Genomic DNA, 45,123 nt, shown 5'->3' with positions numbered 1-45,123 from the left:
GCTCGTAGTACTCGCTCAGGGCGTCCAGCACCTGGCGCGGCTTCTGCGAGGTCGCCGCGTTGTCCAGGTACACGATCTTCTTGCCGTCGTGGACCAGACGGTCCAGGATGGGGAAGTCCTTGCGGATCGCCTCGGTGTCGAGGAGGCCCGGCAGCTGCGTCACGCGGATACGCCACCCTTCGTGTAAGCCTCGTAGCCCTCGTTCTCCAGCTTGTCGGCGAGCTCGGCGCCGCCGGACTCGACGATGCGGCCGCCGGAGAAGACGTGGACGAAGTCGGGCTTGATGTAGCGCAGGATGCGCGTGTAGTGGGTGATGAGCAGGGTGCCCACCTCACCGGTCTCGCGGACGCGGTTGACACCCTCGGAGACGATGCGCAGGGCGTCGACGTCCAGGCCGGAGTCGGTCTCGTCGAGGATCGCCATCTTCGGCTTGAGCAGTTCGAGCTGGAGGATCTCGTGGCGCTTCTTCTCACCGCCGGAGAAGCCCTCGTTGACGTTGCGCTCGGCGAAGGCGGGGTCCATGGAGAGGCGCTCCATGGTCTCCTTGACCTCCTTGACCCACGTACGCAGCTTGGGGGCCTCGCCGCGGACGGCGGTGGCGGAGGTGCGCAGGAAGTTGGAGACCGAGACGCCGGGGATCTCGACCGGGTACTGCATCGCGAGGAACAGGCCCGCGCGGGCGCGCTCGTCGACGGACATCTCCAGGACGTCCTCGCCGTCGAGGGTGACGGTGCCGCCGGTGACCGTGTACTTCGGGTGGCCCGCGAGCGAGTAGGCGAGGGTCGACTTGCCGGAGCCGTTGGGGCCCATGATGGCGTGCGTCTCGCCCTGCTTCACGGTCAGGTCGACGCCCTTGAGGATCTCCTTCGTGGCGTTGTCGGCCTCGACGGTGACGTGCAGGTCGTGGATTTCAAGCGTTGCCATGGGTGCCTCAGGACTCCTGGTTGAGGGAGACGAGCACGTCGTCCCCTTCGATCTGAACGGGGTATACGGGGACGGGGCGCGTCGCGGGAAGGCCGGACGGCTTGCCGGTGCGGAGGTCGAACGCGGAGCCGTGCAGCCAGCATTCGATCTGGCAGTCCTCCACCTCGCCCTCGGAGAGCGAGACGTTCGCGTGCGAGCAGATGTCGTTGATCGCGAACACCTCCCCCTCGGTCATCACGACCGAGACCGGCGTGCCGTCGAGTTCCACCCGCTTCGGGGTGTTCTCCTCCAGCTCGCTCAGCCCACAGGCGCGCACGAAGGTGCCGGGGGTGCCGGGCATCAGAGCGACGCCTCCAGCTCCTCGTCGATCTTCACGAGAAGGCGCTCTTCGATGTCGTCGACACCGATCTGCTGGACCAGCTCGGCGAAGAAGCCGCGGACCACCAGACGGCGGGCCTCGTCGGCCGGGATGCCGCGGGCCATCAGGTAGAAGAGCTGCTCGTCGTCGAAGCGGCCGGTCGCGGAGGCGTGGCCGGCGCCGACGATCTCGCCGGTCTCGATCTCCAGGTTCGGCACGGAGTCGACGCGGGCACCGTCGGTCAGAACCAGGTTGCGGTTCATCTCGTAGGTGTCCGTGCCCTCGGCCTTGGCCTCGATGAGGACGTCGCCGATCCAGACGGCGTGCGCCCCCTCGCCCTGCAGCGCGCCCTTGTACATGACGTTGGACCTGCAGTGCGGGGTGTTGTGGTCGACCAGGAGGCGGTGCTCCTGGTGCTGGCCGGCGTCCGTGAAGTACAGGCCGAACAGCTCGGCCTCGCCGCCGGTGCCCGCGTACGCGACGCGGGGGTGCAGGCGTACGAGGTCGCCGCCGAAGGTGACGACGAACGACTTGAAGGTGGCGTCGCGGCCGATCAGCGCGTTGTGCTGGCCGACGTGGACGGCCGTGTCGTCCCAGTCCTGGACGGAGACGACGGTCAGCTTGGCGCCGTCGCCGAGGACGAAGTCGACGTTGGCGGCGAGGACCGCGTCACCGGTGTGGTCGATGACGACGACGGCCTCGGCGAAGGCTCCCAGTTCGATGACCTGGTGGCCGTAGGCGACACCGCCCTCGCCGTGCACGGCGATGCGGATGGGCTCGGTGAGCACCGCCTCCTTGGGGACGGTGACGACGCCGGCCTTCTCGAACGCCGAGTAGGCCTGGGCGGCGACGCGGTCCACCGGCGTGCCGGCCCGGCCGATCCGCGCGTCGTCGCGGGCGACGGTCTCGACGGTGACGCCCTCGGGGGCCTGCACCTCGACCCGTACGCCTCCGCCGGTCGCGACGGCGGTGCCGTCGTGCAGCCCGCGCAGGCGCTCCAGCGGGGTGAACCGCCACTCCTCCTCGCGGCCGTGGGGGACCGGGAAGTCCGCCACGTCGAAGGACGGGGGCGCGCTCATGCGCGTGGCGACGGTCGACTCGGCGGCCACCGCGATCTGGCCCGCGGTGGTGGAGCCCACGGGGATGTTCTGAGCCTCAGCCATGGCTGTCGGTCTGCTCGCTTTCTTGCGTGAGTGGCTTGACGGGGACTGCGGCTCGGGATTAACCGACCGCGCCCTCCATCTGGAGCTCGATCAGCCGGTTGAGCTCGAGGGCGTACTCCATGGGCAGTTCCTTGGCGATCGGCTCGACGAAGCCGCGCACGATCATGGCCATCGCCTCGAACTCGGTCAGACCGCGGCTCATCAGGTAGAAGAGCTGGTCCTCGGAGACCTTGGAGACGGTCGCCTCGTGGCCCATGGACACGTCGTCCTCGCGGACGTCCACGTACGGGTACGTGTCCGAGCGGGAGATGGTGTCGACGAGGAGCGCGTCGCACAGGACGTTGGACTTGGAGCCGTGGGCGCCCTCGCCGATCTCGACGAGACCGCGGTAGGACGTGCGGCCGCCGCCGCGCGCCACGGACTTCGACACGATGTTCGAGGAGGTGTTCGGCGCCATGTGGACCATCTTGGAGCCGGCGTCCTGGTGCTGCCCCTCGCCCGCGAAGGCGATGGACAGGGTCTCGCCCTTGGCGTGCTCGCCCATCAGGTAGACGGCCGGGTACTTCATGGTGACCTTGGAGCCGATGTTGCCGTCGATCCACTCCATGGTCGCGCCCTCGTACGCCACGGCGCGCTTGGTGACCAGGTTGTAGACGTTGTTCGACCAGTTCTGGATGGTCGTGTAACGGCAGCGGGCGCCCTTCTTCACGATGATCTCGACGACCGCGGAGTGCAGGGAGTCCGACTTGTAGATCGGCGCCGTGCAGCCCTCGACGTAGTGGACGTAGGCGTCCTCGTCGACGATGATCAGCGTCCGCTCGAACTGGCCCATGTTCTCCGTGTTGATGCGGAAGTAGGCCTGGAGCGGGATCTCGACGTGCACGCCCTTCGGCACGTAGATGAAGGAGCCGCCGGACCACACCGCGGTGTTCAGCGACGCGAACTTGTTGTCGCCGACCGGGATGACCGTGCCGAAGTACTCCTTGAAGAGCTCCGGGTGCTCCTTGAGGGCGGTGTCGGTGTCCAGGAAGATGACGCCCTGCTCCTCCAGGTCCTCGCGGATCTGGTGGTAGACGACCTCGGACTCGTACTGGGCCGCGACACCGGCGACGAGGCGCTGCTTCTCCGCCTCCGGGATGCCGAGCTTGTCGTACGTGTTCTTGATGTCCTCGGGCAGGTCCTCCCAGGACTCCGCCTGCTTCTCCGTGGAGCGCACGAAGTACTTGATGTTGTCGAAGTCGATGCCCGACAGGTCGGAACCCCAGTTGGGCATGGGCTTCTTCTCGAAGAGGCGCAGGCCCTTGAGGCGGAGCTTGGTCATCCACTCCGGCTCGCTCTTCTTCGCGGAGATGTCCCGGACGACGTCCTCGTTGATGCCGCGCTTGGCGGAGGCGCCGGCCGTGTCGGAGTCGGCCCAGCCGTATTCGTACTTGCCCAGACCCTCGAGTTCGGGGTGGGCAGTCTCCGTGGGGAGCGTCATGCGGGGTTCCTCCCGGCCGTGCTTTCGGATGCGTTGTGAGTGTCGTGCGAGATCTTGGGGATGAACGTCGTGCACACCCCGTCCCCGTGGGCGATGGTGGCCAGTCGCTGGACGTGCGTGCCGAGCAGCTGGGAGAAGAACTCCGTCTCCGCCTCGCAGAGCTGCGGGAACCGTTCGGCGACGTGCGCGACCGGGCAGTGGTGCTGGCAGAGCTGCTCGCCGACCGGTGCGCTGCGCGCCGTGGCAGCGTACCCGTCCGCGCTGAGGGCCTTCGCCAGGGCTTCCGTGCGTTCCTCGGGGGTCGCGGCCTCGACGGCCTCGCGGTACGCCCCGGCCTGCTCGGCGATCCGGGCACGGGCGAAGGAGAGGATCGCCTCGCCCCCGCCCTCGCGCTCGGCGATCCAGCGCAGGGCGTCCTCGGCGAGCTTGTCGTAGGACTGGTCGAAGGCGTCCCGGCCGCAGTCGGTCAGGGCGAACACCTTGGCGGGACGGCCGCGCGTCCGCGCTCCGTAGACCCGCTGCTCACGCGCCTCCACGACGTCGTCGGCGACCAGCGCGTCCAGGTGACGGCGCACGGCGGCATGGGTCAGGCCCAGTCGGCCCGCCAGGTCGGCGACGGTCGACGGGCCGTGGTCCAGGATGGACCGCGCGATCCGGTTGCGCGTCGAGCGCTCACCGGTCGCGAGTTCCTCCTGCGGGGCCCCCGCGGGGGTCTCCCGAGCCTCGCCAACGTTTTTCACAACACCATTGTTGCGTAATTCCTCAAGGCCTGACAAGCCGCGCCCCCGGAGGTGGACGGTGCGCTGCGTCACTTAGGCATACCTAAGGTGACCTGGGAAAACGATCTTTGATCGATCAATTCGATGGCGCCGGGACGGCCTCTCGGGAAGACTCCGGAACCATGCCGACACCCCTTCCGGCCGGCCCTCTCGTCACCCGGGGCACCCTCGCCGCGGACCTGCGCGCCCTCGGCGTACGACCGGGTGAGACGCTCCTCGCGCACTCCTCGCTCAGCGCCCTCGGCTGGGTCAACGGCGGAGCCGTGGCCGTCGTGCAGGCACTGCTCGACGCGCTCGGTCCGGACGGCACGCTGGTGGTCCCGACCCAGTCCGGCGACCTCTCCGACCCGGCGCTGTGGAGCCGCCCTCCGGTTCCCGAGGAGTGGTGGCCCGCCATCCGGGCGACCATGCCCGCCTACGACCCCCGGGTGACGCCGTCCCGCGGGGTCGGCGTCATACCCGAAACCGTCCGCACCTGGCCCGGCGCCCTGCGCAGCGCGCACCCGGAGACCTCGTTCGCGGCGGTGGGCCCGGCCGCCGCGGAGGTCGTCGGCGGACACGCGCCCGACTGCCGGCTCGGCCGGGGGTGCCCCCACGCCCTTTAGGCGGTGGGGGAGGAGCCCGCTGGCCCGGCTGGAGACCGGCGGCGCCCGCGTCCTGCTGCTCGGCGCGGGCTACGGCAGCTGCACCAGCTTCCACCTGGCCGAGTACCGCATCCCCTCCCCCGTCGTGGAGGTCGGACGGCCCTCCCCCACGGGCTGGGAGACGGTGCGGGAGGTGTCGGTCACCTCCGAGAGATTCGAGGAACTGGGCTCCGACTTCGAGCGGGACCGTCCCGTCGTACGGGGGACCGTGGGCGCGGCCGCGGCACGGCTCTTCCCGGTGGCCGACGCGGTGGCGTACGCGGAGCGGTGGCTGTCACTGCACCGCCCGCGGGACCTGGACGTCGAGACCGCCCCCGCCCCCGGCGGTCCGGCGCCGCGCCGGCGTCCCTAGACTTGCTGCCCATGCGAAGCGAGCCCGTGGTCCAGGTCCAGGCCCTGGTGAAGCGGTACGGAACGAAGACCGCGGTGGACGGCCTCGACCTGGTGGCCGCGGCGGGCATCACCGCCGTACTCGGACCCAACGGCGCGGGCAAGACGACCACGGTCGAGACCTGCGAGGGATACCGGAAGCCGGACTCCGGCACGGTGCGCGTCCTGGGCCTCGACCCGGCGAGACAGTCCGGCGAGCTGCACACCCGGATCGGCGTGATGCTCCAGTCCGGCGGCGTCTACTCGGGTGCCCGCGCGGACGAGATGCTCCGCCACGTCGCCAAACTGCACGCCCACCCGCTGGACGTGGACGCGCTCGTCGAGCGGCTCGGCCTGGAGAGCTGCGGCCGCACGACGTACCGGCGGCTCTCGGGAGGCCAGCAGCAGCGCCTCGCGCTCGCCATGGCCGTCGTCGGCCGTCCCGAGCTGGTCTTCCTGGACGAGCCCACCGCCGGCCTCGACCCGCAGGCCCGCCACGCGACCTGGGACCTGGTCCGCGACCTGCGTTCCGACGGGGTCTCGGTGATCCTCACCACGCACCACATGGACGAGGCCGAGCAGCTCGCCGACGACGTCGCGATCATCGACGCGGGCCGGGTCGTCGCCCAGGGCTCCCCCGAGGAACTGTGCCGCGGCGGCGCCGAGAACACCCTGCGCTTCACCGGCCGCCCCGGACTCGACGTGGCCTCCCTGCTGAAGGCCCTGCCCGCGGACTGCACCGCGGCCGAGCCGACGCCCGGGACCTACCGGGTCGGCGGCGAGGTCGACCCGCAGCTGCTGGCGACCGTGACGTCCTGGTGCGCCCAGCACGGTGTGATGCCGGAGAAGATCTCGGTCGAACGCCACACCCTGGAAGACGTCTTTCTCGAACTGACCGGCAAGGAGCTGCGTTCATGAGCCAGGCACAGCTTGGAGCCGGCCGCCGGGGAGCCGCGTCCGCGACCGCCCCCGGCACGTACACGCCGAAGCCGGGCGCAGCCCCGCTGCGGCGCATGATCGGGGCGCAGGCGGCGCTGGAGACGAAGATGCTGCTCCGCAACGGCGAGCAGCTCCTCCTCACGGTCGTCATCCCGACCCTGCTGCTCGTCCTGTTCAGCTCGGCCGACATCATCGACACGGGTCCGGGCGAGGCCGTCGACTTCCTGGCGCCGGGCGTCCTGGCGCTGGCCGTGATGTCGACGGCGTTCACCGGCCAGGCCATCGCCACGGGCTTCGAGCGCCGGTACGGCGTCCTGAAGCGGCTGGCGGCCTCACCGCTCCCCCGCTGGGGGCTGATGACCGCGAAGACGGTGTCGGTCCTGGTCACCGAGATCCTTCAGGTGATCCTGCTCACCGCGATCGCGTTCGCGCTGGGCTGGTCGCCGCACGGCAACCCGCTGGCCGTGCTGCTCCTGCTGGTCCTCGGCACGGCCGCCTTCTCCGGGCTCGGTCTGCTCATGGCCGGCACGCTCAGGGCGGAGGCGACGCTGGCCGCCGCCAACCTCGTCTTCCTGCTGCTGCTGGTCGGCGGCGGGGTGATCGTGCCGTTGGACAAGTTCCCCGCGGGTGCCCAGGAGGTGCTGGGTCTGCTGCCCATCTCGGCGCTCTCGGACGGGCTGCGCGCGGTGCTCCAGCACGGCGCCCAGATGCCCTGGGGCGACCTGGGGATCCTGGCGGTCTGGGCGGTCGTGGGCCTCGGCGCGGCCGGCCGCTTCTTCCGCTGGGAGTGAGCGGCCGCAGGCGGCGCCCCGCCGCGCCGTGACCGTCCGCGGGGGCGAGCGTCCCGTCCGCCGGGGTGACCTGGGGGTCCGTCCTCGGGCGGACCCTCGTGAAAGCGTGCACAAGCGGGGCCCCTACGATGGTGCGCGTGCAGAACCTGACCAGAGCCGACGCCCTCAGCGCGGTGCGCAACCCGCTCGCCTTCATCGCCGAACGCTGGACCCCGACCTCCCGGACGGTGCAGCGCGCGGCCCTCGCCGCACTCGTCATGGCGGTCGTCATCGTGGTCACCGGCGGTGCCGTGCGGCTCACCGGCTCCGGCCTCGGCTGCCCGACCTGGCCCAAGTGCACCGACGACTCGCTCACGGCGACGAGCGAGATGGGCTTCCACGGCGTCATCGAGTTCGGCAACCGCATGCTGACGTACGTGCTGTGCGCCGCCGTCGGGTGGGCGATCATCGCGGCACGCTCGCAGAAGCCGTGGCGGCGCAGCCTCACCCGGCTCGGCTGGGCGCAGTTCTGGGTCGTCATGGGCAACGCGGTCCTCGGCGGGATCGTCGTCCTGGTCGGCCTGAACCCGTACACGGTCGCCGCCCACTTCCTGCTCTCCACCGCGCTCATCGCCGTCGCCGCGGTCATGTGGCAGCGCACCCGCGAGGGCGACGCGGCGCCGCGTCCGCTCGTCGGCAAGTCGGTGCAGCAGCTCGTGTGGTTCCTGGTCCTCGCCTCGGTCCTGCTGATCGCGGTCGGTACGGTCGTCACCGGTGCCGGACCGCACGCGGGTGACTCGAGCAAGGTCGAGCGCATCCCCGTGAGCTGGGAGGACGTCTCCAAGCTGCACGCGGTGCTGGCCTGGATCGTCGTCACGCTGACCTTCGCCCTCTGGTTCGTCCTGAAGGCGGTGGACGCCCCCCGGGGCCCCCTGCGGCGCACCCGCGACCTGTTCCTGATCCTCCTGGCCCAGGGCGTCCTCGGCTACGTCCAGTACTTCACCGACCTGCCCGAGGCCCTGGTCGCCCTGCACATGCTCGGCTCCTGCGTGGTGTGGATCGGGGTGCTGCGCGTCCTGCTGGCCCTGCGCGAGCGCCCGGAGGCCGTGACGGAACTGCCGGGTCCCGCGGCCGCGTCGGCCCTCACCCGCGCGTAGCCCGTCCCACTCCGACCCGTCTCACTCCAGCCCGTACACCCGCCGGGCGTTTCCCGCCGCCACCATGGTGGCCACGCGCTGGGCGTCGTCCAGCGACCACGCCCCTTCCGCGACCCAGCCGCCGAACACCCGGCCGAGCGCCTCCCGGAACAGCCGGGCGCCCACCACGTGGAGCTCGGGCAGGCCGTGCGCCCCGCTGGAGAAGAGGAGCTTGCCGAAGGGGGCGAGCTCCAGGATCTCGGCGAGGACGGCGGCCGAGCGCGCGCCGGTGCGCACCAGGGCGCCGCCCAGGTCCGCGTAGACGTGCGGGAAGACGCCGGCGAGGTGGGCCGCGTGCCGCTGGTAGGGGTAGCCGTGCAGCAGGACCAGGTCGGTGCCGAGGCCGGCCGTGGCGCGGGCGAAGTCGGTGAGCAGGACGGGATCGGTGCGGTCGATGCGCTGCCCGGGTTCCCCCAGTCCGGCGTGCAGCTGCAGGGGCAGGCCCGAGGCGACCGCGATCCACAGCAGATGGCGGAGCAGGACGGGGTCGGTGAGCGGGCCGCCCACCCGACGGCCCGCGAGCCAGCGGCCCGCCGCCCCCCGCACCTCCCCGGGTCCCGGCGGTTCGGGCGCGAGGGCCAGACCGTGCCGTACGCCCGCCACGGAGGTGAAGGCCACGGCGTTCGCGGCGGCTCCGTGGACGGATTCGGCGAGATTGGCGAGAAAGGCCTCGACGGTTCCCGACGTGTCGGCGACCTGTTCGGCCAGCAGTTCCAGCCGGACGATCTCGTGTGCCCGGGCGGCTCCGGTGGAGGCCATCTCGCCCGGTCCGGTCAGATCGCCGGGCAGCCCGGTGTCGACGAGGTACGTGGTGATGCCGCTGCCGCGCAGCAGTCTGCGGCCCGATTCCAGGACGCCGAGTTCTCGGCGCCGGGCCAGATAGCGGGCGGGCGTGCAGTGCGGTTCGAGTCCGAGCAGGGGCGGGCACCAGCGTCGTACGGCGAAGCCGGTCTGGGTGTCGAAGAAGGTGGTGCCCGCGGCCGGCGGCCCCTCGGTCCTGGCGAGGTGGGCCTCGAACGTGCCGAGGCCCAGCTCCGTCCGCAGTACGCCGTGGCAGTACTGGTCCACCAGGGACGGCGTTTCGATCATCCGGACTCCCCGCGAGTGGACCGTTGCTTTCCAGGTCCTAACGGCTGAGCCGGGTGTCAGGTGTTGGTCCCGCACACCCCGTGCGAACAGCCGACGATTGTCGGCCGTCCGTGCGACGGGTGACGTGTCAGTCGTTGGCGGGACCGCCGAGCTGGATGCCGGCCATGCGCTTCCACTCGTACGGGCCGGTCTTGACCTTGGCCGCGAACTCGCCGTCGAACTCCTCGTGGACGGTGACGCCGGCCTTCTTCACGGCGTTCTCGGCGATCTCGTAGCTCGTCGCCACGAGGTCGCCCCAGCCGCCGTCCTCGCCGACGAGGACGATGCGGGCGCCGCGCTCTCCGATGTACGCGACCTGGGCCTCGGTCCCGCCGTGCGCCTTGGAGAAGGCGGTGATCCGCCGCGCGAGCTTGGCGGCGGCGCGCTCGGCCCTGGGGTCCTGGGCGGTGCCGGGGGTCTCGTCGATCTGCTGGGTGTCTGCCATGGCCAGGATGCTACCGACGGGTAGATCCAACGGCGACGGGAGGGGTGGGGGGGGGGGGGCCCCCACCCCCCCCCCCCCCGCCGGTGTGGGGGGATTCCGGTGTGGGGGGATTCCGGGTACCGAAGGTCAGCTGGTCGTCACGGCGGTGTCGTCCACGACGAAGCTGGTCTGGAGCGAAGAGTCCTCGACACCGCTGAACTTGATGCTCACGGTGGAGCCGGCGAACGAGGACAGGTCGAACGTCTTCTGGGTGTACCCCGTGGCCGCGTTGAGGTTGGAGTACGTGGCCAGCGTGGTCGATCCGGCGGTGACCGTCAGTTTGTCGTACGCCGAGCTGGTGGTGGTCTCAGCGGTGTCGATGTGCAGCCAGAAGGTGAAGGACGCCTTGCAGCCGCTGGGGATGGTCACCGACTGGGAGAGCGTGTCGGTGTGCGTGGAGCCGTAACCGTCCAGCCAGGCCTTGTACGAACCGCCGTGGGCCGCCTGGTCGGTGTCGTTGGTGATGACACCGCTGCTCGCGGTCCAGGTGGTGTTGCCGGACTCGAAGCCGGCGTTGCCGAGCAGCTGCGTCGAGGTGCAGGTGCCGCCACCGGAGGAACTGACGGTCCAGGTGAAGGACGCCGTGCCGGTCGCGCCGGTGCTGTCGGTGACGGTCACCGTGGTGCTGTACGTCCCGGCGGTGGTCGGGGTCCCGGTGATCGCGCCGGTGGAGCTGCTGATCGACAGGCCGGTGGGCAGACCGCTCGCGGAGTACGTCAGGGAACCGCTGCTGGTGCTGCTGGCCGAGATCTGCAGGCTCACCGCGGTACCGACGGTGGAGGACTGGCTGCCCGGGTTGGTGACGGTCACACCGCTGGTCGGCGGGGTGACGTGGCTGCCGACGTTGATGCCGGCGAAGGCGTTCGCCACACCCGCGTACTGGGCCGAGCTCGCCCCGTACAGCGCGGTCGCGGCGTTCAGCGCGGCGGTGCGGGCGCCGGCGTAGTTGGTGCTGGACGTCATGTACGTCGTCAGCGCCTTGTACCAGATCTGCAGGGCGGCGGCGCGGCCGATGCCCGCGACGGCGACACCGTCGGAGGTGGAGCTGTTGTACGTGACGCCGTTGATGGTCTTGGAGCCGCTGCCCTCGGAGAGCAGGTAGAACATGTGGTTCGCCGGGCCCGAGGAGTAGTGGACGTCCAGGTTGCCGACACCGGAGTACCAGGAGTCGGCGGAGGACCCGTCCTTGGACGGCTTGTCCATGTAGCGCAGCGGGGTGCCGTTGCCGTTGATGTTGATCTTCTCGCCGACGAGGTAGTCACCGACGTCGGTGCTGTTGTTCGCGTAGAACTCCACGCCGGTGCCGAAGATGTCGGAGGTGGCCTCGTTGAGACCGCCGGACTCACCGGAGTAGGTCAGGTTCGCGGTGTTGGAGGTGACGCCGTGGCTCATCTCGTGGCCCGCGACGTCCAGCGAGGTCAGGGCCTTGGTGCCGCCGGAGCCGTCGCCGTAGGTCATGCAGAAGCAGCTGTCGTCCCAGAAGGCGTTGACGTAGTTGCTGCTGTAGTGCACGCGGGAGTAGGCGGCCACGCCGTTGTTCTTGATGCCGCTGCGCCCGAAGGTGTTCTTGTAGAAGTCCCAGGTCGTCTGGGCGCCGAAGTGGGCGTCCACACCGGCGGTCTGGGTGTTGGAACCCGAGCCGGTGCCCCAGACGTCGTCGGCGTCGGTCATCAGGGTGCCGGTGCCGGAGGTGCCGTTGTTCAGCGAGTACGTCTTGTGGGTGCCGCGGGTCGTGTCGTTCAGCTGGTAGGTCGAACCCGACAGCGTGGTGCCGATGGTGACCGTGCCGCTGTACTGGCTGTTGCCGGTACCGGTCTGGACGCCCTCGTACCGGGTGATCTCCGCACCGGTGACGGCGTCGGTGATGACGTGCAGCTTGCTCGGCGTGCCGTCGTGCTGGAGGCCGGTGACCACGGTCTCCCAGGCGAGCCTGGGGGTGCCGGTGCCGGCCCAGACGACCTTGCGGGCACTGTCCGTCGCGGGCTTCTCCGCCTTGAGCGACCTGGCCGCCTTGAGGGCCTGGGTCCCGGCGGTCGCCTCGGTGACGGCGGCGGTGGTGCTCGCGACCTTGATGGTGCGCTTGCTGTTGAAGGTCGTGCTCACCGTGCCGGTGGCCTGCGAGGCGGGCGGTGTGTGGACCACGAGGTCGCCGCCGAGCACCGGGAGGCCGGCGTAGGTGCGCTCGTAACGGGTGTGCAGGGTGCCGTCGTTGTCCTTGACGACGTCCTTGACGAGCAGCTTCTCCTTCGAGCCGAGGCCCAGGGTGCCGGCGGTCGTGGCGGTCTGCTTCGACGCCTTCGTCAGCAGCGCCGTGCGCTGGGCCGGGGTGAGCTTCGCCTCGAGTCCCCCCGTGCGCAGGGGACTCGTGTGGGGGGCGGGCTTGGCGACTGCCGGGACCGTCTGTATGCCGACGGCCAGCAGCGCGGCGGAGGCCACCAGGGCTCCGGCCGCGGTCGCCTGACGGGGGAAACGTCTCACTCGTACTCCTACTGCTTCGGCCGCGGTCGGCGGCCGGTGACAGACCGGGCAGACGGGATGTGCTGTCCGGGAAGAGCTGAGCAGGGCGCGCGGGAACGCGACTGCGGGCAGGCCATGGACGACCCGCTCCACAGGTGTGGGAAGGATCGCATCTTTGACCGAGCCATGACACGAGGTCATCGGCGATCGAGGGTTATCCCTACGCCCCCGCCGCGAAACCCCCGCTGCGGCACGTTCCGGGGGCGACGGCCGACGGCATCCGCGACGGGGTGGCCGCCGGACGACCGCACCCGCCGGACCGGCGGGTCCCGGACCGGCTGATCCCGGGCCGCCGGACGGCGCGGTGACGCCGCGCCACTCGGCGGGCCGCGATGATCGGCACATCGTTTAATGACGGAGTCGGAGGAGTCGTCCTCGAGCAGGAGCTGCCCATGTCGGCGACACAAGCCCCTTCAGCCAGCGGGCGGACGAGGCCCGGGGTACTGCAGCGGCTGGGTGAGTGGTGTGCCCGCCATTTCGTGGTCGTCATCGTGGCGTGGCTCGTCGCCCTCGGTGTGCTCCAGGGGCTGAACCACTCGTTCGGCGGGCAGTACTCGGACAACTTCTCACTGCCGGGCGTGCAGTCCACGGAGGGGCTGGACGTCCTCGAGAAGCACGATCCGGCGGCGGGCGGCTACAGCAGCCAGATCGTGCTGCGCGACACGCAGAAGCCGCTGACCGACCTGAGTTCCCAGATGAGCCAGACCGTCAGCTCCCTGGAGAAGCTGCCGCACGTCCTGTCGGTGCAGAACCCGCTGCCGCCGCCCGGCTCCCAGCCGCCCTCCGGCCAGTCCCAGCAGCAGAACGTCGGGCCGCTCTCCAGCGACGGCAAGAGCGGCTACATCACCGTCCGCTTCGACGAGCAGCCCTCGACCCTCGGCGACGAGTACCTCGACGGGGTGGACAGCGCCGTCCAGCCGCTGCGGTCCGCGGGTGCCGACGTCGAGTACGGCGGCCCGCTGGGCGAACTGGCCAGACCCGCGCCGAACGACAGGATCAGCGAGCTGATCGGGTTCGCGGTGGCGATCGTCGTCCTGCTCGTCGGGTTCGGCAGTGTCATCGCGGCGGGTCTGCCGCTGGTGACCGCCCTGGTCAGCGTGGTCGGCGGGCTCGCCATCCTCGGCCTGGTCGCGGCCGCGACGACCTTCGCGACCGTGTCACCGACGCTGGCCACCATGATCGGACTGGGCGTCGGCATCGACTACGCCCTGTTCCTGATCACCCGTCACCGGCAGAACCTCATCAACGGCGCCGATCCGGTGCGGGCGGCGGGCCGGGCCGCCACCACCAGCGGACGGGCCGTCCTGGTCTCCGGCTGCACCGTGATCATCGCCCTGGCCGGGCTGTCCGTCTCGGGAGTCTCCTTCATCAGCAAGCTCGGCCTCGCGGCGGCCATCACCGTGGTCTCCGCGGTGGCCGGCGCGCTGACCCTCGTACCCGCCCTGCTCGGGCTCATCGGCAGGCGCATCGACCGCTACCACGTGCGCACGCCGGTCGCGGAGACGAACGCCGAGCCCGGCGCGCCCGTCACCGGCACCTGGCACCGCTACGCGCAGCGCGTCGAGCGGCGCCCCTGGTGGTTCCTGACCGGCGGCCTCCTGACGGTGTGCGTCCTGGCCATCCCGGTGTTCACCATCCAGCTCGGGCACATCGGGGACGGCGCCGACCCCACCTCCTTCACGGACCGGCGGGCGTTCGACATCATGTCGGACTCCTTCGGGCCCGGCTCCAACGGCCCGCTGACGGTCGTCATCGACCAGACGGACGTACCGTCGGACAAGCGTTCCGCGCTGGCGTCACAGGCGCAGAAGACGCTCGACGGGGTGTCGGGGGCGGCCGTGGTCACCCCGCTGACGGCCACCCAGGACGGGGACGTGCTGGTGGGAACCGTCTACTCCAAGGTGTCGCCGCAGAACCAGGACACCACGGACCTGACGAACCGTCTGGTGGACGACACCCTGCCCGAGGCCGTGTCCGGAACCTCCGCCAAGGGCTACGTCACGGGCACGACGGCCGCGCAGGTCGACTTCCGCAACATCGTCGCCGACCGGCTGCCCCTCATCATCGCCGTGGTGGTCGGACTGGCCTTCGTCATCATCCTGATCGTCTTCCGCGGCATTCTCGTCGCGCTGAAGGCGGCGGTCCTCAACGTGCTGTCCATCGCCGCCTCCTACGGTGTCGTCGTCGCCGTCTTCCAGTGGGGCTGGGGCGGGCCGGCGCTCGGGGTGTCGGGCAAGGTGCCCATCGAGAGCTACGTGCCGATGATGATGTTCGCCATCATCTTCGGGCTCAGCATGGACTACGAGATCTTCCTGCTGTCGCGGGTCCACGAGTTCTGGCTGCGCAGCGGGGACGCGAAGGCGAGCGTCGCGCACGCCCTGGAGATCACCGCCCGTGTGATCACCTGCGCCGCCCTGATCATGATGAGCGTCTTCGCCGCGTTCATCGTGAGCGACAACATCGTCATCAAGATGCTCGGCCTCGGACTCGCCGTGAGCGTGCTGATCGACGCGACGGTCGTACGGCTCCTGATGGTCCCGGCGGTGATGACCCTGCTCGGGGCCCGTGCCTGGTGGACACCGCGCTGGCTGGACCGGATCCTCCCGCACATCGACCCCGAGGGGGACCACCCCTAGGGACGGCCCCCGCCGACGTCGTGCGCTCGGCCCGTCAGGACAGCGGTTCGGCCGCCGGGCTGATCGGCGACTGGTAGGCGCCGCTGGCCAGCATGCGGACCTCCCCCGCCGGACTGATCTCGGCGCGGAGGATGCCCGTGGGATCGCTGTACACCGGGTTGCCGCCCGGACCCTGGGCGCTCGTCCGCTCGACGACCACCTCGTCCGTCACCATGCGTGCGTCCGGTCCGGGGTGGGTGAAGGTCAGCCGGTAGCGGTCCACGGTCTTCATCAGGGCCTCCGCGCCGTAGCGACGAATTCGGGTAATGGGGACTATGTCTCCATCATGCGGCCACACACCCGCGAGCCGCTCCGCCCGCGCCGGGCGGACCTGCCCGCCCGTGCCGCGGCCGGTCACCGTGCGTGACGCCTCTCGCCACAGGACGCCGGGCAGTGTAGACATGGCTCATGGTCGGACTATTGGGTCGAACCCGGGCTCGGTCGGCCCGCCGCCCCAGTACGGCGCACCATGAGGGCGGGCGACACGACGGCGGGCACGGACACGGCCCGTCCGACGGGCTGCGTTCCGCCATCGGCGGGCGCAGCGTCGCCGGGCAGGTGTTCGTCCTGCAGGTGGTGATCGTGCTGCTCCTGGTCGTCGCCGCGGTGGTCGCGCTGGTGCTCCAGGTGCGGCACGACAGCACCCAGGAGGCCCGCAACCGCTCGCTCGCCGTCGCGGAGACCTTCGCCAACGCGCCCGGCACCCGTGCCGCCCTCGACTCCGCCCACCCCACGGCCCTGCTCCAGCCCAGCGCCGAAGCCGCCCGCGAGGCGTCGAACGTCGACTTCGTCGTCGTGATGAACACCGACGCGATCCGCTACACCCACCCCAAACCCGACCGGATCGGCAAGAAGTTCGTCGGGACCACCGCACCGGTCCTGGCCGGCCACTCCGTCACGGAGCAGATCACCGGAACGCTCGGGCCGCTGGTGCAGGCCACCGTCCCCGTCACGGCACCCGACGGCAGGGTCGTCGGCATGGTGTCGGCCGGCATCACCACGGACAACGTGGGCGGCGCCGCCGAGCACCAGCTCCCGCTCCTGCTGGGCGCCGCCGCCGTGGCGCTCGCCCTGGCGACCGCGAGCACCGCGCTGGTGAGCCGGCGCCTGCTGCGCCAGACGCACGGCCTCGGCCCGTACGAGATGACCCGGATGTACGAGCACCACGACGCCGTGCTGCACTCCGTCCGGGAAGGAGTGATCATCGTCGGCGCGGAGGGGCGGCTCCTCCTGGCCAACGACGAGGCGGTCCGCCTGCTCGACCTGCCCGCGGACGCCGAGGGCCGGCACGTCCAGCGGCTCGGCCTCGACCCGGGCACCGCCGAACTGCTGGCCTCCGGGCGCGTCGCCACCGACGAGGTGCACCTCGTCGGGGACCAGCTCCTGGCCGTGAACCAGCGGCCCACGGACCTGCGGGGAGGACCGGCCGGCAGCGTCGCCACGCTCCGTGACTCCACGGAACTGCGCGCGCTCTCGGGCCGGGCGGAGATCGCCCGAGAACGTCTCAGACTCCTCTACGACGCCGGTGTGCGCATCGGCACGAGCCTGGACGTCACCAGGACGGCCGAGGAACTGACGTCGGTCGCGGTCCCCCGGTTCGCGGACTTCGTCACCGTGGACCTGGCCGACGCCGTGCTGGACGGGCAGGAGCCGGGCGCCGGCACCGGTCTGCGCCGCACGGCCTTCGGCGGCATCCGCGAGGACGCGCCGCTCTATCCGGTCGGCGAGCACATCGGCTTCGTACCGTCGACCCCGCAGGCCCACAGCCTGCGCACCGGAGAGGCCGTGGTCGAGCCCGATCTCGGCGGCGCCCCGGGCTGGCTGGCCCAGGACCCGCGGCGCACCGCCCAGGTCGTCGACTACGGAATCCACTCCCTCATCACCGTTCCCCTGCGCGTCGGCCCCCTGGTCATGGGTGTGGTCAACTTCTGGCGCTCCGAGAAGCCCGACGGCTTCGACGCGGACGATCTCGCCCTCGCCGAGGAACTGGTGACCCGCGCGGCGGTCTCCATCGACAACGCGCGCCGCTACACGCGCGAGCACACGATGGCCGTGACCCTGCAGCGCAGCCTGCTCCCGCGCACCCTGCCCGGCCAGAGCGCCCTCGACCTCGCCTACCGCTATCTGCCGGCGCAGGCGGGGGTCGGCGGCGACTGGTTCGACGTACTGCCGCTGCCCGGCGCCCGGGTCGCGGTCGTCGTCGGCGACGTCGTCGGCCACGGGCTGCTGGCCGCGGCGACGATGGGCCGGCTGCGTACGGCGGTCCACAACTTCTCCGCGCTCGACCTGCCCCCCGACGAACTGCTCGGACTTCTGGACGAGCTGGTCAGCCGGATCGACCAGGACGAGCGCCCCGAGGACAACAGGGCCGCCGTCACGGGTGCCACCTGCCTGTACGCCGTCTACGACCCGACGAACCGGCGCTGCACCGTCGCCCGCGCCGGACACCCGCCGCCCGCGGTGGTCCTTCCGGACGGCAGCGTCGAGTTCCCCGACGTTCCGGCCGGCCCGCCGCTCGGCCTGGGCGGACTGCCGTTCGAGACGGCCGAGCTGGACCTGGCGGAGGGCAGCCGGCTGGTGCTCTACACGGACGGCCTGGTCGAGGACCGGGAACGGGACATCGACGCCGGCCTCGAACTGCTGCGCACGGCGCTGGCCGGTGCCGACCGCTCGCCGGAGGAAACCTGCCAGGCCGTGCTGAACACCCTTCTGCCCGGCCGGCCGAGCGACGACATCGCCCTGATCGTGGCGCGTACCCGCACCCTCGGCCCCGACCGGATCGCGTCGTGGGAGGTGCCGCCCGACCCGGCCGCCGTGGGCGAGGTACGCGCCTCGGTCAGCCGGCAACTGGAACGGTGGGGGCTCGACGAGCTGGCGTTCACCACGGAACTCGTCCTCAGTGAACTGGTGACGAACGCGATCCGCTACGGCAACGGGCCCGTCGGGGTCCGCATGCTGCTGGACCGCACGCTGATCTGCGAGGTCTTCGACGGCAGCAGCACCTCACCGCACCTGCGGTACGCGGCGACGACGGACGAGGGCGGACGCGGCCTGTTCCTGGTCGCCCGGCTCACCGACCGCTGGGGCACCCGCTACACGCCCGGGGGCAAGGTCATCTGGGCGGAGCAGGCACTGCCCTGAGCCGGGGTTCAGCCGGGCGCGGACGGTCCGTCGCGGCCGTCCGGCTCCCCCACCGGGGCCGCGCCGGCCGAAGCGCCCTCCGCGTCGCCGGCTCCGTCCACGGGCGTCATCGCGGCGGCGCCTCCCTGGAGCCGCTCCAGGTCGGCGGGGCGCACCTGGATGACGATCAGGGCGACCAGGGCGGCGACGACCGCGAAGGCCGCGGCGGCGACGAACGCCACCGTGATGCCGGACGTCAGCACCTCGTCGCTCCAGGGCGGCGGCAGTTGTCCCGTCCTGCGGAACTGCAGCTGCTGGGCCGGGGTCGCGGTCTTCATGAAGTCCGCGACCTGGTCCGTGGCCTCGTTGCGGCTCGCCGTACCGAAGACGGTGACCAGCACGGACAGGCCGAGGGATCCGCCGACCTGCTGGGTGGCGTTGAGGATGCCGGAGGCGGCGCCCGTGTCGCTGGGCCGCACTCCCGACACCGCCATCAGCGTCAGCGACACGAACTGCAGACCCATGCCGAAACCGAAGACGAGGGTGGGTCCGAGGATGCTGCCGAGATAGGTGCTGTCGACGTCGGTCAGGGTCAGCCACCCGAGTCCCAGCGCGGCCAGGACCGCGCCCACGGTCATGAAGGGTTTGGGACCCCAGCGGGGCAGGAAGTTGGACGCGACTCCCGCGCCGACCGCGATGATCGCGCTCACCGGCAGGAAGGCGAAGCCCGCCGCGAGCGGGCTGAACCCGAGGATGTTCTGCACGAAGAGCGTCAGGAAGAAGAACATCCCGAAGATGGCCGCGGACAGGCTGAGCATCATCGCGTAGACACCGGCACGGTTGCGGTCGCGGAACATCCACAGCGGTGTGATGGGCTGTCTCGACCGGCGTTCGACGGCGATGAACGCGATCAGGAACACCAGCGCGGCTCCGAAGGCGGCGAGCGTGAGCGAGTCGCTCCAGCCCTCCTCGGAGGCCCGGATGAACCCGTAGACCAGCAGCACCATGCCGAGGGTCGAGGTGAGGGCGCCGAGGAGGTCGAAGTGGCCCGGGTGCCGTTCGGACTCCCTGATGTAGCGGGGGGTGGCGAGCACGATCAGCAGGCCGATGGGGACGTTCACGAAGAACACCCACCGCCAGTCGAGCCACTCGACGAGGACGCCGCCCGCGAGCAGCCCGATCGCGCTGCCGCCCGCGGAGACGGCGGCGAACACGCCGAACGCCCTGTTGCGCTCGGGTCCTTCGCGGAAGGTGGTGGTGATGAGCGACAGGGCCGTGGGTGAGGCGATGGCACCGCCGACGCCCTGCAGCGAGCGCGCGGCGAGCAACTGCCATGCTTCCTGGGAGAGTCCGCCGAGCAGGGAGGCGAACACGAAGAGCAGCACGCCGAACATGAACATCCGCCGTCTGCCGAGGATGTCGCCGGAGCGTCCGCCGAGCAGCAGCAGACCGCCGAAGGTCAGCGTGTAGGCGTTGATCACCCAGGACAGGCTCTCGGTCGAGAAGCCGAGCGAGCTCTGGATGTGCGGCAGCGCGATGTTCACGATGGTGATGTCGAGGACCACCATCAGCTGGCAGGAGGCGATGACGAGGAGCGCGATCCCACTGCCTCGGCCCCGCTGCGGGGACTCGGCAGACTCGGAGGATGTCACGTGATCGGCCGTCATCGGAGAGGGCCCTGCATCGCGGGTCGGCGGTGAACACGGATGTTCACTCCACCGACGTTAAGCCTGCCCGCCCCGGCTCACCAATCGATCAACGGGCGGAACCCGGACCGGCGTACGGCGGTCGGGCCCCGGACGCGCGGGCACGCCGGGCAACGGGCCCTGCGGGGCCTCGACTTGGCGGCCGCCCCGGTCGACGGTCCGTGATCTGAACGACCGTCCGATGCCCGCGCGGGCCCCGGCGGCCGCCGGACCGCCGGGCGGGAGACCGGCCCCGGGCGGGAGACCGGCCCCGGGCGGGAGACCGGCCCCGGGCGGGAGACCGGCCCCGGGCGGTGAAAACGGAAGTGTGGACCTCGATCCGAGGGGTAACCGTTGACCTGCTCACCGGCGTACCCCAGCGCCGGGTGGATGTCCGACGGGTCAAGTTCCAACGTGGAGGTAACCGTGCCGGCCGAAGAGGCTCCTGTGTCCATCGACGCGACCGTGTACGGCGAGGCCGTCGCCCTGGTCACCGTCGCCGGGGAACTGGACGTCGAGACAGCCCCCGAGCTGCACGACCGGCTGGCCGACCAGATACGCGGTGGCCGGCGGCACCTGCTGCTCGACCTGTCCGCGGTCCCCTTCATGGACTCCTCCGGCATCAACGCCCTGCTCAAGGCGCACGACACCGCCGGACGCGCGGGAGGCGGGGTGTGCCTCGTGTCCCCGGCGCCGGTCGTCCAGCGCGTGCTGGACCTCACGGGCGTCAGCCTCGCCATACCGTCGGTGGCCGACGTCGACACCGCGCTGGCGCACGTCGGCGAAGGGACGGTCCCGTACTGAGCCCCGGCCGGTGGACCACGGCGAAGAGGCGGGTGCGGCACTCCCTGGTGCCGCGGCAGGCACTAGGCGGAGCGGGCCTCGGTCGTGCCGGGCTCGTGGAGCTGCGCCGAGGCGGCCGCGCAGAAGGCCGCCAGCCCCTCCACGAGCGCCGCCCTCCCGGCGGCCGGCATCTGGGCGAGGACCGCTTCCACGGCGGACTCCCGCCGTGCGCGCAGTTCCGTGAGGAAGGTCCGGGCCCGGGGGCTCAGGAACAGCCGCAGCTCACGGCGGCTCGTGGCGCTCGGTGCCCGCTCGACGAACCCGACGGCCTGCAGCCGGTCGCAGAGCCTGCTGGTCGAGGGAGGCGTGGAGCCGAGCGCGTCGGCCAGGGTCCTCAGGTTGATGCCCTCGTCGTGTTCCAGGATGAACAGGACCCGCAGCTGGGAGGCGGAGACCGGGGCCGTCGAGGCACGGCCCCAGAGGATCTCCAGCAGCTCGGCCGCCTCGGCGGTCACGCGAGCCACCTCACTGCGGTGCGGCCGCGGGCCCGAGGAAGTCACCGTCCAACTCTCCCAGTCTTCCCGGGCACTGTCAGCCTGTCGACACGGTGTCAGGGACGAAATGGTGAACGCCCGCCCTCACGCGCGAAGGCCCGCCTCCCCCGAGCACGGAAACCCGTCGTACGTCCCGGCCCGGCGGCACATCGGCCCACGGGTCCGTCGACTCGTCGAACCCCTCAGAGATTGGTCCGTCCGACATCGTGAACAGATTCGTGGCCGCGGAGCGCGCCGTGCGCACCGCGGCGCCCCATCAGCTCCTGGAGGCGGTCCGTGACGTGCTGTGCGGTCACTACGCGGCCGGGTCCGTCGAACTCTTCATGGCCGACTACGGGCTCACCGTCCTGCAGCCCGTCCCGGCGCTTCCGCGCACCCCGGAACCCGTCCCGGTGCACACCGGTCCCGAGGGCCGCGCCTTCGGGTCCCAGGAGCCCTTCGTCGAGGAGCGCGGCAGCGGGATCGTACGGGCGCACCTCCCGGTGACGGTGCGCGGCGACCGGCTCGGCGTCCTGTCCGTCGTCCTGCCCTCCGCCGCCTGCGACGCGGCCACGCTCGCCGAGCTCGCCGACATCGCGGAGGTCCTCGGTCACGAGGTGCTCGTGGCCGAACGCGACACCGACCTGTACCTCCGGGCACGCCGCAGGGACCGGTTGACCCTGACCGCGGAGATGCAGTGGCAGCTGCTGCCCGGCCGCTCCTGCTCCCGGCCCGAGTACGAGCTCGGCGCCCAGCTGGAGCCCGCCTACGCGGTCTTCGGCGACAACTTCGACTGGTCGGCCGACGCCGAACGGCTGTCCCTCTACGTCACGAACGGAACGGGCGAGGGCATCGAGGCGTCGCTGCTCACCGGGCTCGGCATCAACGCCCTGCGCAACGCGCGCCGGGCCGGTGTCCCGCTCCAGGACCAGGCCGCCCTCGCCGACCAGGCGATCTACGCCCAGTACCGCGGCGACCGCCACCTGTCCGTGCTCATGCTCGACCTCGAACTGGCCACCGGCCGGATGCGGGTGATCGACGCGGGATCGCCCCGGATGCTGCGGCTGCGCGGCCGGACCGTCGGACGGGTCGGCTTCGAGGAACAGCTGCCCCTCGGCATGTTCGAGGAGACCGACTACCTCGTGCAGGAGTTCCGGGTGGAACCCGGCGACCGGCTCCTCTTCGTGAGCGACGGCGTCCACGCCGTGGCCGGGCCGGGCCGGGAGGAGCACGGGGGCAGGGCCCTGGCCAGGGCGGTCAACGCCACCCGGCTGCTGCCCGCGACGGAGGTGCCCGGCGCCGTCCTGAGGGAGCTGACCGGTCACCGGGGCCGGCCCGGACCCGAGGACGACGCCCTCGTGGTCTGTCTGGACTGGCACGGCCGGGCGACCGGCGGGCACGACGCGGCCCGGTAGGCCGGCGGGGCTCGCGGCGAGCGGCGGCGTTCGCCCCGGCACCCGTCAGAAGCGCACGACCGCGTGGACCGTCTTGCCGTCCGGGCGGGACAGCACGGTCAGCTCCGAGGACAGCCGGCGCACCAGGGGCCAGCCGAAGCCGCCCTTCCCGGTCAGGTCGAGGCGGCGGGGGCGCGGCGGGTCGGGGTCGTCGTCGGAGACCGAGATGCCGACCGCGTCGCCCATGTCCCGCAGGTCGAGGCTGCACAGCCGGCCGCGCGCGTGCCGCACCACGTTCGTCACGAGTTCCGAGACCACGAGCATGACGGCCTCGGCGCTCTCGCGCGGTACGGCACGGGGCAGTCCGCCGAGGAACGTGTGGACCATCCGCCGCGCGTGCACGGCGGCCTGCGGATCCCGCTCCAGCCTCGCGCCGAGACCGGGGCCGAGTCCGCAGTGCGGTTCGACGGTGGTCATGCCTTCGCCTCCCTTGCCGTGCCTTGCGCCCGCTCGCCGCTCGGCGGCACCACCTCGTGCGCTCCCAAGGGCCGGGCAGGCTGTCCCTCCTTCTTCCCGGACCTTCGGAGCCCATGTCACGGGTTCCCCCGCCTTCACACGCCACCCACGGACGTCCGTCCGCGCGGCGCCGGGCACGGCCGTCGGCGAAAGGGGTCCGGGGCGGGGACTGCCCCGGCGGATCGGGGGCACCAGGCACACGTCCCGGACGCCCGCGGCTGGTCTCCGGCGACATCGCTCCCGTGGCGGGTACGGGGCCGGGCGACCCCGGGGCCGGCACGGTCGAGCGGCTGGGGTGGTGACCCTCGCCGGGCAGGGGCCGGCAGGGCCACCACCCCGGCACTGCTCCGCGCCCCGGCCCGGCCCGGCGAAGGCGACGGGCCGGGCGCGGAGCGAAGAAGCGGAACGCGGAACGGACAACAGGAGACGGCGGATGTCCCAGACCATCACGGCACGAGCGGCACGAGCGGCACGAGCGGCACGAGTCGAGGCGTACGAGACGCCGGTCCCTGCGGAGGCACGACGCCGCAAGCAGCGCTTCCGCAGACGCCTGGAACGGCTCATCGGCATCGCCGCCACCGAGGGGAACGAACTGGTCCCCCTGCGGAACGGTGACCGGATCTTCGCCGCGATGCTCGACGCGGTGCGCTCTGCCGAGCACACCATCGACATGATGACCTTCGTCTACTGGCGCGGACAGATCGCGCGTGACTTCGCCGCCGCGCTGGCCGACCGGGCGCGGGCCGGGGTCAGGGTGCGGCTCCTGCTGGACGGCTTCGGCGCGAAGCGGATCGAGGAGCACCTGCTGCGGACCATGACCGTCGCGGGGGTGGAGGTCGCGTGGTTCCGCAAGCCGCTGTGGCTCTCGCCCCTGAAGCAGAACCACCGCTGTCACCGCAAGGCCCTCGTCGTGGACGAGCACACGGCGTTCACCGGCGGCGTGGGCATCGCGGAGGAGTGGTGCGGGGACGCCCGCGGTCCCTCCGAGTGGCGGGACACCCATGTCAAGGTGCGGGGGCCCGCCGTGGACGGCATCGCCGCCGCCTTCGCCCAGAACTGGGCGGAGTGCCACGACGAGCTCTTCGACGACCGGGACCGCTTCACCGGGCACGGCCGGCCGGGCGCGGCGACCGTGCAGGTGGTCCGGGGCTCCGCCAGCTTCGGCTGGCAGGACATGCAGACCCTCATCCGGGTCATGCTCACCTCCGCCGAGGAACGCTTCCGCCTCTCCACCGCCTACTTCGCCCCGGACACGTATTTCGTGGACCTGCTGTGCGCGACGGCGCGCCGCGGTGTCCGGGTGGAGATCCTGCTGCCCGGGCCGTACACCGACCAGCGGGCCTGTCAGCTCGCCGGCCAGAACCACTACGGGGCGCTGCTGGCCGCGGGGGTCGAGATACGCCAGTACCAGCCGACCATGCTCCACACCAAGATCATGACGGTGGACGGGGTGGCCTCGCTCATCGGGTCCACCAACTTCAACCGCCGCTCGATGGAACACGACGAGGAGGTCATGCTGGCCGTGCTCGACGAGACGTTCACCGCCGCCCTCGACCGGGACTTCGACGAGGACCGGGAGAACGCCGTGGGCATCGACCGGGTCCGCTGGCGGCGCAGGTCCGCCGCCCAGCGCGCCAAGGAGCTGGCCGTCGTACCCCTGCGCCGCTTCCTCTAGGGCACCGCCGGAGAGGGGCGGGCGAGGCGGTCAGCCGGGCCGCTCCCCGGTCTCGCAGACCTTGCGGGCGATCTCGCGCAGCTTGATGTTGTGGTCCTGGGACGCCTTCTTCAGCACGGCGAAGGCGTCCTGCTCGCCGAGGCCGTGCCGCTCCATGAGGATGCCCATCGCCTCGCCGATCTCGTGGCGGGTCTCCAGGGCGTGGCCGAGCTGCTGGTGCGTACGGGCCGAGGACAGGGCGACGGCCGCGTGCGAGGCCAGCACCCAGCCGGCGCGCTGGGCCGACTCGTCGAACGTGTCCGGACGGCGCGAGTACAGGTTGAGGGCACCGAGTTCGTCGTCGTCGGTGAAGAGCAGGAAGCCCATCATGCTGCCCATGCCCAGCTTTCTGAGCTCGGGCGCGAAGCGGGACCACTTCTCGTGCGGCCGGCGCAGGTCCTCGATGGCGTAGACCTGCTCGCGGTCGGTCACCGCGTCGAAGCACGGGCCCTCCCGCAGGTCCTGCTGGATGCGGTCCGCCCTGCGCACGACGTCGCCGGTCGCGGCCAGCGCCCTGACCTCGCCGCGGCGGACCGTGAGGATGCCGCCCTCGTCGCAGCCGTTGATCAGCACGGTCGCATGCGCCACGATCCGGTCCAGGGTGGCCTGCACCGAGTCCTGCGCCAGCAGGTCCCGCGCCATGTCCGCCACGGCGACGGCGAACTTCTCCCAGACCTCGCCGGGCTCCTGAGCCATGGGCCATCCGTTCATCCGTCGGGAAAGTCGAAGCGGTACCGGCCGTCGTCCGGACTCCATTTTGCCATCCCGGCGCACCCTCGCCGTGGCGGCGGAGCGACGTCTGCTCCTCTTCCCGGGGCGGGCCGCACGGCGTGTCCGCCCCGGGAAGACCCCGCGGAGACCCGGTGTCCACGGAATCTCCGCACGGCTCGCCTGTTTCATCCGGCGGATCAAGGGTGACCCGGGAGGGGACCGGATTCCGAGGAACGCGTTCGACTCGATCAGGAGGTTCGTATGGAGGACTGGCGCGAAGGCGCGTCTTGCCGCACCGTTGACCCCGATCTGTTCTTCCCCATCGGGAGCACCGGCCCCGCGGTGCTCCAGATCCAGGAGGCGAAGGCGGTCTGCGCGGGCTGCCCGGTCCGTGAGGAGTGCCTGCGCTGGGCCCTGGACACGGACCAGACCGTCGGCGTCTGGGGTGGTACCAGCGAGGCGGAACGGCGCGCACTGGCACGGCGCCGTTCCCGTGGCCGCTCCCGGAACACATCCGCGTAGACAGGGCGGACGGGAGGGGTGACAGCGGCTCTCACCGCCGGGTCCGGAGCGGTGACCGGGCCGCGGCGCAACGGGGGACACTCCGCCCAGGAGATCCGAACGAAGGACACGATGGAGACCGATCCGAGCCGCGACAGGAAGCCGTCGTCCGAGGAACTGGGGACGCTCACCAGCGCGTTCGGCGGGGAGCTGCGCAACGTGACCGACGCGCGGCTGGCCGCGGACGGCTTTCTGCGCGTCCTGGCGCGGGTGACACCGCCGTCGGCGGCCGAGCACTGGGACGACATCCTGCTGGTGGTCACGGAACTCGCCGCGAACACGATCCAGTACGCTCCCGGTCCTTTCGAGCTCCAGATACGCCCCACCGTCGACGGGGTGCACGTGACGGTCCACGACACCAGCACCACCCCGCCCGCGCCGCGCCGCTTCCGTCCGTCCCAGGGCGGGGGCGGCATCGGCTGGCACCTCGTCCACGCGCTCTGCGACCAGGTGAGCGTGATCGTGCGGCCCGACGGCAAGGACGTCCACGCGTTCCTGCCCTGGTGACGGAACGGCCTTCGCGGCCGTGCCCGCCGACACGGAGGTGTCGTTCCGCGTGGCACGGGCACACGGTTGCGATGGAGGAAGCTGCCGTGTCGCACGATCGGGGTGGAGCATTGGGTCCGGAGCGGGAACCGTCGCCCGAGCGGGAACCGTCGGAGCGGGAGCACGCCGTGTGGGACCGGGTGCGCCGCGCCGCCACCGGGATGGACCACCACCGGGCGAAGGCTGCCCTCGACGACGCGCGGCGGGCGGCCGAGGAAGCCTCGGCCGGCGGTACGACGGCACCCGACACCCGGACGGAGGCGGACGAGTGGGAACGGATCACCGACGCCCTGGCCGACCACGCCGGGGCGTACGACCCCGCCACGGACCCCTTCGTGCAGGGGCAGCTCACCGCCCGGTCCCACCGCGCGCGAAGGTCGCCACGCGACTGAACGCTATTCCGCCCACGATGTCAGTCCCGTACGAAAGAATGCCGGTCAGCCAGAAGATCACCGCGCCCGTGGCGCGTGATTCCGCCCGTCCGTCGAAAGGCCGCCCGCACATGACGCCGACCCCGCACCTCCGTGCCGTGCCGCGAGCGCCGATCGGGGGCCGGTGACCATGCTGCGGCCGCTGCCCCGCACGCACGCCCCGCTCGGCCCCGAAGGCGCCGAGATACTGCGGCTGATAACCCAGCGGCGGTTCCCCGTCCGCCTCACGGTGCACGCCAACGGCCGCCGCCGGTACGGCTACTGGCTTCCCTTCGATCCCGCCACCGGCCGCGGCGGCTGCTACGTGGCTCTGTCCACCGCCGAGTGCGACGCGCTGCACGCGGCGGGCCGTATCGTGCTCGGCGAGCCGCTCGTCGACCCCGCGAAGACCATGTACGCGGTCCAGGCCGCGGCACGTACCACCGCCACGGGCCGGAGCGAGGCGACCGGGCGGGCCGAGGGAACCCGGCGGACCGCGGCGACGGGCCGGAGCGAGGGGACCCGGCGGAACGAGGGGATGGATTCGAGCACCTTTCGGCATGCCCTGACGGCCTGACTTCCCCGTCCCCGCACCGTGCGGGGCACGACCGGGCCGCCGGACCACCGCGAAGACACCCGAAGGCGCCGAGCAGGGCATCGGCGGCATCCTCGCCGTGCCGGGTGACACCTCTTCAGACGGGTGACATCTCTTCAGCCGGCCGTGAACCGCGCTCCCTGACCCGGACGTTCACGGACCCACCGGACTTCCCGGCCTCCTCCCGGCCCCTGGGCCCGGTACGCGAACGGCACACCGACGACGGCCGGCCGACGCACCCCACCCGTACCACAGGCACTTACTCTGAAGTAATATCCGCGGGCAGCCCCCGGAGGAGGAACCGTGCCACGGTCCGAACGATCACCTTTGCTGCTCGCGGGTCTTCTGGCCACCGCGGGCGTCGCCCACTTCGCCGCGCCCCGGCAGTTCGACGCCACCGTCCCGCGGGTCCTCCCGGGAGCTCCCAGGACCTGGACGTACGTGAGCGGCGCCGCCGAACTCGCCCTGGCGGCCGGGGTGGCGCTCCCCCGCACGCGCCGGGCCGCCGCGCTCGCCACCGCCGCGTTCTTCGTCGGCGTCTTCCCCGCCAACGTCCAGATGGCCGTGGACTGGCGCGACCGTCCCGCGCCCCTGAGGACCGCGGCTCTCGCACGGCTCCCGCTCCAGGTGCCGCTCGTACTGTGGGCGCGCCGAGTCGCCCGGTCCGGAAAGGGACAGTCATGACATCTCAGGTGAACGTGGGCGACCGGGTCGAGGACTTCACGCTCCCGGACGAGACCGGGACGGCGCGGAGCCTGTCCGGGCTGCTGGCCGAGGGGCCGGTGGTCCTCTTCTTCTACCCCGCCGCCCTCACCGCCGGCTGCACCGCCGAGGCGTGCCACTTCCGTGACCTGGCCACCGAGTTCACGGCCGCCGGCGCGCGGCCGGTCGGGATCAGCGGTGACGCGGTCGACCGGCAGCAGGAGTTCGCCGACCGTCACACGCTCGGCTTCCCGCTGCTGTCCGACGCCGACGGAACCGTACGCGAGCGGTTCGGTGTGAAGCGGGGCTTCTCGCTCGCCCCCACCAAGCGGGTCACCTTCGTCATAGGGAAGGACCGCACCGTCCTGGAGGTGGTCCGCAGCGAACTGCGCATGAGCGTCCACGCCGACCGAGCTCTCGCCGCGCTGCGCGAGCACGAGGGCTGAGGGGTCCGGGGCGGCGGTCGCGCGCGGCCCCGGCCGGAGCGAACGGGGCCCGCCCCTATGCGGATGGAGGGCGGGCCCCGTTCACTGCGCCCCATTCTCGGTACGGGCCGCGCCCTCCGACAGGGAGTGCGACCCGGTGACGTGGGGGACGCCGGACACACCCCGTGCGCGCGGCGCGCCTCCCGTGTGCGCCCCCGCTCGCGGGGCGGCCTGTCGGGTGCCCGGCCGAGCGGTCATGCTGGAGTCCGTCAGCCGGACGCACGAGCCACGGAGGCCCCATGACGGACCAGGTCGCACCCCTCGAAGTGAAGCCGGCGGCAGGACACATCGGCGCCGAGATCACGGGGGTCGACCTGGCGGAGCCGCTGGCGGACGAGGTCGTGGCCGCGGTCAGGGCGGCCCTGCTGCGCTGGAAGGTGCTGTTCTTCCGCGGCCAACGGCTCGACCACGCCTCGCACGTCGCCTTCGCGCGCCGCTTCGGAACGCCGGTCCGCCTGCGGTCCCGGGGCAGCGTGTCCCCCGGGGAGTTCCCCGAGGTCGAGACGACGGCCGACCGTCTGGAGCTCGGCGGGCGCTACGGCATGGACCACGAGGAGTGGCTGCGCAGGCGCCGGCACTCGCTGCTGCGCGGATGGCACTGCGACCACGGCGCCCGGGTCGATCCCCCGGCCGCGACGATCCTGCGCGCCGAGACCGTGCCCCCGTACGGCGGGGACACGACCTGGTCGAACCTGGCGGTCGCGTACGCGGGCCTCTCGGCCCCGGTGCGCGCCTTCGTCGACACCCTGCGCGCCGAGCACCGCCTCGGGGTCGGGTACCAGAGCCGGCCGGGCGACGACGCGTACGTCCGTCATCTGCTGGACCGCCAGATCGCCACCGACCACCCGCTGGTGCGGGTGCACCCGGAGACGGGTGAGCGGGTGCTGTTCGTCAACGGCTACTACGTCGAGCAGATCCTCCGGGTGTCCCGGCCGGAGAGCCGGGCGCTGCTCGACATGCTGCTGGAACAGGCGACCCGGCCCGAGTACACGGTCCGCTTCCGGTGGGAGCCGGGCAGTGTCGCCTTCTGGGACAACCGGGCCACCATCCATCTGGCGCCGGGCGACACCGTCCACCTCGACCACCCCCGGGTCATGCACCGGGTGATGCTGGCCGGTGACGTTCCGAGGGGGGTGGACGGTGAGCCGTCGGCGCCGATCACGGGCAGTGGGCCCGGCCGCTGGTGAGCGCGGGCCGTGGGCCGGGAGCGGGTCCCGGGCCGGGAACGCCCGCCGCCGTCAGAAGACGCCCTGCCCGGGTACCAGGATTCCCCGCGGGTCGTAGGTGTGCCGGGCCGTGGCCAGCCGCCGGTACGCGGGCCCGAAGTGCTCGCGCCAGTCCGCCGGGCCGAAGGGGACCGAGCCGACCGGGTAGTGGGTGCCGCCCGCCGCGTGGACGGTGTCGTAGGCGGCCCGGTTGGCCGCGAGGAGCCGGTCGACGGTCGCGGTGTCCTCGGGCGGGGTCGTGCGCAGGACGGCCAGCAGGTAGGACACCGGGTCGTCCGGGGTGCGCAGCAGCGGGGTGCGCAGGTTCTCGCGCAGCACCGGGTACAGCAGGACGACGCCGGGCCCGAGATCGGCCGGGGTGAGGTCCGCCAGCAGGGACCCGGCGAGCGCCGCCGCCGAACGGCCCGGCAGCAGCAGGTTCAGCCAGGGGTGGGCGAAGGCCCACAGGCCCGCTTCCTTGAGGGCGGCGACCGGGCCCGCGAGCCGGTCGAGGAAGTCGTAGTAGCCGAGGTCGCTCTTCTGCACGCCCGCGGGGTCGTGCCGCAGTCCGCGCAGCAGCGCCGTGTCGTCGGGGGCGGGTCCGACGGGCGGACCGTAGGCGACGGCTTCGAGGACGTAGTCGCGGAAGGCACCGCCGGCGTCGGCGGTCACCTGGCCCTCGACGTAGTCGAAACGGCCCTCCTCGACGAGCCGCCGCTGGTCGTCGAGGAACGTGTTCAGGTCGTCGTACGGAAGGAGGTAGTGCCGTACGGTCTCGGGCGCGGGGACCAGGCGCAGTGTGGCGCCGACGATGATCGCGCACTGGCCGAGTCCGGCGAGCACGGCGTGGAACAGGTCGGGGCGGCGCTTCGGGGAGCAGCGGACGAGTTCGCCGGCGCCGGTGACGACCTGGAGTTCCGTCACGTTGTCGACCTGGGCGCCCCGCTGGTGGGTCTGGCCTCCGATGCCGCCGACCGACAGGGTTCCGCCGACGGAGAGTTCGAGGTAGTCGGTGAAGGTGGGCGGGGTGAGTCCGTGGGCCAGGGTCGCGCGGACGACCTCGCTCCACCGGGCTCCCGCGCCGACGGTGACCGTCGTGCTGCCCGGTCCGACCGGGCCGATGGAGGCGAGCGGCGTGGTCTCGACGACCAGCCCGCCGTCGACCTGCGCCTGTCCCTGGGTGGCGTGGCCCTGGCCGCGTGGTGCGACGGACACGCCGTGCTCGTTGCAGAAGCGGACCATGGCGACGACGTCACGCACCGAGCCGGGGCGCAGCACCGCGGCCGGGCGCCGGTGGACGATGTGGCCGTAGTCGTCGGCGTCCGCCGTGAGCGAGGCGTCGTCGGTGTGCACGCCGCCGTCCAGCCGCGGGAGGCCGGCGAGCGGGTGGGGGGCGGTGCCGGTCGTGGTGGCGGCCCAGCTCCGGGTGAAGGGATCGAACCCGACGACCGCGGCGCCGGCAGCGGCGGCGGCGAGGCCCTGAAGTGCGGTACGTCGCGAGGGTGTCCGGGGCATGCGCTTCTCCTGGGGCGGTCGCGTTGAACGATCAACTGGGCGAGAGTGTAAGGGACTTGAGGGACATTCGAGCCCGTTGACACGAACGCGGACCGTGGGGCGCCGGCATCTGGGGAAACGGCCGCGTCCGCCGCCCCTCGGGGGACGGCGGACGCGGTGGACCGGGGGCCGGGGGCCGTCAGCCGGCCGACGGGGCGCCCTTCGGCTCGTCGCCCTCGACGTCGACCGGAGTGCGGCTGTACCCCTGGAGCTCCAGCGGGCCGTTCGCCTGCGCGGCGCCGCTCTCGGGGTTCTGCGCGCCCAGGTTCTGGCGGACCGAATCGAGGATGGTCAGACCCTGGGCGACCAGGCCGGCCGCTATCTCGCCGAGACCGTCGGCGCCGTTGAGGACGTTGACGTTCGCGCCCGCGAGACCGCCGGCCGCCTCCTTGACGATCAGGGGCAGCTGGTCGATCAGCATCCGGTCGAGCGCGACCCGGTCGTGGGAGGCGGCCGCTTCGGCCTGGATCTTCATGCGCTCGGCCTCGGCGACGGCGAGCACCTTGATCCGCTCGGCCTCCGCCTCGGCCGGCCTGACGACCTCGGCGACGAGCTGCTCCTGACGCAGCCGGGCGGCCCGCTGGGCGAGTTCGGTCTGCGCCGCGAGGACCTCCTGCTGGGCGTGTGCCTGGGCGAGGGGGCCCGCCTGGGCCGCCTGCGCCTGGGCGCGGTCCACCTCGGCCGAGTACTCCGCCTTCACGATCGCGGTCTGCCGGGCGTACTCGGCCTGGTTGCGCGCCGCCACCTGCTCCGCCTCGACGGAGGCCTGGGTGGCCTGCGCCTGGGCGATCTGGGCCTGGCGCTGGATGGCCGCCTTGTGCGGCGCGGACATCGCGTCGATGTAGCCGGTGTCGCCGTCGTCGATCGACTGGATCTGGAACGAGTCGACGATCAGGCCGATCTTCGCCATCTCCGTCTTCGAGGTGTCGAGGACCTCTGCGGCGAGCTTCTGCCGCTCGGTGACGATCTCCTCGACCGTCATCGAACCGATGATGGCGCGCAGGTGGCCGGCGAAGATCCGGCCCGTCAGGACCGACATCTGGTCCTGGTCGGACAGGAACCGCTGCCCCGCGTTGACGATGCTCTCGGTGTCGTTGCCGACCTTGAAGGCGATCACGGCGCGGACGTGCAGCGTGATGCCCTGCCTGGTGACGCAGGTCTCGGTGACCTCCGACTCGCACATGGACAGGGTCAGGAAGCGGGTCTTGCGGAAGATCGGCAGCACGAACTTGCCGTGCCCCGTCACCACCCGGAACGGCGCGCCCCCCAGTCCCCGCCTGCCGCCCGAGATCAACATCGCCTCGTCGGGGGCGGGTACGCGATAACCGAACATGTCTTTCCTCCTCAACCGGCGCCGAGGGCGCCGCCGTCCAGCGCGTCCAGTGGATCCGCCCACGCGATGACGTCGACCGTGCGGCATCCCCTGGACTCGATCACGAGCACGGTCGCCCCTTTCGGCAGAGGCTCCCGGGACCAGGCGAGGAAGGTCTCGGATCCGCCTCTCACGCGCACCAGGATCTCGCCGGGACCGGCGGCTCCCCGGGTGCCGATGAGCAGTTCCCCCGTGCAGCCGATCACGGCGTCGTCCTGCACCACAGTCGGCCACCCCCCATCACTCTGAATCTGCCCCCGACCTTAGACCCAGCCGTTCCGGGCCTCGCACGCCCCCCGCCCGTCGGCGGCCCCGGGAAGCCACGCGCGACGGCCCCGGTGAAAGCGCGGGCTCAACTCCTGGTGAAGCGGTAGGTCTTGCTGTCGGTCAGCACGCAGAAGCCCGGGGACACCACGATCACGCGCAGGGTGGCGCTGCGGCGGTCGTAGTCGATGCCCTCCGCCTCGAAGGTGCCCGAGCAGGAGCTGCGCAGCGGCAGCTGACGCAGCGCCGTGACGTGGCCGAAAACGCCGGCCGAGCCGTTCGGTTCGGCGGACAGGTCGATCTGGAGCAGCGGCTTGGTCATGCCGAAGAGCGTTCCGGCGGGGTCGTCGGACGAGCAGAGCAGCCGGGTCGCCGTGACGAAGTCGCAGCCCTGCACGTCACGTACGGCGTGGTCGAGGGCGACGGTGGACGCCAGGGGGAGGTCGGCCGCGGGCGTGGTGGCCGGGTTGACGCCCGGCGTCGGGAACACCAGGAGCCGGCTCATCGTGCCGTACTCGCCGGACACCATCCACGTACCGCTCGGCGCGATGGCGACGAAGGAGTTGTTCGGCGCCTCTCCGGCGTTCAGCTTGTGGACGTACTCCGACCACGCGCCGCCCGGCGCCTGCACGCGGAACATCTTCGCGCCGCCGGAGTCGCTCTGGTACGGCTCCACGTAATAGCCGTTGTACGAGGCGTCCGGGTCGCCCACGTGGTTCCAGCCCCGGGCGCTCACGCCCGCGGGGATCGTGCCGATGCCCGTGTAGTGGTTGGGGCTGCCGGCCGGGACCTCGACGGAGGTCAGGCCCTGGCTCTCGGTCAGCGGGTCGGCGCGGTCGGAACCCACCTCGTTCCAGGTGTCGGCGGCGAAGGCGGGGGCGCCGGTGGCCACGGAGAGGACGGCGGCGGTGGTGAGGGTGACGAGTCCGGCCAGGATCGCGTGACAACGTTGCCGTGCGGACATGCGCATGAAGGGTGCTCCTCGGTGGGAGTGTCCGGTCGGCGCACAGTCTGGCCCGCCGCGATGGTCATGTACAGACCAACACGTGGACGCCGGACGGCGACCACCGGCACAGGGTCGGCGCCGAGCCCGAAGCCGCCACCCCGTCGACCGCGGCCCCGCCCCCGGACGCGACCGGGCCCGGCGGCCCACTCGGGAGGGCGAGTGTGCCACCGGGCCCAGGCCGCCGCCGGATCCGGGCAGGGGACGCCCGGACCCGCGGACCGTCAGCCGTTCACGCAGATGTTTCCGACCGCCGGGTTCAGCAAGGCCACCACGTTGACCGTGTTGCCGCAGACGTTGGCGTCGACGTCCACGGGAATCTGGACGACGTTGCCGGACAGCACTCCGGGACTGTCCCCCGCGACACCGACCACCGGCCCGTTGTCGGCGGCGGCGGTCCCGGCGGTGGCCATCAGGGCCACGCTGGCGAGTCCGGCGGCGGCCATCAGACGAATACGCATTCCAAAGCTCCGTTCGTTCGCAGTGGTGCGAGCTCCTTCACCATCACCTCCGCGAACGGAAGCCGACAATCCAGCGCAGCCGAACGGGGGTTCGCCCGCCGCGGCGCCCGTGGACCGGGCCCGGCGCCGGGCGTGTCGCGCGGGGCGCGCGGAATGCCCGTAGCGTGAATACAGATCCGGTGGAACAGGGAGAGACCATGCCGACCAGCCAGTCCGACACGTCCACGCCCTCCGACGACAGGGCGACCCCCGACGCACTGCTGCACACCGGGACCGAGGGCCCGGTGTCAGCCGAGGACCTCGTCCTCGCCGCGGGTCGCGACGTCACACCGCAGAGCCTCGCCTGGGCCGAGCGAAAGCTCCAGGAGGAAGGCTCCGCGGCGGTCGACAAGCTGCTGCCGTAGGGCGGCGGTGGACCTGCCCGGTCGGCTCCGATGCGGCGGAGCCGGCCGGGGACCGGCGCGCGAGGGGCGGGTCAGGCCTCGGGGCACTCCTTCCAGGCCATGTGGTAGACGGTGCTGATGTCACCGTCCGTCGAGTCCATGGTCATGAAGCTGGAACTGCCGGGCGTCGAGGTGCCCGCGCTGACGCGGAGCTCGGTGTTGATGTTGAAGTTGCGCTGGACACCGCAGGGCGCCCAGACCAGTTGGGCCCAGTCCGTGGTGTCCGTGGCCTGCCAGTCGTCGCTGTAGGGGCCGCGGAAGGGGTGGCTGATGGACGCCGTGTTCGGGGATCCCTGGAAGTAGTACGAGGCCTTCTCCGTGCCGCTGGCCCCCCGCTGGAGCGAGGCGAAGCCGCGGTAGTCGGCGCTCGCGATGGCATAGGTGAAGCCCTGCGGGACATGCACGTTCAGGTTGAGCTGGCAGTTCTTGCGGAAGGCGGTGGGGTCGGCGTTGCCCCCGACCTGGGCGAGGTAGTCGCTGTAGGTCACCGTGAAGGCGGTGTTGTCCGGGGAGACGGCGACGGCCGCCGTCCCTTGGGGACAGCCGGATCCGTTGACCGTGGCGACATCGATGACGATCTTGTCCGGGGGCGGGTCCTGGATACCGGAGGACGGGCTCGACAGGGGAAGCGCTGTGGCGAACAGGGCGGCGATCGCGCCGCCCATGAACAGGCCACCGGCCATGGTGCTCCAATCCGTTGCGTCGGTGTTCCGGCGGCACGTGGACGCGCCGCCGCGAATGGGGGGTGCGGCTCCCCGAACGGACGGGGAACCGTCGCGGACCAGTGCGTTGGACCAAGCGTGACTCATTTGTGCATGCGCATGACAAATACACATGCGCGAGCACTCCCGGCTGTGAAGGAGCTGTGAAGGCCGGGAGCGACGAAATCGTACGTACGGGGGGTCGCGAAGGACAGGGCCATCTCCGGCCAATCGATACGCGCCGTTCACACCCGCAGCCACGCCCCGCGGCCTGTTCACCTCGGTTCCCGCCGCCCTCGGCCCGTCCCGCGGCTCCCGCCACGGCCGTCCCGTCCCACCTCGGCTCACTCCCCCTCGGCCCGTCCCGCGGGGCCCGCCCCGGCCGGCCCGTCCGCCCCGATTCACGCCACCCCCGATTCACGCCACCCCTCGCCCCGCCCCGCGGCCCGCTCGGCGCCCGGCCGGGGCACGGCGCCGTGACGCCCCGGCGTCCGTCACGGGGCGTCCCCGCCGCCACGGCCCGGGACGCGTCCGGACCGCCGCGCCCTCCACTTCCCCGGACGCCACGGCCCGGCCCCCCCGGGCCTCCCGGCCCGGCTCCCCCGGACGAGCCGGGAGGCGGCGGGAGCGCTCGAATCCCCCCGCCCCCTCGGCGCGCCCCGGGCGCCCCTGAGACACTGGGACACATGGATCCACGACACCTGAGACTCGGCCGCCGCCGGATATGGATGAGCAGCGCCGTCTGTTTCCTGGTCCTCGGGCCGCTCGCCTGGTTCTTCGGTGGCTGGATCCCCTTCGCGCTGCTGGCCGTCGCCCTCCTCGTCGCCACCGCGGTCTCGCACTGGCGGGCACCCGTCTGGCTCGCGCCCGCCGTGGCCAAGGGCCAGTCGGAGAGCCGCCGGGACGTCGCCACGTTCTGCGTGGTCATAGCGGTGAGCGGCTACGCCCAGCCGCCCTCGCAGCCCGCCCCCTCCCCCACCGCCCTCGCGGCCCTGCGCCTGGAGGCGTACCGGACCGCCGCCGACGACGACCTCTCCGAGGACCTCCGGCTCCTGGCCGCCGACGCACTGGCCGCGGCGGACCAGGCCAACGCCGAGGACACCCCGGCGGCCTGGCGGGCGGCACGGGCGAGCGCGGAGCGGCTGGCGCACGCCGCGCAGGAGGGCAATCCGTACGTACGGCAGCTGCTCATCCAGTGGGTCGAGGGCAACCCGGCGAGCGACCGGTAGGCGGACGCCCGCGGCGGACGGACGCCGGGACGGCGGTCCCCGCGCCGCACGCGGCCGTCAGGGCCGCTCGAAGAACTGCATCACGCCTCCGGCCGCGAAGCACAACGCTCCCGCGAGGGTGCCCCAGTTCGCGATGTCGACGTTCACGAGACTGCCGGTCGACGGCCGTGTGTAGGCGGCCAGCGCCGAGACGAGGAAGAGCACGGATCCGAACTGGTTGACCGCGACGATCCACCAGCCGAGGTCGCCGGCGAGGACGCGCGGGCGCCCGTGGCAGACCTCGACGACGGCGAGATGGCCGGAGAGCAGGAACAGGACGCAGCCGACCATGTCGGGGGCCCAGATCAGCCGGTCCACCTGCTGGACCGAGAGCCCCTTCAGCAGCGAGTCCACCAGGTTGACGCCGAACACGAGCGTCCCCACGAACAGCAGGAACGTGCTGAGCCAGTCGATCCGGCCCGGCTCGTAGCTCCACCACCGCCAGCGCCGCCCGGCCAGCGCGTCGGACTCGCTGTCGCGACGGGGGGCGTTCACCGCCTGGAGCAGTGAGGCATAGCCCCCCGTGTTGAAGAACAGGCCGCCCGCGAAGTAGATCCAGACGCCCGTCAGCCCCCCCGAGCCGAACTGGCACACCCCGGCCCCGAGGGCGAACAGCAGCCCGCCGACCGTGAACGCGGCCGAGGCGATGGCGTTCAGCCGGCGCAGCCGGGCGATCGACACGGTGTCCGCCCGCCGGGAACGGCCCGCCGCCTCCCCCGGGAGGCGCACGGTGAGCAGGCCGCGCTTACGGGCCAAGCGTGATTCCCAGACCGCGGTACGCCCGTCCACGAGACGCCAGGTCAGCCGGGTCGTGAAGGGACCCGCCCCTTCGGAGCGCGCTTCGGTTCGACTCACTCCGCGACCATAGCCCGGCACGGCGGCGTCCGACGTCAGCCCGCTCCGCCCCCTTTCGGGCGGTTCAGGACTCCGTCTCGCCCCTGAGGAAGTTGCTCACCTGGCAGGCGAGGCTGTCCCGGGCCGTGTCGGGACGCGCGCCCGCGTCGACGGGCGTGTCGTTCTCGATGCCGCCCGCCCAGAGGTAGCGCTCGGTCCACTCGTCGTCGATCTTGAGATGGATCTGGATGTCCATCCGGTTCAGGACGGCCTCGGGGCCGGCCGCGAAGAGGACCGCGGTGGCCCGGCGCAGGGGATAGATGTCGTATCCCTCGATGAACTGGGAGTTCCGCCAGTCGAGGAAGGCGCTCTCTCCGTCGGCGCCGACACGGATGTCGATCTGGCCGTCTTCGAGGTGGATGCCGACGTGTTCGGCGGCACGGTTCTCGACGGTCACCCGGAATCGGAAATAGGTGAGTTCGTCGGCGGCCTCGTCCCGCCCTTTCGGGGGTTCCGCCTTTTCCACCCCATGAACGCGAACACGCAGGCCGGCCTGCTCGTCGTACTCCTGCCAGTCCCCGACCACGTTCGGTTCGCGCACAGTCCACCTCTCCACTTCAGAGAGCTGTTCCTATCTGTGCCCTCAACGAAGTGTCAAATGCGCCGAACATACCGTGGCCAGCGATTTCACCCTTTCATGATCGGTGATCAAGCCGTGCCCAGCCAGAATCTTTCCGCACCACCCGAACGGGGCATTTCCGCACGTGCTGCACATCACGTTCCCCGGGCGCCTCACACGTCGTCGCGCAGGCTCCGCAGCCGTTCGTCGAGCGGGCCGGGTCCGACGTCCCTCCGCCGCTCGTCGACGGTGCCGGGCCCGCGCAGGGGACAGGGGCGCAGGGCGGCCGGGCGAGGCGGGTGCGCCGACCCGGCCGGTGGCCGGCCGGCCGTGCCGCCGGACGACCACCGCGAGTGCTTCCGCGTTCGCCGCCCGGCACGTGCGGAGGAGCTCGCGCCGCGGTCCGGCGGGACGGTCACGCGCCCGGCGCATCGGGCCGCGTTCCTCGTCGGCCCGGCGTACGAGCTCGCCCGCGAGGGCCCTGGCGAGCTCCGGGACCATCGGCGCGGCGTCCCCGCCCACGGGGCGCGCCCCGGCGTCCTGTTAATTTCGGAACGATCTGCATCACTCTGTCCCTTTCATCGGCCGCGTGGCACACTGCCCCCCGAGACGGCCGTTCCGGGAGGTGGGACGTGGGCGAGAACCGCTCCGGCGGCAGCGCGCCGACCGTCCTGCGCATGGTCCTCGGAAAACGGCTTCGGCAGCTGCGGGAACGGGCGGGCGTCTCCTTCGAGGAGGCGGCGCGCGCCATCGAGGTGACGGCTCTGACGGTCCGCAGGATCGAGAAGGCCGAGGTGGGGCTCCGCATCCCGTACGTGCGGGAGCTGCTCCGCGTCTACGGGGTTCCCGCGGCGGAGACCGACGACTTCCTCGCCCTGGCCAGGGAGGCCAACCGGCCCGGCTGGTGGTACACGTACCGCGACGTCCTGCCGGACTGGTTCAGCGCCTACGTGAGTCTGGAGAGCGAGGCCAGCGTCATCCGTCTCTACGAACCCCACTACGTCCCGGGCCTGTTGCAGACGCACGACTACGCCACGGCCCTGATGCGCGCCGGTTTCCCGAGCGGGACGGGGAAGGACATCGCCCGTCGCGTCGCCCTGCGGATGAGACGCCAGGACCTGCTGGCCAAACCGGAGGCCCCGGCGCTCTGGGCGATCCTGGACGAGACGGTGCTGCGTCGGCCGGTGGGCGGACCCGAGGTGATGCGGGCCCAGTTCGACCGGCTGGACGAGGCCCTGGACATGCCGAAGGTCCGGATCCAGATCATGCGCTTCGAGGCGGGCGCCCACCCGGGCGCGTTCGGCCCGTTCCACCACTTCCGCTTCGGCTTCTGCGAACTCCCCGACATCGTCTACACGGAGAGCCTGGCGGGCGCGGTCTACGTCGACCGGCCCGACGACGTCGTCAGCCATCTCGAGGTACTGGACCGGATGTCCGTGCAGGCGGAGCCGGTCACCCGGACCAGGGCCATCCTGGGCGAACTGCGTGAGGAGTTGTGATCCATGGGACCCGTGCACAACGGCATGCCCGCGGCCGGCCTGGGAACGGAGGGCTGGCACAAGCCCTGGAGCGGCACCAACGGCGGAAGCTGCGTCGAGGCCAAGCGGCTTCCCGACGGGAGCGTCGCGCTGCGCCAGTCGCGGGACCCCGAGGGACCCGCGCTGATCTGGTCCCGTGAGGAGATGGCCGCGTTCATCGAGGGAGCCAAGTCGGGACAGGCCGACTTCCTGATCGCCTGAAGGAGATCCGCGCCGCACCGCCTGGGACCGCGACCGCACCCCCTGACCGGACAACCCGCACGCACCCTCCCGCCGTGCGGGTTGTCCTCCCCACACCGGCCGGACCGCTCGTCCCGGGCGGTCCACCAACTCGGCTCACCCGTCCGCCCGTTGTCGACGGCGTGGGGAACCGACCGCGTGACGCACGGCAGGAGAACTCCGATGGCCGACCGATCCGCCCCCGACCGGGACGCACTGTCCAAGATCGACACGACGGTGCCGCACTCGGCCCGCATCTGGAACTACTGGATGGGCGGGAAGGACAACTACGAGGTGGACCGGGCCGCCGGTGACGCGTACCGCGAAGTCGCCCCGAACATCGAGACGATGGCCCGCGCCTCGCGCGGCTACCTGATCCGTACCGTCACCTTCGTGGCGGGCGAGCTCGGCATCCGCCAGTTCCTCGACATCGGCACCGGCCTGCCCACGTACGACAACACCCACCAGGTGGCCCAGCGCGTCGCGCCCGAGTCCCGCATCGTGTACGTGGACAACGACCCGCTGGTACTGCGCCACGCCCAGGCGCTGCTGACGAGCACGCCCGAGGGCGTCACCGACTACATCGACGCGGATCTGCGCGAGCCCGAAAGGATCGTCGAGGCGGCGTCCCGGACCCTCGACTTCTCCCGGCCGGTCGCCCTGATGCTGATGGGCATCCTCGGCCACGTCCAGGACTACGAGGAGGCCAGGGCGGTCGTCCGCCGTCTCCACGGGGCGCTGCCCTCCGGCAGCTGCTTCGTGCACTACGACAGCACGGACACGGACGCGGCGCTCAAGGAGGCCCAGCAGGGCTACGACGACACGGGGGCGGTCCCGTACGTGCTGCGCAGCCCCGAGCGGATCGCCGCGTTCCACGAGGGCCTCGAACCGGTCGAACCCGGCATCGTGTCCTGCCCCTTGTGGCGTCCGGGGCCCGGTGAGCGGCCCGAGCCCACGGACGTCCACGGGGGCGTGTCCCGCAAACCGTGAACGGACCCGCCCGGCAGGTCAGTCGTTCGACTCCGGCTCGATGTTCTGGTTGAACCGGAACAGGTTGGCGGGGTCGTACACGGCCTTCAGCCCGGCCAGACGCCCGTAGTTGTCGCGGTAGCTGGCCCGCACCCGCTCCTGGTCCTCGGCCATCACCATGTTGACGTACGCGCCGCCCGCCGAGTACGGGTGGAGGGCGTCGGAGTAGTCGACGCTCCACCGCTTGACCACCTCGGCGTTGGCCGGATCGGAGTCCACGCCGGCGTAGACGGCGGCCCAGCCCGAGTTGCGGTAGGCCCAGGCGGTGTCCGCCGGGCCGACGTCGTGGACGGCCCCGTCGATGGGGTACAGGTGCATCGTCGACTTCCAGGTCGGCATCTCGGCGCCGAACTTGGCGTGCAGGTCGACGGCCTCGCCGGGGAGTTCGTCGACGAAGTCCGCCCGCCAGTACCACTGGTCGCCGGGCGGGTAGACGCCGTCGAACGCGGACTGGATGGCCGGGTGCGGCATCGGCGCGGGGCCGTGCAGCAGGGGCTCGGGCAGGGCGTCGAGCAGCGGGGCCATGTCCCGGGCCGCCGCCTCGGTGTCGTCCCCGACCCGGCACCACAGCACGCCGCAGACCTTCTTCAGATGCAGTTCCTCGGGGAACGGGGGCCCCGGCGGGACCGAGCCGAAGAGGAAGAAGCCACCGAGTTCACGCGGCGCGTGGGGGATGAAGTCACGGTAGGCGGCGAGGACTTCGGCGCCGAGTTCGACGGGCCAGAAGGTGGGACCCGCGACGACCGTGCTCACTTCGTGCAGCCGGAAGAGGAACGAGGTGACGACGCCGAAGTTGCCGCCGCCGCCGCGGACGGCCCAGTAGAGGTCGGTGTTCTCGTCGGCGTTGGCGCGGACGGACTCACCGCTCGCCAGGACCAGTTCGGTCTCCAGCAGGTTGTCGACGGCCAGCCCGAACTTGCGGGTGAGGTGGCCGAGGCCGCCGCCGAGGGTGATGCCGCCGACCCCGGTGGTGGAGATGATGCCGCTCGGTGTGGCGAGGCCGTGCTCGTGGGTGGCGCGGTCGACCTCGCCCAGGAGGCAGCCGCCGCCGACGCGTACCGTGCGGGCCGCCGGATCGACGTCGATGTCCTTCAGCGGGGAGAGGTCGAGGACCACTCCGTCGTCGCAGGTGCTCAGGCCCGCCCCGTGATGGCCGCCGCCGCGCACCGCGAGCGGGAGGGCGTGGTCACGCGCGAAGCCGATGACCAGGGCGACGTCCTCCGGAGAGGTGCAGCGCGCCACCAGGGCGGGCCGCCGGTCGATCATCGCGTTGTAGACGGCACGCGCCTCGTCGTACCCGGAATCCTCCGGGCCGATCAACTGCCCCTTGAATCCGGAGAGTTCCTGGCGTGCCGCTTGTACCGGTGTTGTGGACATGTGCATCCCCGTATCTGGGGACCGCCCCAGGTCCGGCATCCGGGCCGTGGACCGGCTCCCCGCCTCTGGGTCCGATGTGCCCGTTTCAGCCCGATCAATGACCAGCCTAACCCCGTGCCATCCGGCTGGCTCGACGACCCGGGCCGCCCCCGACGCGCCGGCCGGAGGCAGCGGGACGGGCAGACACGGCGGGACGGACGTCGCCGGGCGTCACGGCGGGGCGGGACGGACGGTCACCCGTGGAAGGCGACCGGCCCGGTCTCCTCCCGTCCGGCGGCGAGCGCCGGCTCCGGCAGCACCGCGTACAGAGGTGTCGCACGCGCCTCGCGCAGACAGGGCGCGGGCACCGGCGGATCCAGCGGCGCGTGGTCGGCGGCGCGGGCCCGCCACGAGGACCAGATGATCTTTCCGCCGGCGTCCGTGGCACAGCAGCCCCAGCCGTCGCTCAGCGCGGCGATCTGGGCCAGGCTTCCCTGGGGCACCCGGTGCGGGCCGATGTCCTGGCTGTTGTCCGAGACGGCGGCGAACAGACGTCGTCCGTTCCACCACATCTCGATCGTCGTGTTCTTGTCCGCCGAGTGCCGCTCGACCGTGCGGAGCAGTGCTTCCGCGCAGCGGCAGACGGACTCGGCGAGATTCTCCAGGTTCCAGTACCTGAGGTGCGCGGCCAGGATCCGCCCGACCTGCCCGACCTTTTCCTCGCTGAGCTCCACATCCAGGTGGTAGTAGCAGGGAACTGCGGCTTTCATCTCGTTGGCTCCTCACCGGCGAAGCTCTCGCTCCTCCTCGCCCCCTGCGGGACCGGGCCCCGATTGCGAAGCGTGAGCGCCGATCGCTCCTGAGTCACCCTCAGCATGAGAGTGCTACTCCATTCGTGCAACCCGAGCACGGACCGTGTGGTTGAAGAGCCAACAAGACGCTCGGTCGCCGTACGGGCACCATGAGTGAGGGTGTCGCTCCGTGACGGACCGGCTTCCCCTCGCGTACGGCCCTCATCCGCCGGCCAGGCGAGCCGTGCGCGCTCGAGAGATCGGGAAGGTGACCAGCGTGATGCTGCTGCCTGCCAAAGCCGAGGTCGCCCGACACCTGGAGCGCTACCGGGCGTGGGAACGCCTGCTTCTCGCGACTCCCGCCGACCGCGTGGTGCGGGGGAACTTCGAGAACACCGGGTACACCCTGTGCGTCCTGATGGGGAAGCGGTGCGCGCGGGAGGCGGCGAACGCCGCCGAGGTCTACCTGCAGGACGTTCCTGCACGGATCTGAACGGCGGTCCCAGGGGCCGCACCGAGAGGGCCTTTCGCGGCGACGGCGATTCGGGCCCGGAACCGCGGAGGCGAGACGCATGGACGCGATCATGGACGCGAACCCTACGATCGGCCGCACACCCGTCATGGATGTGCGGCCGGTCGTCGATTGCGGCAGACGGCCCGCCAAAGCGGTTGTGGGCGAGACCTTCGAGGTGACCGCCACCCTTTTCGGTGAAGGCCATGACACCGTCGGCGCGAATGTCGTCCTGGCCGATCCGGACGGCCGCCCCGGCCCGTGGACGCCGATGCGCGAGCTGGCCCCCGGCACCGACCGCTGGGGCGCCCCGGTCACTCCGACGGGCACGGGCCGCTGGACGTACACGGTGGAGGCGTGGAGCGACCCGGTGACCGGGTGGCGGCGCTCCGCCGAGATCAAGGTTCCCGCCGGGATCGACGTCGGGCTGGTGCTGGAGGAGGGCGCCGCGCTCCACGAGCGGGCCGCCGCGGGCGTGCCCGGCACCGCCGGCCGGGACACGGTCCTGGCCGCCGCGGCCACCCTGCGCGACGACCGCCTGCCCCCGGCCGAGCGGTTCGCGGCGGCCCTGGCCCCCGAGGTGGCGGCCGTCCTCGCGGGGCATCCGCTGCGCGAACGGCTCACCCGCTCCCTGCCGTTGCCGTTGCTGGTGGAGCGGGAGCGGGCGCTGTACGGGGCGTGGTACGAGTTCTTCCCGCGTTCGGAGAGCGGGCAGACGGATCCCGCGGTGCACGGCACGTTCCGTACGGCGGCCGAACGGCTTCCGGCGATCGC

45 protein-coding genes and 2 pseudogenes are annotated in these 45,123 nt (G+C 71.9%); 23 read left to right on the top strand and 24 right to left on the bottom strand.

Annotated features, from left to right (window positions below):
* From ACFW6B_RS38475 to ACFW6B_RS38450, 6 genes are all read right to left on the bottom strand, one after another.
* On the bottom strand, positions 1–163 hold a 163-nt coding region (locus tag ACFW6B_RS38475; protein WP_386604046.1), incomplete at its 3' end, for an aminotransferase class V-fold PLP-dependent enzyme.
* The gene (gene sufC / locus ACFW6B_RS38470) at positions 160–924 is read right to left on the bottom strand and encodes a Fe-S cluster assembly ATPase SufC (protein ID WP_151470343.1); all 765 of its coding nucleotides are present in this window, start codon (positions 922–924) and stop codon (positions 160–162) included. The genes ACFW6B_RS38475 and sufC, both read right to left, overlap by 4 nt.
* Positions 925–931: 7 nt before the next feature.
* Positions 932–1,264 (bottom strand): non-heme iron oxygenase ferredoxin subunit, encoded by a 333-nt coding sequence (locus ACFW6B_RS38465; RefSeq protein WP_386604040.1) that lies wholly within the window; start codon positions 1,262–1,264, stop codon positions 932–934.
* On the bottom strand, positions 1,264–2,445 hold the full coding sequence (gene sufD, locus ACFW6B_RS38460) for a Fe-S cluster assembly protein SufD (RefSeq protein ID WP_386604039.1): 1,182 nt from the start codon (positions 2,443–2,445) through the stop codon (positions 1,264–1,266). Before sufD ends, ACFW6B_RS38465 begins: the two co-directional genes overlap by 1 nt.
* A 58-nt stretch (positions 2,446–2,503) precedes the next feature.
* Positions 2,504–3,925: a Fe-S cluster assembly protein SufB gene (gene sufB / locus ACFW6B_RS38455; RefSeq protein WP_037625848.1), complete on the bottom strand. Its 1,422-nt coding sequence runs from the start codon at positions 3,923–3,925 to the stop codon at positions 2,504–2,506.
* Positions 3,922–4,665: a helix-turn-helix transcriptional regulator gene (locus ACFW6B_RS38450; RefSeq protein WP_386604037.1), complete on the bottom strand. Its 744-nt coding sequence runs from the start codon at positions 4,663–4,665 to the stop codon at positions 3,922–3,924. The genes sufB and ACFW6B_RS38450 overlap by 4 nt, the downstream gene beginning before the upstream one ends.
* A 161-nt stretch (positions 4,666–4,826) precedes the next feature.
* Here ACFW6B_RS38450 and ACFW6B_RS38445 point away from each other — a divergent pair.
* The 4 genes and pseudogenes from ACFW6B_RS38445 to ACFW6B_RS38430 all read left to right on the top strand — a co-directional run bounded on the left by ACFW6B_RS38445 (position 4,827) and on the right by ACFW6B_RS38430 (position 8,583).
* Positions 4,827–5,700: pseudogene (locus tag ACFW6B_RS38445) on the top strand (aminoglycoside N(3)-acetyltransferase).
* Between the two features lie 11 nt (positions 5,701–5,711).
* Complete coding sequence (locus ACFW6B_RS38440) at positions 5,712–6,635, top strand: ABC transporter ATP-binding protein (RefSeq protein ID WP_386604035.1); 924 nt, start codon at positions 5,712–5,714, stop codon at positions 6,633–6,635.
* Complete coding sequence (locus ACFW6B_RS38435; RefSeq protein ID WP_386604033.1) at positions 6,632–7,447, top strand: ABC transporter permease; 816 nt, start codon at positions 6,632–6,634, stop codon at positions 7,445–7,447. Before ACFW6B_RS38440 ends, ACFW6B_RS38435 begins: the two co-directional genes overlap by 4 nt.
* 128 nt (positions 7,448–7,575) lie before the next feature.
* The gene (locus ACFW6B_RS38430) at positions 7,576–8,583 is read left to right on the top strand and encodes a heme A synthase (protein ID WP_386604031.1); all 1,008 of its coding nucleotides are present in this window, start codon (positions 7,576–7,578) and stop codon (positions 8,581–8,583) included.
* A gap of 21 nt (positions 8,584–8,604) precedes the next feature.
* On the opposite strand, the gene ACFW6B_RS38425 is transcribed toward ACFW6B_RS38430, so the two are convergent.
* The 3 genes from ACFW6B_RS38425 to ACFW6B_RS38415 form a co-directional block, all read right to left on the bottom strand.
* Complete coding sequence (locus tag ACFW6B_RS38425; protein WP_386604029.1) at positions 8,605–9,711, bottom strand: amidohydrolase family protein; 1,107 nt, start codon at positions 9,709–9,711, stop codon at positions 8,605–8,607.
* Positions 9,712–9,838: 127 nt separating this feature from the next.
* Entirely contained in the window at positions 9,839–10,195 is a 357-nt protein-coding gene (locus ACFW6B_RS38420; protein WP_386604027.1) for a hypothetical protein, read from the bottom strand.
* Between the two features lie 126 nt (positions 10,196–10,321).
* Positions 10,322–12,712: a M4 family metallopeptidase gene (locus tag ACFW6B_RS38415; RefSeq protein WP_386604025.1), complete on the bottom strand. Its 2,391-nt coding sequence runs from the start codon at positions 12,710–12,712 to the stop codon at positions 10,322–10,324.
* Positions 12,713–13,143: 431 nt separating this feature from the next.
* On the opposite strand from ACFW6B_RS38415, the gene ACFW6B_RS38410 reads away from it, so the two are divergent.
* Positions 13,144–15,387, top strand: a complete 2,244-nt coding sequence (locus ACFW6B_RS38410) for an MMPL family transporter (RefSeq protein WP_386604023.1) — start codon at positions 13,144–13,146, stop codon at positions 15,385–15,387.
* A 34-nt stretch (positions 15,388–15,421) separates the two neighbouring features.
* Here the strand turns inward: ACFW6B_RS38410 and ACFW6B_RS38405 are convergent, their stop codons facing one another.
* Positions 15,422–15,658: a DUF6296 family protein gene (locus ACFW6B_RS38405; RefSeq protein ID WP_386604021.1), complete on the bottom strand. Its 237-nt coding sequence runs from the start codon at positions 15,656–15,658 to the stop codon at positions 15,422–15,424.
* A gap of 176 nt (positions 15,659–15,834) precedes the next feature.
* Between ACFW6B_RS38405 and ACFW6B_RS38400 the strand changes: the two genes are divergently transcribed.
* Complete coding sequence (locus ACFW6B_RS38400; protein ID WP_386604020.1) at positions 15,835–18,567, top strand: SpoIIE family protein phosphatase; 2,733 nt, start codon at positions 15,835–15,837, stop codon at positions 18,565–18,567.
* Between the two features lie 8 nt (positions 18,568–18,575).
* Here the strand turns inward: ACFW6B_RS38400 and ACFW6B_RS38395 are convergent, their stop codons facing one another.
* Positions 18,576–20,213, bottom strand: a complete 1,638-nt coding sequence (locus ACFW6B_RS38395; RefSeq protein WP_386604018.1) for an MFS transporter — start codon at positions 20,211–20,213, stop codon at positions 18,576–18,578.
* A 444-nt stretch (positions 20,214–20,657) separates the two neighbouring features.
* On the opposite strand from ACFW6B_RS38395, the gene ACFW6B_RS38390 reads away from it, so the two are divergent.
* Positions 20,658–21,035 (top strand): STAS domain-containing protein, encoded by a 378-nt coding sequence (locus tag ACFW6B_RS38390; RefSeq protein ID WP_386604016.1) that lies wholly within the window; start codon positions 20,658–20,660, stop codon positions 21,033–21,035.
* A 62-nt stretch (positions 21,036–21,097) separates the two neighbouring features.
* Here the strand turns inward: ACFW6B_RS38390 and ACFW6B_RS38385 are convergent, their stop codons facing one another.
* Positions 21,098–21,529: a MarR family winged helix-turn-helix transcriptional regulator gene (locus ACFW6B_RS38385; RefSeq protein WP_386604014.1), complete on the bottom strand. Its 432-nt coding sequence runs from the start codon at positions 21,527–21,529 to the stop codon at positions 21,098–21,100.
* A gap of 245 nt (positions 21,530–21,774) precedes the next feature.
* Here ACFW6B_RS38385 and ACFW6B_RS38380 point away from each other — a divergent pair, with 245 nt between their 5' ends.
* Positions 21,775–22,962 (top strand): PP2C family protein-serine/threonine phosphatase, encoded by a 1,188-nt coding sequence (locus ACFW6B_RS38380; protein WP_386604012.1) that lies wholly within the window; start codon positions 21,775–21,777, stop codon positions 22,960–22,962.
* Positions 22,963–23,007: 45 nt separating this feature from the next.
* Here the strand turns inward: ACFW6B_RS38380 and ACFW6B_RS38375 are convergent, their stop codons facing one another.
* The gene (locus tag ACFW6B_RS38375; RefSeq protein ID WP_386604010.1) at positions 23,008–23,418 is read right to left on the bottom strand and encodes an ATP-binding protein; all 411 of its coding nucleotides are present in this window, start codon (positions 23,416–23,418) and stop codon (positions 23,008–23,010) included.
* Positions 23,419–23,890: 472 nt separating this feature from the next.
* On the opposite strand from ACFW6B_RS38375, the gene ACFW6B_RS38370 reads away from it, so the two are divergent.
* Positions 23,891–25,132: a phosphatidylserine/phosphatidylglycerophosphate/cardiolipin synthase family protein gene (locus tag ACFW6B_RS38370; protein WP_386604008.1), complete on the top strand. Its 1,242-nt coding sequence runs from the start codon at positions 23,891–23,893 to the stop codon at positions 25,130–25,132.
* Between the two features lie 30 nt (positions 25,133–25,162).
* Here ACFW6B_RS38370 and ACFW6B_RS38365 read toward each other — a convergent pair whose 3' ends face one another.
* Positions 25,163–25,867: a GAF and ANTAR domain-containing protein gene (locus ACFW6B_RS38365; RefSeq protein ID WP_386604006.1), complete on the bottom strand. Its 705-nt coding sequence runs from the start codon at positions 25,865–25,867 to the stop codon at positions 25,163–25,165.
* Positions 25,868–26,143: 276 nt separating this feature from the next.
* Between ACFW6B_RS38365 and ACFW6B_RS38360 the strand changes: the two genes are divergently transcribed.
* The 7 genes from ACFW6B_RS38360 (at position 26,144) to ACFW6B_RS38330 (ending at position 30,368) form a co-directional block, all read left to right on the top strand.
* Complete coding sequence (locus ACFW6B_RS38360) at positions 26,144–26,404, top strand: WhiB family transcriptional regulator (RefSeq protein ID WP_386604004.1); 261 nt, start codon at positions 26,144–26,146, stop codon at positions 26,402–26,404.
* A gap of 111 nt (positions 26,405–26,515) precedes the next feature.
* Positions 26,516–26,950: an ATP-binding protein gene (locus ACFW6B_RS38355; protein ID WP_386604002.1), complete on the top strand. Its 435-nt coding sequence runs from the start codon at positions 26,516–26,518 to the stop codon at positions 26,948–26,950.
* A gap of 86 nt (positions 26,951–27,036) precedes the next feature.
* On the top strand, positions 27,037–27,381 hold the full coding sequence (locus tag ACFW6B_RS38350; RefSeq protein WP_386604001.1) for a hypothetical protein: 345 nt from the start codon (positions 27,037–27,039) through the stop codon (positions 27,379–27,381).
* Between the two features lie 169 nt (positions 27,382–27,550).
* The gene (locus tag ACFW6B_RS38345) at positions 27,551–27,976 is read left to right on the top strand and encodes a cell envelope biogenesis protein OmpA (protein ID WP_386604044.1); all 426 of its coding nucleotides are present in this window, start codon (positions 27,551–27,553) and stop codon (positions 27,974–27,976) included.
* A gap of 321 nt (positions 27,977–28,297) precedes the next feature.
* A complete protein-coding gene (locus ACFW6B_RS38340; protein ID WP_386603999.1) occupies positions 28,298–28,678 on the top strand; it encodes a DoxX family protein in 381 nt (126 codons plus the stop codon).
* The gene (locus ACFW6B_RS38335) at positions 28,675–29,142 is read left to right on the top strand and encodes a peroxiredoxin (RefSeq protein WP_386603997.1); all 468 of its coding nucleotides are present in this window, start codon (positions 28,675–28,677) and stop codon (positions 29,140–29,142) included. The genes ACFW6B_RS38340 and ACFW6B_RS38335 overlap by 4 nt, the downstream gene beginning before the upstream one ends.
* Positions 29,143–29,420: 278 nt before the next feature.
* The gene (locus ACFW6B_RS38330; protein WP_386603995.1) at positions 29,421–30,368 is read left to right on the top strand and encodes a TauD/TfdA dioxygenase family protein; all 948 of its coding nucleotides are present in this window, start codon (positions 29,421–29,423) and stop codon (positions 30,366–30,368) included.
* Positions 30,369–30,419: 51 nt separating this feature from the next.
* Here the strand turns inward: ACFW6B_RS38330 and ACFW6B_RS38325 are convergent, their stop codons facing one another.
* The 5 genes from ACFW6B_RS38325 to ACFW6B_RS38305 all read right to left on the bottom strand — a co-directional run bounded on the left by ACFW6B_RS38325 (position 30,420) and on the right by ACFW6B_RS38305 (position 35,040).
* Complete coding sequence (locus tag ACFW6B_RS38325; protein ID WP_386603993.1) at positions 30,420–31,901, bottom strand: FAD-binding protein; 1,482 nt, start codon at positions 31,899–31,901, stop codon at positions 30,420–30,422.
* A gap of 178 nt (positions 31,902–32,079) precedes the next feature.
* Entirely contained in the window at positions 32,080–33,273 is a 1,194-nt protein-coding gene (locus tag ACFW6B_RS38320) for an SPFH domain-containing protein (protein ID WP_386603992.1), read from the bottom strand.
* An 11-nt stretch (positions 33,274–33,284) separates the two neighbouring features.
* Positions 33,285–33,536, bottom strand: coding sequence for a hypothetical protein (locus ACFW6B_RS38315; protein WP_386603990.1), 252 nt, complete (start codon positions 33,534–33,536; stop codon positions 33,285–33,287).
* Positions 33,537–33,664: 128 nt separating this feature from the next.
* Positions 33,665–34,546 carry a hypothetical protein gene (locus tag ACFW6B_RS38310; RefSeq protein ID WP_386603988.1) on the bottom strand — a complete coding sequence of 294 codons (882 nt, stop codon included), beginning with the start codon at positions 34,544–34,546 and terminating at the stop codon, positions 33,665–33,667.
* 257 nt (positions 34,547–34,803) lie between these two features.
* Positions 34,804–35,040 (bottom strand): chaplin, encoded by a 237-nt coding sequence (locus ACFW6B_RS38305; protein ID WP_386603986.1) that lies wholly within the window; start codon positions 35,038–35,040, stop codon positions 34,804–34,806.
* A gap of 197 nt (positions 35,041–35,237) precedes the next feature.
* Between ACFW6B_RS38305 and ACFW6B_RS38300 the strand changes: the two genes are divergently transcribed.
* Positions 35,238–35,444 (top strand): hypothetical protein, encoded by a 207-nt coding sequence (locus ACFW6B_RS38300; RefSeq protein WP_386603984.1) that lies wholly within the window; start codon positions 35,238–35,240, stop codon positions 35,442–35,444.
* Positions 35,445–35,515: 71 nt separating this feature from the next.
* Here the strand turns inward: ACFW6B_RS38300 and ACFW6B_RS38295 are convergent, their stop codons facing one another.
* Positions 35,516–36,166 (bottom strand): DUF4360 domain-containing protein, encoded by a 651-nt coding sequence (locus ACFW6B_RS38295; RefSeq protein WP_386603982.1) that lies wholly within the window; start codon positions 36,164–36,166, stop codon positions 35,516–35,518.
* A 704-nt stretch (positions 36,167–36,870) separates the two neighbouring features.
* Here ACFW6B_RS38295 and ACFW6B_RS38290 point away from each other — a divergent pair.
* Positions 36,871–37,413: a hypothetical protein gene (locus ACFW6B_RS38290; RefSeq protein WP_386603980.1), complete on the top strand. Its 543-nt coding sequence runs from the start codon at positions 36,871–36,873 to the stop codon at positions 37,411–37,413.
* A 57-nt stretch (positions 37,414–37,470) separates the two neighbouring features.
* Here ACFW6B_RS38290 and ACFW6B_RS38285 read toward each other — a convergent pair whose 3' ends face one another.
* Entirely contained in the window at positions 37,471–38,307 is an 837-nt protein-coding gene (locus ACFW6B_RS38285) for a hypothetical protein (protein ID WP_386603979.1), read from the bottom strand.
* Positions 38,308–38,371: 64 nt separating this feature from the next.
* Positions 38,372–38,887, bottom strand: a complete 516-nt coding sequence (locus ACFW6B_RS38280) for a hypothetical protein (protein WP_386603977.1) — start codon at positions 38,885–38,887, stop codon at positions 38,372–38,374.
* 695 nt (positions 38,888–39,582) lie between these two features.
* On the opposite strand from ACFW6B_RS38280, the gene ACFW6B_RS38275 reads away from it, so the two are divergent.
* The 3 genes from ACFW6B_RS38275 (at position 39,583) to ACFW6B_RS38265 (ending at position 41,652) form a co-directional block, all read left to right on the top strand.
* Complete coding sequence (locus ACFW6B_RS38275; RefSeq protein WP_386604042.1) at positions 39,583–40,404, top strand: helix-turn-helix domain-containing protein; 822 nt, start codon at positions 39,583–39,585, stop codon at positions 40,402–40,404.
* A gap of 3 nt (positions 40,405–40,407) precedes the next feature.
* The gene (locus ACFW6B_RS38270; protein WP_386603975.1) at positions 40,408–40,644 is read left to right on the top strand and encodes a DUF397 domain-containing protein; all 237 of its coding nucleotides are present in this window, start codon (positions 40,408–40,410) and stop codon (positions 40,642–40,644) included.
* 201 nt (positions 40,645–40,845) lie between these two features.
* On the top strand, positions 40,846–41,652 hold the full coding sequence (locus tag ACFW6B_RS38265) for an SAM-dependent methyltransferase (protein WP_386603973.1): 807 nt from the start codon (positions 40,846–40,848) through the stop codon (positions 41,650–41,652).
* A gap of 18 nt (positions 41,653–41,670) precedes the next feature.
* On the opposite strand, the gene ACFW6B_RS38260 is transcribed toward ACFW6B_RS38265, so the two are convergent.
* Both ACFW6B_RS38260 and ACFW6B_RS38255 read right to left on the bottom strand, forming a co-directional pair.
* Positions 41,671–43,068, bottom strand: coding sequence for an FAD-binding oxidoreductase (locus tag ACFW6B_RS38260; RefSeq protein WP_386603971.1), 1,398 nt, complete (start codon positions 43,066–43,068; stop codon positions 41,671–41,673).
* A gap of 233 nt (positions 43,069–43,301) precedes the next feature.
* Positions 43,302–43,817, bottom strand: a complete 516-nt coding sequence (locus tag ACFW6B_RS38255) for a pep a2 (RefSeq protein ID WP_386603969.1) — start codon at positions 43,815–43,817, stop codon at positions 43,302–43,304.
* A 301-nt stretch (positions 43,818–44,118) separates the two neighbouring features.
* On the opposite strand from ACFW6B_RS38255, the pseudogene ACFW6B_RS38250 reads away from it, so the two are divergent.
* A pseudogene (locus tag ACFW6B_RS38250) lies at positions 44,119–44,310 on the top strand (DUF5133 domain-containing protein); the annotation flags it as partial.
* Positions 44,311–44,422: 112 nt separating this feature from the next.
* A partial coding sequence (locus ACFW6B_RS38245) for a maltotransferase domain-containing protein (protein WP_386603967.1) occupies positions 44,423–45,123 on the top strand: 701 nt, incomplete at its 3' end.

Source organism: Streptomyces sp. NPDC058751 (assembly GCF_042746485.1).
GTDB lineage: Bacteria > Actinomycetota > Actinomycetes > Streptomycetales > Streptomycetaceae > Streptomyces.
The sequence above is the reverse complement of the archived record's forward strand: the minus strand, read 5'-3'. Positions and strand labels throughout refer to the sequence as shown.

Excerpts from the sequence above, each read along its gene's own strand:
- ACFW6B_RS38270 (WP_386603975.1), top strand. The coding sequence starts at position 40,408 with ATGGGACCCGTGCACAACGGCATGCCCGCGGCCGGCCTGGGAACGGAG.
- ACFW6B_RS38430 (WP_386604031.1), top strand. The coding sequence starts at position 7,576 with ATGGTGCGCGTGCAGAACCTGACCAGAGCCGACGCCCTCAGCGCGGTG.
- ACFW6B_RS38300 (WP_386603984.1), top strand. The coding sequence starts at position 35,238 with ATGCCGACCAGCCAGTCCGACACGTCCACGCCCTCCGACGACAGGGCG.
- ACFW6B_RS38405 (WP_386604021.1), bottom strand. The coding sequence starts at position 15,658 with ATGAAGACCGTGGACCGCTACCGGCTGACCTTCACCCACCCCGGACCG.
- ACFW6B_RS38440 (WP_386604035.1), top strand. The coding sequence starts at position 5,712 with ATGCGAAGCGAGCCCGTGGTCCAGGTCCAGGCCCTGGTGAAGCGGTAC.
- ACFW6B_RS38355 (WP_386604002.1), top strand. The coding sequence starts at position 26,516 with ATGGAGACCGATCCGAGCCGCGACAGGAAGCCGTCGTCCGAGGAACTG.
- ACFW6B_RS38425 (WP_386604029.1), bottom strand. The coding sequence starts at position 9,711 with ATGATCGAAACGCCGTCCCTGGTGGACCAGTACTGCCACGGCGTACTG.
- ACFW6B_RS38400 (WP_386604020.1), top strand. The coding sequence starts at position 15,835 with ATGGTCGGACTATTGGGTCGAACCCGGGCTCGGTCGGCCCGCCGCCCC.
- ACFW6B_RS38365 (WP_386604006.1), bottom strand. The coding sequence starts at position 25,867 with ATGGCTCAGGAGCCCGGCGAGGTCTGGGAGAAGTTCGCCGTCGCCGTG.
- ACFW6B_RS38465 (WP_386604040.1), bottom strand. The coding sequence starts at position 1,264 with ATGCCCGGCACCCCCGGCACCTTCGTGCGCGCCTGTGGGCTGAGCGAG.
- sufD (WP_386604039.1), bottom strand. The coding sequence starts at position 2,445 with ATGGCTGAGGCTCAGAACATCCCCGTGGGCTCCACCACCGCGGGCCAG.
- ACFW6B_RS38310 (WP_386603988.1), bottom strand. The coding sequence starts at position 34,546 with ATGCGCATGTCCGCACGGCAACGTTGTCACGCGATCCTGGCCGGACTC.
- ACFW6B_RS38420 (WP_386604027.1), bottom strand. The coding sequence starts at position 10,195 with ATGGCAGACACCCAGCAGATCGACGAGACCCCCGGCACCGCCCAGGAC.
- ACFW6B_RS38370 (WP_386604008.1), top strand. The coding sequence starts at position 23,891 with ATGTCCCAGACCATCACGGCACGAGCGGCACGAGCGGCACGAGCGGCA.
- ACFW6B_RS38275 (WP_386604042.1), top strand. The coding sequence starts at position 39,583 with ATGGTCCTCGGAAAACGGCTTCGGCAGCTGCGGGAACGGGCGGGCGTC.
- ACFW6B_RS38410 (WP_386604023.1), top strand. The coding sequence starts at position 13,144 with ATGTCGGCGACACAAGCCCCTTCAGCCAGCGGGCGGACGAGGCCCGGG.
- ACFW6B_RS38360 (WP_386604004.1), top strand. The coding sequence starts at position 26,144 with ATGGAGGACTGGCGCGAAGGCGCGTCTTGCCGCACCGTTGACCCCGAT.
- ACFW6B_RS38265 (WP_386603973.1), top strand. The coding sequence starts at position 40,846 with ATGGCCGACCGATCCGCCCCCGACCGGGACGCACTGTCCAAGATCGAC.
- ACFW6B_RS38435 (WP_386604033.1), top strand. The coding sequence starts at position 6,632 with ATGAGCCAGGCACAGCTTGGAGCCGGCCGCCGGGGAGCCGCGTCCGCG.
- ACFW6B_RS38305 (WP_386603986.1), bottom strand. The coding sequence starts at position 35,040 with ATGCGTATTCGTCTGATGGCCGCCGCCGGACTCGCCAGCGTGGCCCTG.
- ACFW6B_RS38335 (WP_386603997.1), top strand. The coding sequence starts at position 28,675 with ATGACATCTCAGGTGAACGTGGGCGACCGGGTCGAGGACTTCACGCTC.
- ACFW6B_RS38330 (WP_386603995.1), top strand. The coding sequence starts at position 29,421 with ATGACGGACCAGGTCGCACCCCTCGAAGTGAAGCCGGCGGCAGGACAC.
- ACFW6B_RS38295 (WP_386603982.1), bottom strand. The coding sequence starts at position 36,166 with ATGGCCGGTGGCCTGTTCATGGGCGGCGCGATCGCCGCCCTGTTCGCC.
- ACFW6B_RS38375 (WP_386604010.1), bottom strand. The coding sequence starts at position 23,418 with ATGACCACCGTCGAACCGCACTGCGGACTCGGCCCCGGTCTCGGCGCG.
- ACFW6B_RS38255 (WP_386603969.1), bottom strand. The coding sequence starts at position 43,817 with ATGAAAGCCGCAGTTCCCTGCTACTACCACCTGGATGTGGAGCTCAGC.
- ACFW6B_RS38395 (WP_386604018.1), bottom strand. The coding sequence starts at position 20,213 with ATGACGGCCGATCACGTGACATCCTCCGAGTCTGCCGAGTCCCCGCAG.
- ACFW6B_RS38325 (WP_386603993.1), bottom strand. The coding sequence starts at position 31,901 with ATGCCCCGGACACCCTCGCGACGTACCGCACTTCAGGGCCTCGCCGCC.
- ACFW6B_RS38320 (WP_386603992.1), bottom strand. The coding sequence starts at position 33,273 with ATGTTCGGTTATCGCGTACCCGCCCCCGACGAGGCGATGTTGATCTCG.
- sufC (WP_151470343.1), bottom strand. The coding sequence starts at position 924 with ATGGCAACGCTTGAAATCCACGACCTGCACGTCACCGTCGAGGCCGAC.
- ACFW6B_RS38290 (WP_386603980.1), top strand. The coding sequence starts at position 36,871 with ATGGATCCACGACACCTGAGACTCGGCCGCCGCCGGATATGGATGAGC.
- sufB (WP_037625848.1), bottom strand. The coding sequence starts at position 3,925 with ATGACGCTCCCCACGGAGACTGCCCACCCCGAACTCGAGGGTCTGGGC.
- ACFW6B_RS38345 (WP_386604044.1), top strand. The coding sequence starts at position 27,551 with ATGCTGCGGCCGCTGCCCCGCACGCACGCCCCGCTCGGCCCCGAAGGC.
- ACFW6B_RS38260 (WP_386603971.1), bottom strand. The coding sequence starts at position 43,068 with ATGTCCACAACACCGGTACAAGCGGCACGCCAGGAACTCTCCGGATTC.